General features: G+C 38.4%; 51 protein-coding genes (1 of these 51 cut by a window edge). 26 read left to right on the top strand and 25 right to left on the bottom strand.

The features are described from left to right. Positions 1-15: 15 nt before the first annotated feature. The 8 genes from D0T08_RS03090 to D0T08_RS03055 all read right to left on the bottom strand — a co-directional run bounded on the left by D0T08_RS03090 (position 16) and on the right by D0T08_RS03055 (position 9299). Positions 16-2229, bottom strand: coding sequence for a TonB-dependent receptor (locus tag D0T08_RS03090; RefSeq protein WP_116981092.1), 2214 nt, complete (start codon positions 2227-2229; stop codon positions 16-18). 215 nt (positions 2230-2444) lie between these two features. Next, positions 2445-3605, bottom strand: a complete 1161-nt coding sequence (locus D0T08_RS03085; RefSeq protein WP_116981091.1) for a hypothetical protein — start codon at positions 3603-3605, stop codon at positions 2445-2447. Between the two features lie 130 nt (positions 3606-3735). Further along, entirely contained in the window at positions 3736-4245 is a 510-nt protein-coding gene (locus tag D0T08_RS03080) for an NADH-quinone oxidoreductase subunit B (RefSeq protein WP_116981090.1), read from the bottom strand. Then, positions 4242-4712 (bottom strand): NADH-quinone oxidoreductase subunit A, encoded by a 471-nt coding sequence (locus D0T08_RS03075; protein WP_116981089.1) that lies wholly within the window; start codon positions 4710-4712, stop codon positions 4242-4244. The genes D0T08_RS03080 and D0T08_RS03075 overlap by 4 nt, the downstream gene beginning before the upstream one ends. 4 nt (positions 4713-4716) lie before the next feature. Beyond that, on the bottom strand, positions 4717-5028 hold the full coding sequence (locus tag D0T08_RS03070; protein WP_116981088.1) for a rhodanese-like domain-containing protein: 312 nt from the start codon (positions 5026-5028) through the stop codon (positions 4717-4719). Between the two features lie 41 nt (positions 5029-5069). Beyond that, positions 5070-6893, bottom strand: a complete 1824-nt coding sequence (locus D0T08_RS03065; RefSeq protein WP_158561183.1) for a T9SS type A sorting domain-containing protein — start codon at positions 6891-6893, stop codon at positions 5070-5072. A gap of 52 nt (positions 6894-6945) precedes the next feature. Then, complete coding sequence (locus D0T08_RS03060; RefSeq protein WP_116981086.1) at positions 6946-7722, bottom strand: PASTA domain-containing protein; 777 nt, start codon at positions 7720-7722, stop codon at positions 6946-6948. Between the two features lie 98 nt (positions 7723-7820). Continuing rightward, positions 7821-9299, bottom strand: a complete 1479-nt coding sequence (locus D0T08_RS03055) for a peptide MFS transporter (RefSeq protein WP_116981490.1) — start codon at positions 9297-9299, stop codon at positions 7821-7823. Between the two features lie 691 nt (positions 9300-9990). On the opposite strand from D0T08_RS03055, the gene D0T08_RS03050 reads away from it, so the two are divergent. The 8 genes from D0T08_RS03050 to D0T08_RS03020 all read left to right on the top strand — a co-directional run bounded on the left by D0T08_RS03050 (position 9991) and on the right by D0T08_RS03020 (position 17010). Further along, positions 9991-10443 carry an SMI1/KNR4 family protein gene (locus tag D0T08_RS03050; RefSeq protein WP_116981085.1) on the top strand — a complete coding sequence of 151 codons (453 nt, stop codon included), beginning with the start codon at positions 9991-9993 and terminating at the stop codon, positions 10441-10443. Between the two features lie 284 nt (positions 10444-10727). Next, positions 10728-10880: a hypothetical protein gene (locus D0T08_RS27515; RefSeq protein ID WP_158561182.1), complete on the top strand. Its 153-nt coding sequence runs from the start codon at positions 10728-10730 to the stop codon at positions 10878-10880. Positions 10881-11024: 144 nt separating this feature from the next. Then, entirely contained in the window at positions 11025-11906 is an 882-nt protein-coding gene (locus tag D0T08_RS03045; RefSeq protein ID WP_229238886.1) for a dienelactone hydrolase family protein, read from the top strand. Positions 11907-11986: 80 nt separating this feature from the next. Further along, positions 11987-12499, top strand: coding sequence for a photosynthetic reaction center cytochrome c subunit family protein (locus D0T08_RS03040; RefSeq protein WP_116981084.1), 513 nt, complete (start codon positions 11987-11989; stop codon positions 12497-12499). Between the two features lie 153 nt (positions 12500-12652). Further along, complete coding sequence (locus tag D0T08_RS03035; RefSeq protein ID WP_116981083.1) at positions 12653-13024, top strand: BlaI/MecI/CopY family transcriptional regulator; 372 nt, start codon at positions 12653-12655, stop codon at positions 13022-13024. 79 nt (positions 13025-13103) lie between these two features. Beyond that, a complete protein-coding gene (locus D0T08_RS03030) occupies positions 13104-14714 on the top strand; it encodes a M56 family metallopeptidase (RefSeq protein ID WP_116981082.1) in 1611 nt (536 codons plus the stop codon). Between the two features lie 38 nt (positions 14715-14752). Continuing rightward, positions 14753-15163 (top strand): energy transducer TonB, encoded by a 411-nt coding sequence (locus D0T08_RS03025; protein ID WP_116981081.1) that lies wholly within the window; start codon positions 14753-14755, stop codon positions 15161-15163. After that, entirely contained in the window at positions 15163-17010 is a 1848-nt protein-coding gene (locus tag D0T08_RS03020; RefSeq protein WP_158561181.1) for a M56 family metallopeptidase, read from the top strand. Before D0T08_RS03025 ends, D0T08_RS03020 begins: the two co-directional genes overlap by 1 nt. Here D0T08_RS03020 and D0T08_RS03015 read toward each other — a convergent pair. Continuing rightward, complete coding sequence (locus tag D0T08_RS03015) at positions 17007-18791, bottom strand: ABC transporter ATP-binding protein (RefSeq protein ID WP_116981079.1); 1785 nt, start codon at positions 18789-18791, stop codon at positions 17007-17009. The genes D0T08_RS03020 and D0T08_RS03015 overlap by 4 nt on opposite strands. 152 nt (positions 18792-18943) lie before the next feature. Between D0T08_RS03015 and D0T08_RS03010 the strand changes: the two genes are divergently transcribed. Then, positions 18944-19570 carry a peptidoglycan DD-metalloendopeptidase family protein gene (locus D0T08_RS03010; RefSeq protein ID WP_116981078.1) on the top strand — a complete coding sequence of 209 codons (627 nt, stop codon included), beginning with the start codon at positions 18944-18946 and terminating at the stop codon, positions 19568-19570. A 136-nt stretch (positions 19571-19706) separates the two neighbouring features. Here D0T08_RS03010 and D0T08_RS03005 read toward each other — a convergent pair whose 3' ends face one another. The 7 genes from D0T08_RS03005 to D0T08_RS02975 form a co-directional block, all read right to left on the bottom strand. Continuing rightward, on the bottom strand, positions 19707-21044 hold the full coding sequence (locus tag D0T08_RS03005; RefSeq protein ID WP_116981077.1) for an ABC transporter permease: 1338 nt from the start codon (positions 21042-21044) through the stop codon (positions 19707-19709). A 39-nt stretch (positions 21045-21083) separates the two neighbouring features. After that, entirely contained in the window at positions 21084-21998 is a 915-nt protein-coding gene (locus D0T08_RS03000; protein WP_116981076.1) for an ABC transporter ATP-binding protein, read from the bottom strand. Positions 21999-22324: 326 nt separating this feature from the next. Then, entirely contained in the window at positions 22325-24043 is a 1719-nt protein-coding gene (locus tag D0T08_RS02995; protein WP_116981075.1) for a RagB/SusD family nutrient uptake outer membrane protein, read from the bottom strand. 32 nt (positions 24044-24075) lie between these two features. Beyond that, positions 24076-27294 (bottom strand): TonB-dependent receptor, encoded by a 3219-nt coding sequence (locus tag D0T08_RS02990; protein ID WP_116981074.1) that lies wholly within the window; start codon positions 27292-27294, stop codon positions 24076-24078. 315 nt (positions 27295-27609) lie between these two features. After that, positions 27610-28254: a response regulator transcription factor gene (locus tag D0T08_RS02985; RefSeq protein ID WP_116981073.1), complete on the bottom strand. Its 645-nt coding sequence runs from the start codon at positions 28252-28254 to the stop codon at positions 27610-27612. Positions 28255-28630: 376 nt separating this feature from the next. Beyond that, positions 28631-30379, bottom strand: coding sequence for a sensor histidine kinase (locus D0T08_RS02980; RefSeq protein ID WP_116981072.1), 1749 nt, complete (start codon positions 30377-30379; stop codon positions 28631-28633). Positions 30380-30604: 225 nt separating this feature from the next. Then, positions 30605-31033 (bottom strand): hypothetical protein, encoded by a 429-nt coding sequence (locus D0T08_RS02975; protein ID WP_116981071.1) that lies wholly within the window; start codon positions 31031-31033, stop codon positions 30605-30607. Between the two features lie 197 nt (positions 31034-31230). On the opposite strand from D0T08_RS02975, the gene D0T08_RS02970 reads away from it, so the two are divergent. After that, the gene (locus D0T08_RS02970) at positions 31231-33810 is read left to right on the top strand and encodes a penicillin-binding protein 1A (protein WP_116981488.1); all 2580 of its coding nucleotides are present in this window, start codon (positions 31231-31233) and stop codon (positions 33808-33810) included. A gap of 98 nt (positions 33811-33908) precedes the next feature. Then, the gene (locus D0T08_RS02965) at positions 33909-34259 is read left to right on the top strand and encodes a LytTR family DNA-binding domain-containing protein (RefSeq protein WP_116981070.1); all 351 of its coding nucleotides are present in this window, start codon (positions 33909-33911) and stop codon (positions 34257-34259) included. On the opposite strand, the gene D0T08_RS02960 is transcribed toward D0T08_RS02965, so the two are convergent. Next, the gene (locus D0T08_RS02960) at positions 34260-34688 is read right to left on the bottom strand and encodes a DUF4440 domain-containing protein (RefSeq protein WP_116981069.1); all 429 of its coding nucleotides are present in this window, start codon (positions 34686-34688) and stop codon (positions 34260-34262) included. It lies immediately after the preceding gene. Between the two features lie 158 nt (positions 34689-34846). Here D0T08_RS02960 and D0T08_RS02955 point away from each other — a divergent pair, with 158 nt between their 5' ends. The 3 genes from D0T08_RS02955 to D0T08_RS02945 all read left to right on the top strand — a co-directional run bounded on the left by D0T08_RS02955 (position 34847) and on the right by D0T08_RS02945 (position 36620). Then, on the top strand, positions 34847-35302 hold the full coding sequence (locus tag D0T08_RS02955) for a hypothetical protein (protein ID WP_116981068.1): 456 nt from the start codon (positions 34847-34849) through the stop codon (positions 35300-35302). 113 nt (positions 35303-35415) lie between these two features. Next, the gene (locus D0T08_RS02950; RefSeq protein ID WP_158561180.1) at positions 35416-36285 is read left to right on the top strand and encodes a diacylglycerol kinase family protein; all 870 of its coding nucleotides are present in this window, start codon (positions 35416-35418) and stop codon (positions 36283-36285) included. Next, positions 36282-36620, top strand: a complete 339-nt coding sequence (locus tag D0T08_RS02945) for a translation initiation factor (protein ID WP_116981066.1) — start codon at positions 36282-36284, stop codon at positions 36618-36620. Before D0T08_RS02950 ends, D0T08_RS02945 begins: the two co-directional genes overlap by 4 nt. Here the strand turns inward: D0T08_RS02945 and D0T08_RS02940 are convergent. The 3 genes from D0T08_RS02940 to D0T08_RS02930 form a co-directional block, all read right to left on the bottom strand. Continuing rightward, entirely contained in the window at positions 36601-37104 is a 504-nt protein-coding gene (locus D0T08_RS02940) for an MOSC domain-containing protein (RefSeq protein WP_116981065.1), read from the bottom strand. The two genes, D0T08_RS02945 and D0T08_RS02940, sit on opposite strands and share 20 nt — an antisense overlap. A 28-nt stretch (positions 37105-37132) precedes the next feature. Then, a complete protein-coding gene (gene nth / locus D0T08_RS02935; protein WP_116981064.1) occupies positions 37133-37792 on the bottom strand; it encodes an endonuclease III in 660 nt (219 codons plus the stop codon). Positions 37793-37854: 62 nt separating this feature from the next. Continuing rightward, the gene (locus D0T08_RS02930) at positions 37855-38958 is read right to left on the bottom strand and encodes a VWA domain-containing protein (protein WP_116981063.1); all 1104 of its coding nucleotides are present in this window, start codon (positions 38956-38958) and stop codon (positions 37855-37857) included. Between the two features lie 173 nt (positions 38959-39131). Here D0T08_RS02930 and D0T08_RS02925 point away from each other — a divergent pair, with 173 nt between their 5' ends. The 8 genes from D0T08_RS02925 to D0T08_RS02890 all read left to right on the top strand — a co-directional run bounded on the left by D0T08_RS02925 (position 39132) and on the right by D0T08_RS02890 (position 47853). Beyond that, a complete protein-coding gene (locus D0T08_RS02925; protein ID WP_116981062.1) occupies positions 39132-41015 on the top strand; it encodes a putative porin in 1884 nt (627 codons plus the stop codon). A gap of 148 nt (positions 41016-41163) precedes the next feature. Next, entirely contained in the window at positions 41164-42378 is a 1215-nt protein-coding gene (locus tag D0T08_RS02920) for a glycosyltransferase (protein WP_116981061.1), read from the top strand. A 29-nt stretch (positions 42379-42407) separates the two neighbouring features. Further along, a complete protein-coding gene (gene rsmG, locus D0T08_RS02915) occupies positions 42408-43040 on the top strand; it encodes a 16S rRNA (guanine(527)-N(7))-methyltransferase RsmG (protein WP_116981060.1) in 633 nt (210 codons plus the stop codon). A 40-nt stretch (positions 43041-43080) separates the two neighbouring features. Further along, positions 43081-43368, top strand: coding sequence for a PH domain-containing protein (locus D0T08_RS02910; protein ID WP_116981059.1), 288 nt, complete (start codon positions 43081-43083; stop codon positions 43366-43368). Next, positions 43369-44064: a hypothetical protein gene (locus tag D0T08_RS02905; RefSeq protein ID WP_116981058.1), complete on the top strand. Its 696-nt coding sequence runs from the start codon at positions 43369-43371 to the stop codon at positions 44062-44064. 157 nt (positions 44065-44221) lie between these two features. Beyond that, complete coding sequence (locus D0T08_RS02900; protein WP_116981057.1) at positions 44222-45049, top strand: S1 RNA-binding domain-containing protein; 828 nt, start codon at positions 44222-44224, stop codon at positions 45047-45049. 17 nt (positions 45050-45066) lie between these two features. Then, positions 45067-45432: a RidA family protein gene (locus D0T08_RS02895; RefSeq protein WP_116981056.1), complete on the top strand. Its 366-nt coding sequence runs from the start codon at positions 45067-45069 to the stop codon at positions 45430-45432. Between the two features lie 207 nt (positions 45433-45639). Continuing rightward, positions 45640-47853 (top strand): T9SS type A sorting domain-containing protein, encoded by a 2214-nt coding sequence (locus D0T08_RS02890; protein WP_116981055.1) that lies wholly within the window; start codon positions 45640-45642, stop codon positions 47851-47853. A 259-nt stretch (positions 47854-48112) separates the two neighbouring features. Here D0T08_RS02890 and hemN read toward each other — a convergent pair whose 3' ends face one another. The 3 genes from hemN to D0T08_RS02875 all read right to left on the bottom strand — a co-directional run bounded on the left by hemN (position 48113) and on the right by D0T08_RS02875 (position 51826). Beyond that, positions 48113-49462: an oxygen-independent coproporphyrinogen III oxidase gene (hemN, locus tag D0T08_RS02885; RefSeq protein WP_116981054.1), complete on the bottom strand. Its 1350-nt coding sequence runs from the start codon at positions 49460-49462 to the stop codon at positions 48113-48115. A 66-nt stretch (positions 49463-49528) separates the two neighbouring features. After that, positions 49529-50569: a response regulator gene (locus D0T08_RS02880; protein WP_116981053.1), complete on the bottom strand. Its 1041-nt coding sequence runs from the start codon at positions 50567-50569 to the stop codon at positions 49529-49531. A gap of 21 nt (positions 50570-50590) precedes the next feature. Beyond that, a complete protein-coding gene (locus D0T08_RS02875; protein WP_116981052.1) occupies positions 50591-51826 on the bottom strand; it encodes a PAS domain-containing sensor histidine kinase in 1236 nt (411 codons plus the stop codon). 158 nt (positions 51827-51984) lie between these two features. Between D0T08_RS02875 and D0T08_RS02870 the strand changes: the two genes are divergently transcribed. Both D0T08_RS02870 and D0T08_RS02865 read left to right on the top strand, forming a co-directional pair. Continuing rightward, positions 51985-52803, top strand: a complete 819-nt coding sequence (locus D0T08_RS02870) for a universal stress protein (protein ID WP_158561179.1) — start codon at positions 51985-51987, stop codon at positions 52801-52803. A 19-nt stretch (positions 52804-52822) separates the two neighbouring features. Beyond that, a complete protein-coding gene (locus tag D0T08_RS02865; RefSeq protein WP_116981050.1) occupies positions 52823-53170 on the top strand; it encodes a hypothetical protein in 348 nt (115 codons plus the stop codon). Between the two features lie 49 nt (positions 53171-53219). Here the strand turns inward: D0T08_RS02865 and D0T08_RS02860 are convergent, their stop codons facing one another. Further along, positions 53220-54590: a redoxin family protein gene (locus D0T08_RS02860; protein ID WP_116981049.1), complete on the bottom strand. Its 1371-nt coding sequence runs from the start codon at positions 54588-54590 to the stop codon at positions 53220-53222. Between the two features lie 129 nt (positions 54591-54719). Next, positions 54720-56150, bottom strand: coding sequence for a TlpA disulfide reductase family protein (locus D0T08_RS02855; RefSeq protein ID WP_116981048.1), 1431 nt, complete (start codon positions 56148-56150; stop codon positions 54720-54722). A gap of 547 nt (positions 56151-56697) precedes the next feature. On the opposite strand from D0T08_RS02855, the gene D0T08_RS02845 reads away from it, so the two are divergent. Further along, positions 56698-57444, top strand: coding sequence for an acyl-CoA desaturase (locus tag D0T08_RS02845; protein WP_116981046.1), 747 nt, complete (start codon positions 56698-56700; stop codon positions 57442-57444). 18 nt (positions 57445-57462) lie between these two features. After that, on the top strand, positions 57463-57671 hold the start of the coding sequence (locus D0T08_RS02840; RefSeq protein ID WP_116981045.1) for a heavy metal translocating P-type ATPase metal-binding domain-containing protein. It continues 2197 nt past the right edge of the window; 209 of the gene's 2406 nt are visible here — the first part of the coding sequence; its start codon is at positions 57463-57465; its stop codon lies off the right edge, out of view.

Raw genomic sequence — 57671 nt, 5'->3', positions numbered from 1 at the left:
TACATAATTCTTCAATTAAAAAATATTCAATCTTGCCCCAATAAAACCTCTGATTCGCTGCATAGGTGCATAGTTATAACTAGGGTCAAATTGTTCACTGAAAGGCGCATCGGCTCTGAAAATAGGATATTTAGGCAGAAAGTTGGCGAAGTTCTTTACACCACCATAGATTTGTAATCCGTTTTTGAAACGTTTGGTAGCCTGAATATTGTGGATGCCGAACCAGGGTGAATATTCAGGGCGGGTATCACCATATTCTCTAACTACTGGCAAGCGCATTGGGCTATAAACATTACCCGTTAAATCAAAACTTAACTGGGCTTTCTCAAACGAATAGCTGATGGCATAATTACCTGTGAAATTAGGCGTCTGTATCTGATTAATTCTTAACTCTTTACTTTCTACTCTATATACTTCCATCAATGTACCTCCAATAAAAGCTTTTAAGCCGGAGGTAAAGGCAAATTCGCTATTAAAAGCAATACCTTTAGAAATCCCGTGGCCTTTCAGGTTATCATATACTACCAATTCAGGATCCTGGTCGTAATCAGCTATGATTTTATTGGAGAAATAGGTATAGAAAGCATTGAACTGAATATTACCATAGCCTTTTGCAAACGTAAAGAACTTCTGGTAATCAAGATTGGCATTGTAAGACTTTTCTGGCTTTAAAGCGTTTTTGATTACTACTTTGCGTGAACCTGTCAGCGCCGCATGGTCTTCAGAAAATAGATTCACAACCCGATACCCATTGCCTAAACTAAAGCGAAAGATATTGTCTTTGTCGGGTGAAAACTTCCAGTTTAAGCGTGGGGTAAAGATACCGCCGTGTTTAGAATTATAATCGTAACGTAAGCCTAGTAATATCTTGTTTTTAGTACCTGCGCTGATTTCATCCTGTACAAATACTCCCGGTAACCAGATACGGTCAGGCGTGTTTTTTAAATCAACTGTTTGGGTAATAGGGGTACTATCATCATAATAGGTATTACGGATGGTAGCACCAAAGAGCGCATCGTGATTTTTTGCCAGCTTTTTATCCCACAACAATTGTCCGAAAGCAATGCGTTGCACAGCGAGATAACGTGTGACCCCATAGACAGAGTTCTGATTGTGCTGATTGATTGAGAAATTGAAAGTAACTTTCTCATTCTCAAAAGGCAATTGATAATTGCCTAATAATTCCCAACGTTTGGTAAAGATAGATTCTCCATATAGTTCATCGCCACCTCTGTTACGTCTTTGCCATTGCATTTCTCCACCGAAACGGTCTTCATAAACATAGCGCGCAGCAAGATTAAAAACACGATTTTGCGGACGTTGAAAAGACCATTTATTGAAGAGTGAAACCCTGTTTTGAAGTGTAATATCAGTAAAATTGTCGTTATTAATATCAACTCTATTGCCAAATACAAAGTAATTACCTGAAAATAGCGCCTGAGCATTCCCGATTTTAGCCTTTACGCTTGCATCAAAATTATTCTCTAAGTAAGAAGTGGTATTCCAGTCAAAGTTGAATTTAGGGGCTTTATTTGGGTTTTTGGTAATGACATTGATTAATCCACCTACCGCTTCTGAGCCATAGAGGGTTGAGGCCGGGCCTTTCATTACCTCAATTCGTTCCACCATCGAATTGGGTATCCCACTTAAGCCATAAACGGTTGAGAGAGCAGAAACTATAGGCATACCATCTATCAACACCATTGTATAAGGCCCTTCCATACCATTTATATGAATATCGCCCGTACTACACACATTGCAATTCAATTGCGGACGCACACCATTCACCATTGAAAGCGATTCAAAGAGATTGGGGGTAGGATTCTTTCTGAAGAATGTGGGATTCAAAATCTGAATTGGCGCAGGAGACTCATTAATAGTGGTTTCTTTCATCGTACCTGTTACCACCACCTCATTCAACTGTGCATTTTCTTCTTCTATTTCAATCAGCAGATTAGTAGATTTCTCTGCTGATATATTAACAGTCACCAATTTGGTCTTATATCCCACACTTGTGACCTGTACCGTTTGCTGACCATTCGGTGCATTAACAATAATAAACTTTCCTTCCTCATTGGCTTGTGTACCGATAGTGGTATTGGCAATCACAACACTTGCAAAACTGACGGGCTTATCCTTGGAGACAATCGTCCCCTTTATTTCTCCTGCCAAAGCAGGTAGTAATCCGTAAATTGTTATATAAATAATAGTAATAAATAATCTTCTCATATTGCCCTAATTTTAAATTCTTCGTGCGGATGATTCAAAATTAGAACAATAAAATTATATTTCAAAATGTTGCTAAATAAATTTTTAGATTAATCTAAAATTAAAATACTAGATATCAAAATTTTATAAGTCTTGTACAAATTCAAGTAAAGCAAATAAAAAAGCCACCCCATATGGAGCGGCTAAAAATCTCTTTCTTGCTTTAAAACAATTACTTAATATCTATCATAAAACCGTTTGATTCGGTTCGTAACCTGGTCGTAAATAGGTTTGGTAAATTCTATAAATAGTTGCTGAGGCGACGGAGGAAGCTCTTCACGGCGTTGAGCCAGGGCTTTATCTGCTACGCTTAAAGCTCTTTCATCACCATTATAGGTCAGCCAGTCATTCACCCATACAAACTCTCCCGGAATCTCTTCTCTTAAAAGTACTCTGTTGGTCTGATAATCAAATATCTCTAACGATAAAATACCTCGTGAACGAACAGCTTTGTGAGAACGAACAATATTGGCTTTTACTTTGCCATAGACAGGTACTTTTTTACCACCAACAACCACTTCCCCCGTCTTCACGCTGTCTTTGCTTATTACAGACATCCGGTCGTTGGTTACATTGGTTTCACCTACTACAAAGTCTATAAATTCCAACCTCACAACCTGATCCGGGTTTAGTTTAGCAGATCTGGCTTCTTGTGGAGAATAGAATCTTACAAACTTATTCATGCGCCTGTTAGTGCGCAGAAATTCATCAATCTTGCCCTGAAAATACTCGTTGCTGTATTGAAATAAACGCGAATTAACTTTAGGTTGCTCAAGCACTACATGATAAGAGCCTGCGTTCAGGGCATCTTCCAATCGATTCTGTACATCTTTATAATTGGGTGCAAAAGAGGCAATTCGCTCAAAATGGCCATAAGCTGCTCTCGCCGATTCCCGATTGGGCAAAGTACCCGCGCGTGACCTCATCAAATCATTACCTAGAGCATATCGCTCTGCGGCTGCATTTTCACGGGCTTCATCCTCTTCTCTGAAATAACTCTGTGCGTTCACCAATCTGCGGCAGGCCATGCATTTATCGATAGCATTCTGCATATTATTCAGTTTAGAATAATAATCCAGCACTGCTTCCCATCTGAATTGCTGGTTGGCATTTCTGGTTCGTTCAATATCTCTTAAAAATTCATTCTGGGCATTGCGATAGGCTTCCGGTAATACAGCAGCAGCTTTGCTGTTATCGCTGTCTTTTCTTAATTTCTCTGTCGATTGTAGCACAGCATCATAGAATTTTCCTCTTTCAAGGGCCTTGGTGCCACTTTTAGAGCAGGAAGCAAGAAAACAGAGAAAGCTGATAGTTATGGCATAAATAATAGTTCTCATTAAAACCTTAAGATTGTATAGTGCTTGGAAATACTTCGCAATATACTATTTTTCTTAATGTTGTTGCGAGGATAGGAACTAAAACAAAAGGCGTGACATATGCCACGCCTTATAATTATCTGCTTTGTCTTTAGTTTTTCAAATCTGCCAGCTTCTGCGTTTTGATTTTCTCCTGTAATTTCAGGATACCACCAATCAACGCTTCTGGTCGGGGAGGACAGCCGGGTACATATACGTCCACAGGAATAATTCTGTCTACGCCTTTCACTACATGATAGCCATGTTCCCAATAGGGGCCGCCACAATTAGAGCAACTTCCCATTGAGATAACGTATTTCGGGTCAGGCATCTGCTCATACAAACGGCTGATTCTGTCCGCCATTTTGAAAGTAACCGTACCCGAGATAATCATTAAGTCAGACTGACGAGGTGAGTTTCTCGGAAAAACCCCGAAACGCTCCAGATCATAAGAAGAAGCAAATGTAGCCATCATTTCGATGGCACAGCAAGCCAGACCGAAGCCCATAGGCCAGATTGAATTGGCTCGTGCCCAATTAGCCATTTCGTCGAGAGTCGTAAGAATAACCTCACTTTCTCCCGTCTTTATATGCACATCCTTTTCAAGTGAGTCAAAATTCATAATTCTTCGTACTTTTTATTTACATTCTCATACATACTCATTGGCACCTTACCTTTGAATTTAGAAGCTTTTATTTCAGGTTTTACCCATTCTAAATGCCCTTTAGCCCATACATAGGCCAATCCTAAAGCTAAGACTACAATAAATATGACCATTTCAACCAGTGTAAACCAGCCCCATTGCCCATTGGTTTGTTCAATAAATTCCTTGTTACCAAAAACGGTAGCCCAGGGAAAAAGAAAAACCAGCTCCACATCGAACAAAATGAAAATCAGGGCAACTACATAAAACCGGATATTGAACCTGATATTGGCATTGCCAATAGGGTCTTCACCCGACTCGTAAGTAGTCAGTTTTTCAATGGTTGGTTTTTTGGGCCGCAATAACCACGAAATGCCAAAAACCAGCATCAGGGCAACAGCAGCAAAAATAAGTGCCAGTAAGACTATACCAAAGTCTGATAACATATCATTAATTATCTAATTCACGGTAGGCCAATATGCCTCCCAAAACATTATGCACATCTTCAAAGCCTTTCGAGATAAGAAACTCTTTGGCTCTGCCACTACGTGCGCCACTACGGCAATGGATATAAATTGGTTGTCCTTTCAGCTCTTCCAATTCGTCTAATCTGTCAGGAACTTCACCTAATGGTATCAGTTTTGCGCCAAGATTATCATCTTCGTATTCGTAATCTTCGCGTACATCAATTAAATTAATCGGTTGTTCGCTGTCAAGCATTTCTTTCAGTTGCTCCGCAGTAATGTCATAATTTTTGTCCATTAGTATATTAGTTTTTTGGATATATTATTTGTTGGTAGTCCTTAATGTATAACCACAATCTTATGAATTAAATTCTTTTTTCCGTCAGAAAAGTTCACAAGATAAGTGTTAGCCGGCAGGTTCGCAATATTCAGCTCTTGACTCTCTACTTTTTTAGATAATACCTCTCTGCCTGCCATATCAAAAATCTTAATATGTCTGATACCTGTTACATTCCATCTAAGCAAGCCGGATGTTGGATTTGGATAGACTATCAACGGCTCTCCGAAAGGTTCTTCTGTTGAGGTTACTCCACCAGAGCCTGGGCCTCCCGTGCCGCCACCGGCGGGCTTGGTTGCTACTACAGGTCTTACCATTAAGCTACCTTTGAGGGAAGTGTTCCGTATCCAGCTATTGCCATCATTATAGAATATCCTATTAGCAAATTGCGGGGTATTTTTATCTACTCCAACCCCAATCACTTCTTGTGTTATTTTTGTCCAGGCCACATAAAAAGTGTCTTTTACAACTACGTTTTCAAGTAGGGGGTATTCTACAAAATTATCAATAACTTTTCCATATTGCGCACGTATAGATTGCTGATACAGGGTTTTACCCGGTATACCTTTATTGCTTTCTAAAATCTGCAATAAGAAATATTGCCCACCCGAAACAGAGGTATCTTTCAGATAAGGGTTATTGAAATAAGGGCTAAAATTGAATCTTATAGCCCCAATACTATCAGGTTTGCTCAATACATATTGTATAGCCACTTTGCCCAATGTCTGGTCAAAATCTGCTCCTATTTCTGCTGTGCCATCATCGTAAGCATAGTAATCATCCAGAATTGTATAGGTTGAAACAGAATCATTTAAAGCAAGATTATAACCCGGTAAATTGGGTTGTACATTGTCTGATGTAGTGACGCTGAACTGGAATTTCAGAATGGCTTTACTGGCAGTAAAATCAGTAATAGGCTGAAAAATCAATTGCCTTGATCCTACAATTCCGGGAGGTAAATTCCCGAACACAGGCGCGGGGGCATCATAATAAACCTTTCCTGAAACTATATCCTGTATTTTCCAGGCATAAGGAACAAAATTACCCTCCGGCTGGAAATTAAACATCTGTGCCCTTAAAGTATCATTTACTTCAGCCACCGGGTTTACCTTAAACTGTCGCATAGGCATAGCCGAATAGCGCTTCAGATAAGACGTGGTAATCTTCGACGTGGCTATGTCTTTGGTATAAATATCTTTGGCGTTTCTGTTTTTGTTCAGATACACATAGTCTAAATGCCAGTTATCAAAAGCCCCGGTTTGTCGGCCTTTGGCTTCAAACCTGAACTGAAAATTGGCATGGAAATACGAAGTATCCTTAATCGCTACTAATTCCTGCTTAAAAACATCACTTCTGATACCATTTTGTTTCCAAGCAGGTATCCAGTCGCCTTTTCTGTTTCGGAATGAGACCAGCAATGTATCTTCATCATCGGGTAGTTCACCAAGCCCTTTGGCTTCCCAGAAAAAGCTTAAGTACAGCGAATCGGCAGGTTTATAAGTGGATAAATTGATAGGTCTGGAGGTTAATGAATCTGTTCGGCCATAAGACAGCTGATTGGCATAATCGTAAGGCAATCCGGAAACATTTCTTCCATCGAATGTCGCTACATTTTTACTGGGCTGATTAATCGGGAAAGAATTATTGATATGAACACCCCCATTTATCCACAACCTGGTATCCGGCTTTGGGCCAATAGTTGTGGAAAAATCATCAAAAAAAGGTAATTGGAGGGTCTGGCTATAAGCAGATTGTAGTGAAATCAGCAGCAATAAAATAACAGACCTGCAAATAATTACAGGTCTGTTGTCTGAATATAAATTCATATAGGAAAAAGTCTTTTGCACGTTGTTTGGATGGTAAACCTGTGGCATGGTATCAATTTGGTGCATTCGGGTCAGTCCCTGCTACGTCTACATCGATAACGTCTCCGACTCGGATTTTATTTCCCTGCGCAGCGGGTCTTTGTCTGACAATAGTGCCGTCAGCCGAGCCCTCTACAGCCCCTACATAATGAATTGTCAATGAGAGATTCTGGCCTGATGTCAGAATATCTGCTTCATCTGCTGCCATGCCCACCAGGTTAGGTACTTCAATCATCTGGTCTCCTAAGCCGTCGCCTACTACCAGTGTCACTTTTGATCCCTTAGGTACCTGCGCACCCGGACTCACTTCGCGTCCGTCAACTTTTATTTTCAGAATAGAATTTGATTCTAAAGCAGCAATATACTCCGGATCTCCGGTTACTAAACCATTGCTCAATAACTGATTTTTGGCACTTGAAACCGAGCGGCCAATAATATCAGGTATTTTCACCATCGGAGCAGTTTCAGACACGATTGTCAGATAAACCTTGCGGCCCTCTTTTACACTCGATCCTGCTTTCGGGAATTGTGTAACGATGGTCAGAGGTCTGGCTCCTGCCACAAATGTACAGTCACTTACTTCATAATCAAGGTCACGGTCATCCAATGCCTTTTCCATCTCTTCCATCGTCATACCTTTCAGTTCAGGAACAGTAATGGACTGCCCATGATTGGTGCTCCAGGGGAGATATAAAAAGAAAAAACTAAAGAAAAGTATCAAAAAGATAGCTATAATGATACCAATGTGCGTGAAAATATCCGATCGTGAACTTGTACTGAATTTTGCCATTTTAATAGGTTTGCATTGATAATATCACATAGAAAACTACTCGCTATGTTATAGAATCAATGCAAAAAAAAAGGATTTATTGGAAATTACAAAGAATTTTATTTTATGCCGCCTGTCCATTCTTTCAATGGCTTTTGCAATATCAGTATAACAGCGCCTACAATCAGACAGAACCATACGATACTCATAAACATATCAGGCATTTGTTGTACATTCTCTTCGTCGAAACCTCCGGCAAATAAGCCAGCAAACAGGTTACCAAGGGCAGTGGCTACAAACCAAACACCCATGAGTTGACTTAAGAATTGTTTCGGCGCCAGCTTGGTATAGGCACTTAAACCTACCGGACTCAGGCACAACTCACCAATCGTATGGAAAACGTAAGTAAAAGTAAGTACTAAAGCTGAGGCTTTTAATCCCTGAACGGCTACTTTAGCACCTAATACCATAATATAATAGCCCAAAGCCACTAAAAACAAAGCAATAGCAAATTTTACCAATAATGGTGGATTTATTTTACGTCTTTCAAGAAATACCCAGATTCCACCTACCATTGGAGCAAAAAGCAATATAAAAAAGGCATTGAAATTCTGAAACCAGGTTGATGGCATGCCAAATGGTAATTCAGAATAACGGTCGGCAAAGATTTGTAAAGAAGAACCTTGTTGCTCAAAACCTGCCCAGAATAATACGGCTCCCCAGAAAAGAATAAAGAGAATAACCACTCTTTTCATTTCAATTTTAGTCAGACCCGAGGCGAATAAGAGGTTGGCGAAATAGATTAATACTACAGCTACGCAAATAACACCCATAGACGTTGCCACACCTTTTTTGCTGTCCCAGGTAAAGGTACCGTTAAACTGCATTACTAATAGAAAAACAATTAAAGCACCTAGTAAAATCCAACTAAGGGGCTGAACTTTGACAGGCGCGCTATCGCCGGTTGCTGATTTATTTACTTTAGGATACAAACCTTTTTCCTGCAGATAAGGTGTTGCAAAAAAACGATAATTAAGTAAGCCCAAAAACATGGCCACAGCCGCCGCTCCAAAACCGTAATGCCAGCCAACTCTTTGACCCAGATATCCAACAATAGTAATACCTAAGAAAGAGCCCGCGTTGATACCCATATAGAAGATAGAAAACGCTGCATCGCGTCTTGCACCGCCTTCAGGATACAATTCACTGACGATAGAGCTGATATTTGGTTTTAACAAACCAGTACCGATGGCCACCAAAGCAAGACCTAAAAAGAATACTACCTGAGTAGATGGAAACGCCAGTACGATATGCCCAAGCATGATAGTGATACCGCCATACCATATGGCTTTTCGTTGTCCTAAAACGTTATCTGCCAACCAACCACCGGGTAATGATAATAAATAAACCGAAAAAGTGTATAAGCCATAGGTAGCACCGCCTTCGCCTTCTTTCATGCCCATACCACCGCTGGTTTTATCAAGTAAAAATAGTAGCAAGATGGCGCGCATTCCGTAATAGGAAAAACGCTCCCACATTTCGGTAAAAGATAATACAAACAACCCCCTTGGGTGTCCAAATAATGTTTTGTCGCTCATTAGGTTTAGAGTTAAGATGAATCGTAATAAGGGATTTTCGACTTTAATAATCAGAATTTCACCGTAAGTAACGCACAATTTATATAAAAACATGTATTTATCAGCAAAAAACTTCAATTGTGCCGACATTTTGGGTCAAAAAAGCGAAAAAATCTGTTGAAGAAATATCTTAAATATTATCTGAAATCTGAGTGAAAATTCAATTTTATATAGGTTGAAAATTTATAGCGAAATTTCGCTGAAATTATTTGTTTCGCATGTTTATTATTCGTATTTTTGTCACACTTCATCAGAACCCTAATCAATATTAGTTTATCGAAAAAGAGATTAGCAGAGACAGCGACTGTGTTTGGGGAGCATGGTTCTATGTTGAAGAAAATATTATGTTTTAAGGTTTAATTTTGCTTAGAATAAAAATAGAAAGGCTCCGCTTATAGCGGGGCTTGTTTTTTATATAGCGATTTTTGAAATTGTCTGCGTAGAATGGCAGAGTGTCTACTTATTATATTCCAATCAACAATAATTTTAGGCTTTGCGTATATTGAGGTGATTTATTGTATCAGGTACTTTTCCTGAAGGTTTTGACCAACATAATTGTCTGTAAAGATAATCTTACAATAAATCAGTTCAAGGAAATGTTTCCAAATATTGAACTTGAAATTTTTGCTCAGGCTAAAAACACATTTGCAAAATGAAATGCTTAAATGAAATACAAATACCCGGATGGTCTATTCAATATGAGGGTAATATTGGTTGTACAAAAGAAGAAATTGAAGAGATGGAAAGCTTTTATGGTTTCTCTTTCCCGGAAGCATACAAAGAATTACTATCTGAAATGGGCAAGCATGCACCGTATGCAGGTTATTTACAAGGTTTTTGTTATTGGAACTACAAATTTATAAAAGAGTATTCTAAGAAAGTCTTAGCCAGCTATAATGAGACTTATGGTTCGGTTTCTCAATATGAAGATAGTTTTATAATTATTGCTATGAGCGATGAGTGTTTTATTCTAATAAAAAATAATGAAGGGGAAAATCCTCCGGTGTATGTTTTTAATTCAGATGGTCCCGGTTCTGAAATTATAAAAACACATGATTTTTTCACTGAATATGTTAAGCTGCTTTTACCCGGCGGAGTTAGTTGATATGGAGTCTGTCCAATATTATTCTGAAATAACAGCAAATAGAAACGGTATGCATTAGGTGGGATGAGGTGACAGCAGCATGGAGAATAACACAGCAGTTTGATTTTATCAAAAACCTCCCTGAACACTTTGAAAACACAAGCTTAAGTCGGAAATTTATCTTTTGCAATTCAAATAATAACTATTGCCATGGAGGAAGAGAAAAAGCAGGTGGTTTCAGTATGTGTCAAGATTCCAGCCACTAAAACGGCCTCAGAAAAGGTTACCAATGGGGACGCCTAGTTATGGTAGGAACCTTTTTGATTGAGGAGAGTATCGGAAGCCTTTTTAAAAGAGCAATTGGCTATGGTTACCAGCAGGTAATTTCAGAGCATGCCAACGTTCAAGGCACTAAAGCGACATCAGAAAAGGTTACCAATATGGTGGGCACCTTTTGAATGAGGACAAAAATTGTTGGCTGATTAGCAAAGAAACAACTAGGGAAGTAGTACCTGATATTAATCCAATAGAAGTATATTTAACAAAAGCCTATCTGAACAGTTATTATAAAGTAACCTCTAAACTTAACCATAATTCAAGCAATGATTAAATCAATTATTACGTTTCAGGTATTCTTGATGAGTATCTGGGCGTTGTTTTCGGTAATTAAAACAGATGAAGCGAGTCCAGCTTCGAAAATCACCATTTGCCATACACCTCTTGAATCGTTACCAGAGAAAGATGGTATGAAACAATTCGCGCTTGACCCTGCCTTTCAGGCTTTGCATCCTGCACCACTACCATTAAACTATGCCGCCGTAGGCAAAGACATTACTTTTAAAACACCTGATGGCATAGACGCCAAAGGCTATTTTATCAAAGCCAAAGGAAATAGCAATAAATGGCTTTTCGTATATCAGGAATGGTGGGGGCTAAACGATTATATCAAACGCCAGTCAGATGCTTTTTATAAGGACTTAGGCGAAGATGTAAACGTATTAGCCTTGGATATGTATGATGGCAAAGTAGCAACCAGTCCGCAGGATGCAGGCAAACTGATGTCGGAAGTAAAAGAAACCCGTTTGGAGAACATTGTAAAAGGGGGTGTGGCACTGGCAGGCAAAAGCGCAAAAATCGCCAATGTAGGTTGGTGTTTTGGCGGTGGCTGGTCTTTACGCTCAGGCATAATTGGTGGCCCACAAACGGTAGGAACCATTATGTATTATGGTATGCCAGTGAGAGACGTAGAACAATTGAAAAAACTAAATGGCGATGTATTGGGCTTGTTTGCCACAGAAGAACGCATTTCGAAAGCAGTGATTGAAGAGTTTGATGCCAATATGAAAGCCGCCGGAAAAAAACTGACGTATAAGATTTTTCCGGGCGTGCATGGCTTTGCCAACCCAAGTAATCCGAAGTACGATGAAGCTGGGGCTAAAGAAGCCTATGCCATGTCATTAGACTATCTGAAAAAGAAATTTTGACAGAAAGCTCAGATAAATAATTGATTTTTAATTAAATTTCGGCCATTCTTAAACTACGACTCTAAATATTATTTGCATCTATGAAATTACTCGTTCCTGTTTTATTTATCATTATTGGCATTTCTTCGTTTGTTTCTATCAGTTCTACCTCCAAAAAAGACAACAACGCTATCGCTTGGAAAGATACGATGATGGCCGACCGTGAGAAATACATCAAGTTGTATAAGGATTCTATCAGAGGTAAAGAAAACGTGGCAGCTGATTCGGTTTTCAAAAATATCAAGGTTTTAAAAGGCAAATCGGCAGAGCAGGTATTGAGCATCATGAATAGCTGGGGACATGCTTTGGGCGTAACCTGTAAGTTTTGCCATGATATGAACAATTTTGCTTCTGAAAAGCCTCGTCATTACTTACAAACGCGTGAAATGTTTGATATGACCAATCAATTGAACAAGGAAATATTAGCTAACCTGAAAACTTTCCGTCAGCCGGTAGTAATGGGATGTATATCCTGCCATAACGAAATGAAAGAGCCACCTCATGATACCCCGAAAGTAGAAGGCAATGGTGCAAGACCTCGTCCAAGAAATTAATCCTAACAGACAGAGAACGTGGTATGGTTTTAACTATACCACGTTTTTTTATATTAACTCAAAAAAAACTATGCAAATAGTTTTGAAACTAAAAATTTAGTTATACATTTGTTTCATACAAGGCCTTTATAAATTCATTTAATCGAAAAAACAATGGAACTCAGAGAATTGACCCGTGCGGAAGAGGAAGTAATGCAAATATTATGGACTCGCGAACCCGCCTTTGTAAAAGATATACTGGAAGAGTTTCCTGAGCCTCGTCCTGCCTACAATACTGTTTCAACGATTGTGCGTATTTTAGAGCAGAAAGGTTTTATTGGTCATAAAGCCTACGGTAAAACTCACGAATACTTTTCACTGGTAAGTAAAGAAGAATACAAGTCTTTTGCTACAGGAAAATTAATGGAAGGTTATTTTGAAAATTCGGTTGAAGAGATGTTTTCATTTTTTGTCAGAGAAAAGAAAATAGATGTACAGGAAGCCGATGAGATATTGAAGCTCATCGAAAAAATGAAAAAGCAATAAGTTCGGTAAGAGCCACTAAGTGGTACAGGTAAGTTAAAAGTAAGTATTGTTCACGAAAAAATTAAACGACTGTGATAATATGAGTGTACTAATCTACCTTCTGAAAGTCAATCTGATATTGATTGCCTTCTATGCTTTTTACTGGGTGTTCTTGCGCAAAAACACCTTTTTTCAAACTAACCGTTTGTACCTGTTGTTGTCTGTGGTTGTATCATTTCTGATGCCTTTAATGAAAATCAGGCATAATTATACTTTCTCACAGAAACTTCCTGTAACATTGAATGAGCTACCAACCGAATCAATTAAAGAAGTAGTCTATCAACCAGTTTTCAGTGAAAACTATGAGTATGTCTTTAATTGGATGGATATTGTGGCGGCCATCTATCTGGCTGGAGTAGTGGTGTTTAGTTTACGATTTATTATTGCACTGGTAAAAATCTATTTCCTGCTACGCAATAGCGAGCCGATAGATATGTCGGAAACCCGTAGCGGGCGCGAATACTGGTTGCTACGTACCAATAAGGCATTTTCATCGTATTCTTTCTTCAATTTCCTGATTCTGAATAAAGATGATATTTTCTATAACCGTAATATTATCACCGACCACGAAGAAGTGCATATCAGCCAGGGGCATAGTTGGGATATATTCTTTATTGAGATTACGCATATTTTTTGTTGGTTCAATCCGCTGCTACTATCCTACAAAACCGCGCTGACACGCCTGCATGAGTTTATTGCTGATAGTATTGTAGAGGGTGACGAAAAAGTGCCCTATGCCGAGTTTTTGTTTGCTTATAATTTCAGAACGAACGCTAGCCCGTTAGGGAATGATTTCTTCAAAGACTCCTTGCTGAAAGAAAGGATTCAGATGATGATGAAGACCCGAACACCGCTTTGGGTTATAAGCAAATACATATTTGTTCTGCCGCTAGTGGTGTGCATGGGCTATTTTGTAGTAGCACAAGATGTGAGAAGGGTAAAAGACAATACTTTACTTCCGGCAGAATTTAAAGGGGGTATCAGGGCATTTGAATCTTATTTTGCCAAAAACTTCCGCTATCCGGAAGGTAAAAGAGTAGAAGGAGATATTTATGCCTCTTTTGTAGTCAATAAAGAAGGCGAACTATCTGAACTTTCAATTGACAAAGGTTTACGGCCTGATTATAATGGGAAAGTAGCGCAATTGTTATCATCAATGCCTTATTGGAGTCCTGCGGTAAGAAGTAAGAAATCGGTTGAGTCAAGAGTTTTTCTGAGAATAACCCTGGGCAAATCTTATGGGATTATTGCCAATCAAAGTAATATAGACCCGTCTTTCAGAGGTGTAATAGTCATTGATGACCAGATAATAAGCCGTGCGAAAAGGCTTTATTGGGAAGATTATACCAGCCTTTTGAAAAGCAATAAAAATCTGGATGAAAATGAAAGTACCTATCTGAAATTAATAGGAGAGAATCAGACTTTAGTCGATAAATATGGTGAGCAGGCAGAATTTGGTGTAGATCTATGGTTAAGCAAAAAGCAAATGCTGATTATACACAACCAGGAAGAGCTAAATTATATAAAGGGCAGTGCCTATTCTATCATGGTTGAAGACGCCAAGGTTGAAATATTATCTCCTGCTGAGGCTACAAAGAAATATGGCGAAAAAGCCAAAGATGGTGCAATTATTATAAACGATAATTATTAATGTTCAACTAATCAATAAATCTTAATCTAACGAAAATTATGAAAAAGCTATTTTGTATTCTGACAATGACTATGTTTTCTGTGACTATTGCTTTTGCTCAAAAAACTGATAAGAGTAAACCGGTTTTCGAACAGGTAGACCAAACCCCGGAGTATCCGGGTGGGATGCCTGCCATGTTCGAATTCATAGGTAAAAATCTGAAATACCCTAAAGCAGCCCGTGATAAAAATGTTCAGGGTAAGGTATTGATTAAATTAACTATTGAAGAAGACGGACGTATCAGCGAAACCGCTATCATGCAAAGCTTAGGCTTTGGTTGCGACGAAGAGGTGACTCGCGTTGTAAAAGCCATGCCTAAATGGGTGCCTGGCAAAAAAGGCAACGAACTGGTACGCGCGTCTATGGTACTGCCAATCATGTTCGCATTAGAAAGGAAATCATCAAAATAATGGACTTTTTATTTTATCTCGTTCAGGTAAATCTGTACTTAATACTCTTTTACTCTTTTTATCGGCTCGTACTTTTTGGTGAAACCTTTCATCAACTGAATCGGGCTTATTTAATCGCATCAGCATTGCTCTCGTTCGGTATTCCGCTCTGGTATTCCGAGTATGTGCAATCGTGGTTTATAACCAAAGAAATCAATGAGGTGTTTTATACCATTTACGATCCCTCAATGATTCTTGTCCGACCGACAAAAGGAGTCAGCTTTACCTGGGCAGATATTTTAGAAGGGTTATATATCATAGGCATAAGTATTTTCACTATTCGCCTCGCCATTACTTTGTTACAACTGATTATAGTACTGAAGAATAAGGATTTTGGGAAGTTTACCGCCTTTTCGTTTTTCGGGTACAGTTTTGTTGACGAAACACTCAAGAAACGGGATACCATTTTGGCGCATGAGCATGTGCATATGCAACAATTACACTCAGCAGATGTGATGATTTTCGAGATAATTGCCATACTCAACTGGTTTAATCCGGTGGTATATCAATACAAAAAAGATATCAAGCATATTCATGAATTTATTGCTGATGATATTGCCGCGCAAAACGAAAATTCAAAGGCCGAATACGCCATGTTGCTTTTTACACAAGAATTTGGATTACACCCCGACCAGCTAACCAATCGGTTCTTTACACATTCAACATTAAAGCGCAGGATTCAGATGCTAAGCAAGCCGCGTTCACGTAGAATTATGTTGTTGAAATACGGCTTATCCGTACCCTTATTTATGCTCATGCTGGTTCTTTCGTCGGCTACGATTGTCAGAAACGATGTGCTTGATCTAGTAGAGGTGAAACTCTCAGGACTAACAACCGACAGTGTAGAGATTGTACCGGATAATGAGGCATTCGTAAATAATGAAATGCAGAAGGCTGCCATAGAAAGAGATAATTATTCAACCGAAGAAGTAGCTACTGCTAAAAATGATAAACCATTAGAAGCCACTTTTGTGGCGGTTTCGAACGAGGATGCTCTGGCAACAACTAAGGCGAGCAAGGAATATGAAATAAGAGCAGTAGAAGGAGATAATATGGTTTTTCGTTTAAAAAGTCTTGAACCCGCTATTATCACAACCAGCAAGCAACTACCCACTACTCTCTCGTTAGCTAAGGTACAACCGATTAGGCTGCAGGAAAAGCCGACGATGGGTGATGAAGTAGTAATTGCCGAAACAAAACCAGCTGAAAAGACACCAGATATTGAAGAAGTATTTACGAGTGTGGAAGAAAGCCCAACTTTCCCGGGTGGTGTAAAGGAATTGTTCAAATTCATTGGCAGGAACCTGAAATACCCGGTTGCAGCACAACGGGCAAAGGTGTCAGGAAAGGTCTTTGTGAAATTTGTAGTAAGAAAAGACGGCTCTATAAGCGATTTTAACATACTAAAGGGGATTGGCTTTGGCTGTGATGAAGAGACGATCAGAGTGATTTCTCAACTGCCTAAATGGTCCCCTGGCAGACAAAACGGCCGTGCAGTGAATGTTCATTTTACAATGCCTGTCAATTTTGTGCTTGACGAAAAAGGAGCAAAAGAACTACAATCCGTACAAGTAACAAGCAAGGAAATGCCAGCAAAAATAGGTTTTCAGATGAAAGGCTTTAATGACCCTTTAGTACTACTGGATGGCAAACAAATCAAGAAAGAAACCTTTAATAATCTTGACTCTGATACCGTTGATTCTATTCATGTACTAAAAGATGAAGCAGCCACCAGAGCTTATGGCGATAGAGGCATAAACGGGGTGGTAATCATAGATACCAAAAAAGTTTTAGAAAACCAGGATTAAACTTTTTCTTCTTTCATCTGCAAATGTTCCTGATGTTTCCATAATTCCTGGAAAATCTCGCTGTGCTCTTTCAAGTGTTTGAATGTGCCCTCGTCTATGATACGGCCATCTTGCAGAATATACACATAGTCAAATTTCGTCAGGAGGTGTAAGCGGTGTAAGGACGATAGTACAGCCTTATCTTTAAATTCCTTGAATAGTTTGTTATAGATCTGCACTTCTGTTTTGGGGTCGACACTACTGGTTGGCTCGTCGAGCAAGACAATTTCGCTCAGGCGAGCTGCCAGAACACCCCTAGCTAATGCTAAACGTTGTTTTTGTCCACCTGATAGATTCACACCTTTCTCCTGAATATTCGATTCCAGTCCTTTGGGCAAATGTTTGATTACCTCTTTAAAGTGAGCCGTTTCGCTAACGTGCATGATTTCATCCTCTTCAAAAGGCAAACCTAAAGTGATATTATAAGCAATCGTATTCTCAAAAATCTCAGGCTCCTGCGGGAAAAGCGTAATCGTTTCGGAGATAATATCCAAAGAATCATATTCTTCCCCATCTATCGAAACTTTTACATTTGGTTCGGCATCATACAAGCCTCTCAATAGTTTGAGCAAGGTACTCTTGCCACTACCACTTTCACCGATAAAAGCTATCTTTTTACCTTTTTCAATCTGAATACTCAGGTTATGGAGACTGTGAGCCATTTTAGCTTCTTCATAGGTTTCATTATGTGAGAAATTAAGCCCTGAGATTGTAATTTTTTTCCAATCTTCCGGCAATTCCAAGACCGTATCAGGACGGTGGTGTTCTTCATAAGACGCTCCGATGCTTCTGGCCGTTTGCACATCTGTGTTGTATTGCACAATATTGGTATATTGCCATGCTACATCATGAAACACGCTGGTAAACTGAATAACATAACCCAGAAGTGTAACCAGACCGCCGATATAAAAAGGCTGTCCGGGTGTCCAGTGCTGATATACATAACCCAGTGCAATAACACAGTAAATAAGAGTTACCAAAGTATCTGCTACAAACCATTTCCACTCATTCAGGCGCACATTTCTCCGGAATGGAGGGAGTACTTCCTTCACCTTTTGCATCAGGCTTGATTCCATTCTTTTCTCCAGACGTAACGTAATAACGGTAATAATATTAGACAGGCTATCAAATAGGGTAGAAGAAACCACGTGTTCTTTTTCGTTGGTTTCATCTAAGGCTTTGATAAATGGCTTATCAAACTTGAAAATCACCCAGATCGTAAACATACCCATCAGAATACCAATACCACCGAATAAGGGTGAAAAATAGAGCATAGCTCCAAAAGAAAACACAAATTTGAAGATGGCGTGCAGAAACATAAATCCATCCTGAAAGAAATGTTTCAGGGCTTCATAGGCTTTACGGATACGGTTGATGGTAGACCCGCTATGATTATCCTGATGCCAGCGAATAGGCAGGTGGAGTGTCTGATGATAGAGTTCATCCAGAAAGTTACGACTCAGATTAAAAGCCAGGTCGCGCTCCATGATACGGGCCGGGCCATGAAAAGCCCATTCCATTAATTTCAGTAACAAGAATAAACCTCCATACAATAAAGTACTATTCCATATTTGAGAGCTATCCCGCTGAATGCTATCCACAAACCAACCATACAAAAGCGGATTGAGGGCAGCAACCACATTGGCCATAATAAAAAGCCCATAAATGAAGACATATCTACTCTTTTCTTGTCGGGCATACTTCCAGGCAGTGCGTAGGAGGTTAAAGTAAGGATTATTCATAGGTTATTACGTAAATTATTACAAAGGACGGTATTTTTGGCTTTATATTGCCAGAAAAGACATTATAATTGTAAAAAATGCGATAATTACCATTTTATTCTTTATTAATCCTATCATTATATCAGATTAAGAAAACTGTTTATTCTAACACCATGCACAAAGTCATTGATATTGATAATTATATTCCACTTGATTTTACAGCTGATAATTCTGAACTGGCTGATGTAGACTTAATAGATACAGCCAAATTTTCCAATTACGTATTTAATAAAATTTACTCTGCTGGGGCAAAGATGGGCATAGGAGGATACATGGAAAATCGGGTAATTTACAGAAGAAGCGTGCATTTCTCAAATGCTAATGAAATACAAAGAAGTATACATCTGGGGGTTGATTTATGGGCTGAAGCAGGCACGCCAGTTTATGCACCACTTAATGGCAAAGTACATAGTTTTAGAAATAACGCCAATTTTGGCGATTATGGCCCTACGATTATTTTAGAGCATATCTATGAAGAGAAACCCCTATATACTCTTTACGGACATTTATCTTCAGAGTCATTAGATGGGTTGTATGAAGGAAAACTCATACAAGCAGGCAATAAAATAGCAGAAATAGGAGATTACCCAATTAATGGCGACTGGCCACCCCACTTACATTTTCAGGTAATGACAGATTTATTAGGTATGTACGGAGATTTTCCGGGCGTATGTGCAGCAGCCGATAAAGAGAAATTTGAGAAAATATGTTTGAACCCTGATTTTTTATTGGGGTTGTAACAAAACACCCCATCCCTCACCCTTCCGCGCGGCGTCAGCTCCAACAATGAAGAAGGGAATAAAAAAGCCTCTTTTCTCATTATTGAAAAAGAGGCTTTAAGTTCCCTCTCCATAGTTGGGAGGTTTAGGGTGGGGTTTACCCCTTATAAAAAATCCACTTGCCTATTTCTTTAAAAGTAGGTTTTTTGCCGAACATCAGGATACCTACACGGTAGATACGGGCAGCTAACCAGGTGGTTCCAATAAAACCTCCCGTAAGTAATGCCATTGACAAAATTATCTGCCACGCAGGTACACCAAACGGAATACGAACCATCATAATGATAGGTGAGGTAAATGGAATCATCGAAGTCCAGAATGCCAGGTTACCATCAGGTTCGCGAATCACAAATTGGGCAATGGCAATCGCGAAAATAATGGGCAGCGTAATGGGGAGCATAAACTGTTGCACATCCGTTTCACTATCCACTGCCGAACCTACAGCCCCGAATAGAGCACTATAAAGCAGGTAACCGCCTAAGAAATAGAAAATAAAGCAAACCAGAATTGTTACCCAAGGTAGCGTTTGTACAGCTTTCATGGCCTTGCCATATAGCCCAACACCTTTGTTTTGTTCTTTCTTTACCTGTTTTTCTATCTCTTGTGCCTGCGGCATATTCTTTACTTGTTCCAGACGCTGTTGAGGCGAGCCTGCAAATTTTTCGCCGAATAGAGAAGTTGCGGCAGTTGTAACAGCCAGAGACAATACAATCCAGAGAGTAAATTGCGTTAAGCCAACCAGAGCCACACCAATAATTTTACCCATCATCAACTCAAAAGGCTTGATAGATGAGATAATAACCTCTACAATACGGCTGGTTTTTTCTTCCATCACACTTCTCATTACCTGCACACCAAAAATAAACACGGTGATATAAATCAAAAACGCACAGATGTATCCTATAATAGTAGCAGCTACAGAACTATTGCTTTTTTCACCCTCTTCGCTCAAACTAATGGTTTCACTGCTTACATTCATTTTGGCATCTTCCAATACCTTTGGTGTAATGCCCGCTTCTGTCAATTTAATGGTCTCAATCTCGTTTTCGATGGTTTTTTCTATGCCATTCTGCAATTCAATTGAAAGGCTTTTCTCCGAAAAAATCTTAACACCTTTCGGGTCGTCCATGATATCTTTCGGAATATACACTAAGGCATCATAACCACTCTTGGCGAAGTCTTTTTTTGCATTATCTAAAGAGGTAGAGGAGTAGCTATAAGCCAATTCTTCAGTATTCTTGAACTTGCCTTTGAAGATATTGCTTTCGTCTATTACCTCTACTTTTTTAAGACTGATAGAAGACATGGCTGTCCAGCCGATGAAGCCATAAAACGCACCAATCAGGAGTGGGCCTAAGATAGTCATTACAATAAATGACTTTTTGCGCACTCTGGTAAGGTATTCTCTTTTTAATACTAGGAATATGTTTTTCATGATAATTGTAAGCTTGTTTGAAGAATGAAAATCAATATTTTATTGAGGTATCTCATTGACTGCCGCAATGAAAATATCATTCATACTCGGAATATTCTCTCCAAAAGTACGTATCTCTACTTTATCAATTAATTGTCTGACTAAGCTATTGACAGGGATTTCAGGTTTCAGTTTAATCGTTGATTTTTTATAATTGTCCTCAACTATATGAGTGCTTAGGATATCAAAATCCTGAAATTCGCCGCTTAAATCACCCATATATTCTACGCTGTAAGTATGAGTCTTAAACTGTTCCTTGATTTGCTTTTTAGGGCCATCTAACACTTTATGAGATTTGTTGATCAAAGCCACATTGTCGCACAATTCTTCTACCGATTCCATGCGGTGGGTTGAGAAAATGATGGTTGTACCTTTTTTCTTCAATTCCAGAATCTCGTCTTTTATCAGATTGGCATTGATGGGGTCGAAGCCTGAAAAAGGTTCATCCAGGATAATCAATTGGGGTTCATGTAAAACAGTGGCTACAAACTGGATTTTCTGCTGCATCCCTTTCGACAGGTCTTCCACATTCTTTGTCCACCAGGTTTTAATATCAAACTTAATAAACCACTCTTTCAATTTTTCCATCGCCTGTTTCTCTGACAAGCCCTTTAGTTGTGCCAGATACAGCAATTGCTCGCCGACTTTCATTTTTTTGTAAAGGCCACGCTCTTCCGGTAAATAACCGATTTCTTTGATGTGTTCAGGCTTAAGTTTTTGCCCGTCAAATAATATATAACCTTCGTCGGGGCCGGTAATCTGATTAATGATACGAATGAGGGAAGTTTTTCCTGCGCCGTTTGGGCCTAGCAGACCAAAGATTACGCCTTTTGGAACATTAATACTTACATCGTTGAGAGCCGTATGATTAGAATAGCGTTTCACAACATTGTGTACTTCTAGAATGTTATTCACAGTGGTTCTTAGTTGGTTTAGTGGCTCAAAGTTAAAGGTCTTATCAAAAATAATAAAGAAATCTGTATAAAAGGATTTATTCTTTCATGAAAGGCATTAAAAATTAAAAATCTATAAACTGCAAAATATCTGGTAGATTTCAGGGGGAATAATTGCCCCATTTATAGCGTAGGGCAGAGGGCGTGGAGGATTGGGCAAAAAAGAGGCCATATTGTTGTTACAGTATATTTAAAAAGAAAGAGATGGTCAGAAACCATCTCTCTTTTATCTTACTTGTTGAAACAAAACGTTTGTAGAATGTCTTATTAGTTTAAGGTAATTTTATATTAATACCCCGGATTTTGTTTTAAGCCCTGCTTGCCATCGGCAGTCTTGCTTTGATTGATGGCAAACTCCGGAATCGGCAGGTATTCATCTTTACCTTTTTTGAATGTTGTTCCGGCTATACTGGTTCTTATCACAGATTCTCTTTTAATGAAATCGTTGATAACTACATCTGCTATGCCCCATCTTACCAGATCATAGAAACGGTGGCCTTCCATTGCTAATTCAATCAGACGCTCAAATCTCACGGCATCTCTTGCTGTGTTTTTATCTGTCCATGGAGCGGTATAAATAGCTACCTGATAATCAGCGGCAGGTTTATCGCCATCCATTACTTTAGTAGATTTCACTGCACGGTCGCGAATCATATTCACGTATTCCTGCGCTTTGGTAAGGCTCCCCACTTCAACTTCACATTCGGCAGCCATTAGTAGTAAATCAGCGTAACGAAGTAATAATACATTTTTACCTAATTGGCTTTGACCCCAGGAGCCTGGTACCTGATATTTGCCTACTTCATCTTTCCATTGAATATGTTTGTTTGGTAACCAAGGGCCACCATTAGCCAACTGACGAATCCATGTAGCTTTGGCAGGACCAAAGTCTTTATAAGGCACACCAATACGACCCACTGTATAATCCAAACGAGTATCCAGTTGTCCTCTGTCAGGATAATCGTTCGGATTTGACTCCTGGCTTTTTACATTTACAGCATTAGAAGTATAAAGAAATGGTAAGCCTCCCTGAGTGCGGTAAGCGTTTACCAATGTTTGTGATGGTTGGTGGAAACCGCAGCAACCGCCGGGGCCGTCGTTATGAGGGTTAGTCAATTCACCTTCTTTATCGCTGTTAGCACCACCTGTACCGTCACCCACAGTATATTGAATACCAAACATCGCTTCTTTTCCATTTTCATAATCACCTCTGAACACATCTTTGAAGTCGCCTTGAAGACCATATTTCTCACCTTTAGAAGTTACACCATTTGCAATGACGGCATCAAATATGACTTTAGCTTCTGCATATTTATTCTGATAAAGCAATGCTTTGGCATAATAAGCGCCGGCTGCCCATTTATTCACACGACCAATCTGTGCCTGAGTAGGGGGTAGGTTATCGTAAGCAAATTTCAAATCAGCTTCAATTTGTGGCCATATACTAGCCTCGTTAGTAAGGGCTTTGTATTGGTCAGTAGAAGTAACCTTTTCGTCTACATAAGGAACATTATTAAAGTTTCTTTTCGCTTCAAAATGGTTGAATCCTCTTAAAAAGCGAGCTTCTGCAATAATATTTTTCTTGTTGGTTTCTGAAAGCCCCTGTACTTTTTCAACAATGCGTAGTACAATATTTGCCATACCAATACCATCATAGATAGCTTTCCATTTATTGGTTACTGATGGATTACTTGGTAGTACCTCAAAACGTTCAGTAGGGTTAATTTCTGTAGCCTGGTCAAGAGATTCTGAACCTTTGTACGCATCATCAGAGCGGATACTTCCCCATAACCAGTTGCTGGCGCTTACATACCACGCTGCAATCTGGTTTCCAGTCAATGCACGGTAAGCCACAATCAGTGCCCCATTTACGCCATTTTCGTTGGTGATGGCTTCTTCAGAAATAGCTCCAAGCGGTGGGCGATCAAGAAACTCGTCTTTACACGAGACCACCACCATCAGCGAGAGTATAATTGAAGTTGATAAAATTGAAATATATTTTTTCATCTTTTTAAAAAATTTTAAATGATTGTCAAGAATTATAGTCCGATGTTCACACCCAAAAGCACAGTTCTTGGTGCAGGAGTTCTGAACTGGTCAACTCCCATCTGTAATTCGCTATTACCTAATATTCCGATATCAGGGTCTGAACCTGAGTATTTGGTAATAGTGAATAAGTTCTGTACCTGTACATAAATTCTTGCTCTGCTCATGCCTGCTTTGCTAATCCATTTGAGTGGCAAAGTATAGCCCAACTGTGCCTGACGGGCGCGTAAGAATGAACCACTTTCTACATAATAAGAGGTTGAAATTGAACCTGAATAAGTATCATTGGCATTCAATATCGGTAGTCGTCCACTGGTATTCTGTGGTGTCCATGAGTCAGTCAGTACTTCTGTATTATAACCACCTACGAAACCTCTCAGGTGAGTAGCCCATTTGGTGTAGTTATAAATATCGTTGCCGTAGTTCCAGAAAAGGAATGTCTGAAAATCGAAGTTTTTGTAAGTAAGGGAAATATCAGTACCAATCTGGAACTTAGGAATCGGATTACCTATATAAGTCTGGTCGTTACCGTCAATTACTTTATCTCCGTTAATATCCTTGATTTTCCATGAACCTACTCTCTTATAAGGCATGGCTGCGTGCGCATCCACCTCTGCCTGGCTCTGAAAATTGCCCTCTACTTGCCAACCCCAGAACGAAGCTAATGGGCGACCGCCTTCCACACGTTGGATATTACCTAAACGACCAGCGCCAAACAAGAGTGCAGAACTACCCTCGGCATCAATTTTAACCGCTTCATTTTTGTAGTGAGTAAAGGTAGCTCCGATACTATAACCTAAATCGGTTGTAAACTTACCTTTGGTACTAAGGGCAATATCGATACCTTTATTTACCATAGTACCCACGTTTATTTTTGGCTGACCAACGGTTGGCTCTAATCCATTTGGCTGTCTGTCAACCAAAAGGTCTTTGGTAGTATTATTGAAATACTCAATGCTGAAATCCAGTTTGCCGTTCCAGAGTGTACCATCCAAACCTACGTTTGTCATTTCGGCAGCTTCCCATTTGGTAGCAGGGTTACCTACTACGTTGGGACGATACCCAATTATTGGTAAGCCATTTCCTCCGGTAATATCATAAGCAGTATTGCCTAAGCCTGCCGAATAGAACGAGTAAGCATTGGCCGAGCCTACGTTACGCTGGCTACCCATTTGTCCCCAGCCTGCTCTTAGTTTCAGATCAGTAACAAACGGAATGGATTTCATGAATGATTCTTCTGAAAGTCTCCAGCCAATACCAAAGGCAGGGAAAATACCCACACGGCTTTCTGGTCCGAATACTGAAGAAGCATCACGACGAACAGTGGCGCTGAACAAGTATTTGTCCATAAGTTGGTATTCAACTTTTCCCATCAATGAGTAAAGAGTGCGAGGTGTACCTGGCGAGCCACTATTTTGTGGCAGGTTTTTACCTGTATTCAACGACCAGAAATCAGGGTCATTAAAGTCATAATCATTTCTGCTACCTGAAATACCTCTGAACTGGCTGAAAATAGATTCGGTAGCTGCAAAGATTTTCAACGAGTGGTCTTTGTTGAAGTCTTTTTTGTATTGAATACTATTTGTCCATGTCCATGAAAAACCTCTGCCAAAATATTCGTTGAACGCATTATTACGAATTGGTTCGGCTTTCTCAGGTGTAATGAATATGAAGTTGTAACCGTTAGTCATATTCTGGTCGATACCAAAAGAAGATGAAATTGTAAGGTCTTTATACACTTCTATCTGTGCATACAAATTACCAAATAAGTTAAAGCCATTAAACTTATTGTCTTTGTTGCGCGCAAGGGTTGATGACGGTACGGGCGTACTACCTGCCTCACCTAACGAAGTACCTGCATAATTACCTTTAACATCATAAACCGGTAAAAAAGGAACTGTACGCAATGCCAGATACCATGGACTGGCTTCATTATTAAAGTCAAGGCCATCTCCTGAGTTGAATGGGTTACCGCTAGCCCCATACTGATTTGTAAAAGCTACCTGCAGGTTTTCACCTATAGTAAGCCATTTAGTGGGTTTAAAACGGGTATTAGCACGAACTGTAACACGGTTTAAGCCTGTATTTTTAAAGATCCCCTCTGTACCGAAGTAGTTTACACCTAATGAGTAAGTACCTTTATCAGTACCTCCGGTAGCAGTAATCTGATGACTCTGCACAGGTGCATTTTGCGTTGCTTCTTTCAGCCAGTTAGTACCCATACTTGTTTCGGCGATCTGATAGGTCCGGTCGTAGCTATAAGGGTCATAGTTATACTTACTCATATCCGGATTCGTAGCATCGTTCGGATTCGCTGTCACATTCGTGTTGGTAACCAGGTACTTAGGAATTCCATTCTGAAATACGTTGCTTTTGAACGGAATACCCGCTCCGGCCGCCGCAGCCTGTAAATACTGATAATATTGTTGCGTATTCATCATACTTGGAAAAACCCTTTCCGGCAATGATTGAATACCATAATAACCATCATACGAAATGGTAGTTTTGCCTGATGTACCTTGTTTGGTGGTAACTACAATTACTCCATTGGCCGCACGAGAACCATAAATAGAAGCCGATACAGGGTCTTTCAATACTTGTACTGACTCAATATCCTGTGGGTTAAGGGCATTGGCGTTATCGGTTGGTACTCCATCAATCACATAAAGCGGATCATTATTACCAAATGAGGTGAACCCTCTGATACGGACCTTGGCAGGTGCACCTGGAGCTCCTGTACCACTGACGGTTACGCCCGGAGCACGACCTTGTAGCATATTGCCAAGGTTTGATGAAGGTTGTTGTAAGGTAGATTTCGTGTTCACTACAGCTACCGAACCGATAATGTCTTTCTTTCTTTCAGATGTATAACCCGTCACAACAATTTCGTCGAGTGAGTTTACATCTTCTTCAAGGGTTACATCAATGACTGTTTTAGTACCTATTTCAACGTTTTTTAAGGTATATCCAATCGAAGAAAAGGTTAAGGTTCTGGCACCGGCCTTAGCCGCAATCTGGTAGCTTCCGTTTGCGTCGGTAACAGCACCAGTAGTAGATCCCTGCACCACAACACTTACACCTGGAATACCCGAACCGCTTTTATCGGTTACTTTTCCGCTGATATTTGTTTGCGCGTAAGTAAGGATGGCTGAAAAACAGAACAACAGACAGAGTTTAATACTCCGCATGTAGGTAGAGTAAAAATGTTTCATTAATGCGTAGAGTGTTTTGTTTTAGTTATCGGATTTTCTAAGGGAAAGTTATTATATAACTATTCCGATAAAAAATGTCATTTACAAAAGTATATTTAATGAAATAACATTTTATTAGGGAAAACCCTATATTTAGAGGAGGGTAGGAGATTTTAATTTGAGGGGATTCGGTGAAATTTTGTGGTTTGTAGAGACCACATGCATGGCGTCTCCGAGGGTTTATAAATAACACAAAATAGGAATCTGATTTTATCCCAAACAGAATTTATTGAGTTGAATATACCAAGGGAGACTATGAGTTGAAATTTATATTTATCACAAATAATTCATCTCCAAAGCAGTCTTAATAAGTAAAGCTGTATTGGGCACATCAAATTTCACTAATAGACTGCTTCTATGAAACTCAATGGCTTTGAGTGTAACAAAAAGTTTAGTAGCCATTTGCTGGGTAGTGTAACCCTCTGAAATCAGAAAAAGTACTTCTTTCTCACGTGGAGACAAGCGAATCTCATTGGTAGAGAAGAAACTGGTTTTGCGCGACTTTTTATCATGAGTATCCATCAGTTCTTTAATAAATGAATTGATATATTTTTTACCTTCATAGACTGTCTGAATTGCCTGTACTAACTCAGTTTTCGAAGTATTTTTCAGCAAATATCCCTGACCTCCCTTTTTCATGACCCTTTTCACGATGCTAAGTTCATCGTGCATAGTAAGGAAAATAACTTTTATAGATTTATGATGTTGCAAGAGATAATCATACAACATCAGACCGTCTTCAACCCTCGGAAATGAAATATCTAACAAAATGATGTCAACAGTAAAAGCCTGTAAGATTTCCTTAACAGACTCTACATTATAGCATCTTCCGAGTACTTTTAATCCATCATTATCAGATAATAAGGATTCAATTCCTTCTACAAATACATTGTGATCGTCGGCAATGAGCAAGTTAATCATGGTTCTAAAGTGAATAGAAACAGCCTAAGTTAGTAAAATCTTTTTATTAAATAATTGGGTGAATCTCTAATGGATATACGTATAGTATGTATACAAAAGATGAGATGGCTAAAAACCATCTCTCTAACAATTTAATTTTTACTTTTTTTAAGTACTCTAAAATCTTTGTGAGTTTGTTAGTTCAGGATAATGGATGCACACAAGTATATGTCAATGATTGAAATGCAACTGGAATAGCAGCGCATTGTCTCATTACAAATCAATGTTATTAGTTTTTGGGAATTAGAGGATAGGGCTTAAACTACACAAAAATAGATAGAAAGGCTGTGCAATCTATTAGGGTAAACCCTATTTTTCTGAAGAGAAAATACCAGAATTAACTGGCTATTTTGGCCATAGGAACAGAAATCATTACTGATGTTCCGGTACTTGCCGGCGCATGATTCTGCCAGAGTACCTGCCCGCTCAGGTATTCAATACGTGAAGTGACGTTAGAAATACCACTTCCCTGAGGTTGCCTTTCCATGTCAAAACCAATACCATCATCTTCAACGCTAATCAGCAAGTCTTTCTGATTAGCTAATAACTGAACACTGATTTTGCGTGCACAGGCGTGTTTCATGGCATTATTAACCAACTCCTGAATAACTCTGTATAATAAAGCAATAGCTTCCTGACTTAATGGAGGAAGTGACCCATATTTTTCGAGGTTTATCTTGGTTTTTTTTGTGCTGGGCAATTTATTTATCAGGTCTTCCAGGGCAATCTCAAGGCCATATTTAGAAAGGGCAGTTGGGTGTAAATTATGCGATATAAGCCTTATTTCCTGACAGGCATCATCAATAATCTGATTCAGAGTAGCTCGTTCTTTGGCGGAAAGCGGTTTATGACGTGATTCAACAAAAAACTTGATTTGTGTTAACTGTATACCCAGACTATCGTGTAAATCACGGGCGATGCGCCCACGTTCGTTCTCCTGCCCTTGTATAAGCGCCTGTAACGATTTCAGCTCTAGATTTTTAATTCTCTGATTATGGATAATGTCTTTTTGGCGGGTTATGGTGTTTAGCTGTCTACGGCCCACAAAAAGAGCCACTACTGCCAGAATCAGAAAGATAATCAAGACCGTAAGCAGTATATTCTGTAAACGGGCTTCGCTATTGGCTTGCTCAGTAAGCTGATTTTGTAATTGCAGATTTTTATACTGACTATTCAGCTCTTCCAAACGTATGGTCATGGTTTGTTCCGACTCATAATATTGATTAGAGTACAGAATTGTTTGCTGATAAAACTCGTTGGCTTTTTGAAACTCACCGACTTTAGTATAGGCTATTGAGAGATGATAAGAAATGTCTTTGGCCAAAGCAACATCTTTGTTTTTGCCACTGATTTCATAAGCTTTCAGATAATAATCTATAGCTGTCTTATAATTACCCGAAAGCGCTTCTATACGCCCCAGATAGAAGTTATTGACAGAAACCATCCAGTCAATTTTTGCCTGTTGGGCATATTTCTGACTTAGGTCGAGATATTTTCTGGCTAGAATCAGATGTTTATGATTGATATAACAAATAGCAAGCAGATTGTAAGTATAACTCAGATCATAGGAAAACTGGTTGGCCTTACATCTTTTTTCAATGATAAGTAATTCTCTGATAAGCGAATAATCGAAAGGAGGCTGGTGCTTTTTAGCATCAATAATTGCTAATTCGGTGTGGATTTCTTTTTGTAACTGATGTGTTCTTTTATAATATCCCAGAGCTGATTCATAGTTTTCGATCGCATATTTTCTGGTATAATTATCAAAATAATACATCCATCCCACATCCATTTTTGTGCCATAATAATTAGCCGAATCTCCCGTTTGTTTAAAATAAATCAGGCTTGTCTGATATGATTCCAGACTATAAATATTAAAACCATAGTGATTCTGATAGGCATCGCCAAGCCGCTTGTACAAAATCCCTAATTGCGCCGGATTGTCTTTATTTTTTTCAATAGCTTCTTTCAGGCTGATAATTGAGGCGTGTTCCTTTTTGTATTTGGGTTGAGTATACCCCCGGAAATAAAAGAAAATGAAGAATAGACTGGTGAAGCCTACTCTTACAAAATGAAGTTTTTTCATATACTATGTAAAGGTCGAATAGGGTAATTCTCTATACAATAACTCATAGGTGTCGTATAGAGAATTTAATTACTAAGTTATCTGAAATTTGATAAAAAGTAAATGACTATTTGAGCTTTATATTATTTACTGAGATTTCCATAACGATGATTTGGAAAATCGTCAAACAAAAAAACAGGAAAGCAACTGCCTTCCTGCAAAACTTTATCTATATTTTGAAAAATTCTATTTATAATACTCTCTTATTTGAAATAGAAAATACCCCGAAATAAGAAAGGTGATGATGGCATCAAGAAACCTTAAATAGAGTATATCGCCTATCAGAAATAGCAGAAATGCATAGTAAGCCCATACCCACCCCTCACGCTTCCGGTCAAATAAACCTTTGATTGACAATAAACTACAGAATAGACCTAAAATACCAAAAAGCATCCCAAGAGACCAAAGCGGATGATTAAAAAAGGCTGTAAACAAAGTGGTAAATGCTGAAAGACCGATCACAAAAATGTAGAGCGGCACCAACAAAACCATAATCCAGGGAGTTACTTTTACTATAAATTCTTTCCATTCTATGGGTAATTGAAATGAGATAGTTTTAGTGAAAAGAGGTAGTATCTCTTTCTCTAAGGGTTTGTCGGCAGGTATTAAGCTCATGGAAATGATTGGTTTTGGGAACGTAAATGTGAATTTTGATTTGAATATACTATTTAAAAGCAATTTCAAGGGGTTTTGTTTAATAATTCGACTTAGTTTTTTAGCAAATGGTTAATCGACTAAAAAACCTTTCAAGTTTTTTGATTATTTGGCTTAGAATCAAGTTATTTGTTGGGTTTTCGGCGAAATCTTTAAATATGGAAGAAAATAATAGAGTAGATTCTATCAGAAAAGTTTTTAATAACGCTACTACAAAGATAGGCGGAGCATGGGGGTGGTTTTTCGACCAGATATATCTGCTTTTGACTAAGATATTCGGTAAAGAAAGGGTGGAAATTGTCTTTATATCTTTTTATAAAGTTATTGATAAGATAACTGGTACTTTTCGCGCCAGATTTGATACTGATGGTAAATATTTTCCCCTTATCAGAGGTTTCTATAGAGTGGCCGTCAGGATTTTTATTTTCATCTTCTTTTATTGGTTCTGTATCGAAACCAATTTCCTATGGTTGTGCGGCGGTATGCCAAGTATTGAGCAGTTAACCAATCCTAAAATTGCACAATCTTCTACTATTTACTCAAATGATGGAGTCGAATTGGGTAAGTTCTTTACCGAGAACAGACAGACCATTGATAGTGCCCAGATGTCACCCTGGCTGTTTAAAGCCCTTATTTCTACCGAAGATAAACGCTTTTTTGAACATTCAGGTATAGACCTGAAGTCGATGGCAGGTGTTGCTGTTGGAATTTTCTCAGGTGGTGAGCGGGGTGGCGGTAGTACTGTTACACAGCAGTTAGCTAAAAACCTCTATAATACACGGCGTAGCGAAATGAGAGGTTTATTATACTATATACCGGTATTAAGCACAATTGTTTATAAATCCAAAGAGTGGCTTACGGCTATTCGTCTGGAACAACGTTTCACCAAGGGGGAGATTCTGACAATGTACCTGAATACGGTAGATTATGGGAACAATGCTTATGGTATCAGAACGGCTTCTCAAACTTATTTCAGTAAAGAACCTGACAAACTGAACCCAGAAGAGGCGGCTGTACTGGTAGGTTTACAAAAAGGAACAACGCTTTACAACCCAATCAGAAATCCAAAGAATGCATTGAAACGCCGCAATACAGTTTTGCAACTGATGGCTAATAACGGTGACCTTACACAAAAACAAGCCGATGAATTAAGCAACACCGAAATAAAACTGGATATAAATACAGAGGTTGATGAAGATAATAAAGGTACTTATTTCAAAACTGCACTCGCACGCTTTATTGAAAAATGGGCAGAAACCAATGAAGTAGATTTAAATCTGTATAAAGATGGTTTAAAAATCTATACGACTATTGATTCTAAAATGCAGGATTATGCAGATAATGCTGTTTCGAGCCATATGAGGCGTCTGCAAAAGATTTTTGATACCGAATGGAAAGGCAAAAATCCATGGATTTATGAAAACGGACAGGAAATATTAGGGTATATTGATACGGTAGCAAAGCGTACACCTATGTACAAAAAACTGGCTCAGAAATTTAAGAATAACCCTGACTCGATACATTATTACATGTATGAGAAAAAGAAAATGACCAGGGTATTTGTTTGGGGTAAAGATGGGGCTTCGTCTCAGGAATTTCTTATGAGTCCTGTTGATTCTATTATCCATTATAAAAAACTTTTGCAAACAGGTATGATGGCGATGGATCCATACAATGGGTATATCAAAGCATGGGTAGGAGGGATAGACCACGAATATTTTAAATATGACCATGTTCGACAAGGCCGCCGTCAACCGGGTTCTACTTTCAAACCGATTTTGTATACCGCTGCCATTGACGGCCCTTTGAATCTTTCGCCATGCGATAGACGTACCGATGAACCATTCAAAAAAGAATGGCAGGAAAACGGTGAAACTAAAATATGGGAACCCAAAAATGCGGATGGTGTATTTACATACGCCAGCATGACCTTACGCAGGGCTATGGCCCGCTCTATCAATTCGGTAGCAGCACAACTCTCTGATGAAATAACGCCAAGAGTTACGGTAGAGTATGCACGTAAGTTAGGTATTACTACCCCACTTGACCCTGTATTATCGATAGGATTAGGTTCATCTGATGTATCACTTTATGAGCTTGTGGGGGCTTATGCGGTTTTTGCAAATGGTGGTGAGCATGTCGAGCCTGTTCTGGTTGCTAAAATTGAAGATGCCAAAGGAAAGGTTATCTATGAAGCTGAAGTGAAAAAACGTCAGGCTATTAGCCCTGAATCTGCATTCTTGATGCAATATATGTTACGTGGTGGGGTAGAAGAACCGGGTGGTACTTCACAAGGTTTGTGGGAATATGCCAGCGCTTTATTTGGCAACGGCGGACAAGCTGGAGGAAAGACAGGAACAACTTCCAATTATTCAGATGCGTGGTATATGGGCTTCACTAAAGATCTGGTATGTGGTGTATGGGTAGGTGGCGACGACCGCAGTATTCACTTCCGTTCGCGCATGGGTGAGGGGTCTCGCTCGGCTCTTCCAATCTTTGGTAAATTTATGCAGAGTGTGTATACTGATAAAACTTTAGGTTATAAGCCTGGGCCATTCCCTAAACCAAGTATAGCAATTAACAAAAGCTATCAGGGCTGTGGCGGAGATATTGGCGGAATTATTGCCGCAGATACAAGTGCCATAGGTCTGGATACATCAAATACTGTTCAGCAAGAGATAATCACTTTCCCTCCGCGAGAGCAACCGGCCAGAGATACTACAAAAAACAATCGATAGATGGTGCTAAAAAAAATCTTATAAAAAATATAAAATCATTACAACTATTATCCTCGATTGGGAGTCAATGCCTTTGAAGAACGTAAACTCTCTATCTAATGGACGCAAAACTATACACAGCTACACCAATTAAATTAGCAGGAAAAAAGAAAGTGAATCCTGCCGAAGTGCTTTTTCTGAAAGCAGACGTAAACTACACAGAGATTTTTTTACAGGATGGCGAAAGATTTATCGTTTCAAAAACCCTGAAAGAGTTGGAGAAAAGATTCGTCAATTATAATTTCTTCCGTACGCATAAATCCTATATGGTTAATCTGAAGTATGTGACTGGCTATCAGATTCATGAGGGCTTGTTGGTAAAAGTACAGGATGAACACCAGGTGAGCCTTTCACGCCGTAGAAAAGAAATCTTCCTGGATACCGTATCTAAATATAGAAAAGCAAGCTGATTAGCTTGTATGATCAGAGACAATAAGCCATTGGCCATCAATCTTTTTTAATACAAGCGTAAAGAATCCACCAGCATCACCTTTTTCAGGTCGAGTCAAGTGCCATTTTCCTAATACCCAGCAAGTGGTAGGTGAATGAAAATCTGTTTTCTGAATATCGAATTTGAGCTTACCCATGGTAGCAAGGTCTGGGTAAGTTTTCAGGTATCTTTCTAAAGTGGCTTTCCAACCATAAATTACCCCGTTTTTACCTATAAACATCAGCGAATCAGACTTCCAGTAATCTTCCATAAAAGACTTGATGTCTCCTTTGTTCCAGTTCTCATTTTGTCTGCTTAATACTTTTAATACTTCCTGTCTGTCTTTAGTGTTTTGGGCAAATAATTGACTTGAAAATAAAAAGCAGAATACAGTAATAATAATTCTCATATAGTTAGTTTAATTTAATGAAAGTTTTTTATTTTTAGGTGCAATAATATTGTTGCTTAAGTTTTTTCGAGGTCTTAATTTGAAGAAATAAATATATTGTAATTTTTTGGGTTTTTAGAGGTTTCTTTTGAAAGTGTAATTCAAATACAAATAAACTCATGAAAAAAGTTTTTTACTTCCTTTGCTGCCTGCTATTGCTTTCATGTGAGAAAACCTATTATGGCAGAAATGCACCTCTTGTTACTACTTCTTATGGTATATGGAAACTGGAAAAAATTGTGAGCCCTTCCAGATCTATTCTCGCTAATGAGTTAGGATATGAACAATTGATTCAGATCGAACCCAATGGGAGTACGCACAATTTCTTCATTTTTAAGGACAAAAAACTAACAGACACTTATTCATTTGGACGTACGAGTAACGAAATTGACAAAAAAGGTAAAATTTATTTTGAAGTGAATATGGGGATTAAGTTAGTGAAAATAGAAATAATTCCTAACAGTGAGGGCAGTCTTATGGGCCTCGTCATGAGTGATTTTTTGTATAAGTCCCCTGCACAAGCGGATACACTCAGGTTTCACTATTCCCGTTTTACTTCTCCAAGAAATTGGTAATCAAGCGTAGCTTAATAAATAAAATAGTCGAACTCTCTCAAATATTCAGAAAGTTTGTTTCAATCAACTATTTTTGAGTGATTATTCATTTGAACTTAGTTATCCCCCTATTTGTGAGCAAGCAAGAAATCTGGTTTGTCGTTAATCCCTTTTCAGGCCGAAAGAAAAATCACCAGGCAATTATCAGCCTGATTGAAAATCAATTAGACAAAAAAAAGTATCAGGCTAGAGTTATTCCCACCAAAGCAGCAGGACATGCCACCGAACTGGCTTATGAAGCCTCAGAGAAACAAGTACCTTATATAGTAGCGATGGGCGGCGATGGCACTGTAAACGAAACCGCTAAGGCATTAATTGGCAGCAAAACAGCTTTAGGTATTATGCCCCTGGGTTCGGGTAATGGATTGGCTAGGGAGTTAGGTATTTCTATGAAACCACATAAGGTCATTGAGGCACTTAATAATGCTACCGTAAAACAGATTGATGCCTGTTATGTAAATGATATTCCATTTTTTTGTACGGCTGGGGTAGGCTTTGATGCCCATTGTGCCGATGTGTTTTCAAGATTGAAAGGACGTGGATTATTTAACTATATAAAAGTAGGTTTTCAGGAATTCTGGTCTTATCAGCCTTTGCCATGCAATTTTGGTGGGAACGATTACAAGGTGTTCAGCATTACTTTTGGCAATGCCCGCCAGTTTGGGAATAATGCATATATTGCCCCAATTGCTCAGATAGACGATGGTTTCATTGATTGTACTCTGCTGAATCCGATGCCACTCTGGCAAGTGCCAGGTATTATTACCAAGCTATTTAACAAAACGATTAATGAATCTCCGTATGCCGAAGTGTACAGGGGAGCTAAATTTAAAATGAAAGGTCAGGAAAATCTGTTGATTCATTATGACGGAGAGCCTTTAAGGCTGGATACTGATGAATTAACGATAAGTATTCGTGGAAAAAGCTTGCATGTAATGATATGAAAAATAAAAAACACCGTGAGGGAGTGGTATATTCAACCAATCCCGATTTTGCATTTAACTTTGGTGAAGAGGAGGAAATAGAAACCTTAGCCCCACAGCAACAGAACCTGAAAGTCTGGTTGGATAGGAAAGGGGGTAATAAGGTTGTAAGTAGGGTAGAAGGCGTGATTGCCAAAGACGAAGACCTTCAGAATCTAAGAAAGAAACTCCAGAACCTATGCGGTAGCGGCGGCACAGCTAAAGATGGAGAAATACTTATACAAGGCGACCACCGTGATAAAATCTTAGGCTTTTTATTAAAAGAGGGTTATAAAGCTAAAAAAGCTGGGGGATGAAATCCTGAATTGGCGATACCTCATCACCAATTTTTATTATACCGCCTTTCATCACCATGCAGGTGATTCCCCCATGCCCGCGCATGGCATTGTATCCGCCAGGGCCCAGGTTTTCTTCCATTCGGCTGCACGGGTGACAGTAGCCTGTCCCTTTTAATACTACCTCGCCAATCTGGAAAGTAGTATCATGAAAAGCCAATAGGTTAATGCCTGAAACTACGATATTGCGTCGCAAAAGGGCAGGATCAATACTTTCTTTATGAAGCATTTTGGCAAAAGCTTCAATATGTTCTGCTTGTATGAGGGTTACTTGTCTATTGCGTGAAGTGCCGCGGTAGCGATCGCCTACTATACCTTTCTTTTCAGTTATTTCAATAGTATCAACTATGTGTATCGATCCTCTCGAAGTAGAGCCGGGGCGATAACTTAACCATTCTACCTTGCCATTGTAGGCAAAGTTTTTCATCAATTGTTTAATTTCCATCTATTCAGCTTTTTCACTAATAACCATTTCAGAGCGAAGGTGTTTTGAAATCTTTGGTTTCATAGGCCAGACAGAAGCTTTTCAGTTCACATTCCGGGCATTTTGGGGAACGCGCTATACAGATATATCTTCCATGCAAAATCAACCAATGGTGGGCTACCGAAATAGTCTCTTTGGGTAGATACTTTATCAATTCTTTTTCTACCAGTAATGGGTTTTTAGCAGTTTTAGGCACTAAACCCAAACGGTGAGAAACACGGAAAACATGGGTATCAACAGCCATAGCTGGTTGATTATAAATAACTGAAACTATTACATTAGCAGTTTTGCGGCCTACTCCCGGCATTTTTTGTAGGTCTTCGATGGTATTGGGTACTTCTGAATTAAAATCATTTACCAGAATACGAGCCATACCTATCAGGTTCTTACTCTTATTATTTGGGTAGCTTACAGTTCTTACATACTCAAGTACTTCTTCGGCAGTAGAAGCAGCCAGACTTTCGGGTGTTGGGTAGCGCTCGAATAATCGTGGCGTTACCATATTTATTCGTTTATCAGTACATTGGGCTGAAAGTATCACAGCCACTAGTAATTCGTAAGCATTGGTGAAGTTGAGTTCGGTTTCGGCTTGGGGATAATGTTCGGTAAAATAAGTCACTAAAGCTCTATAGCGTTCTTTTTTATTCATCGGTTATAAGGTAGTTTTTAACTTAGGGTCTCAGGTTAATGAATCAATATAAACCGGACGGGCTACTTTACATTCTTACGTCTATTACGTTGGAAGTCTTCTAAAACGAATCCACCTAATCCATTCAGATTGCTGTAATAAGCCCGGCCATTATTTACCTCGGTAAACTGTTGTACAAATTGTTTGAGATAAGGGTCTGAGGCAATCATGAAAGTTGTAACCGGAATATCCATTCTACGGGCTTGTGCTGCAATCGTCAGGGTTTTATTCACAATCTTCCGGTCGAGACCGAAGCTGTTTTTATAGTATTTAATACCTTCTTTCAAACAGGTCGGCTTACCGTCGGTAATCATAAAAACCTGTTTGTTTTTGGTTTTTCTGCGACGTAGTAAATCCATTGCCAGTTCTAATCCGGCTACAGTATTAGTGTGGTATGGCCCTACTTCCAGATAAGGAATGTCTTTCAGTTGTATCTGCCAGGCATCATTGCCAAATACCAGTATATCTAAGGTATCTTTAGGGTATTTAGTGCGGATTAATTCTGCTAATGCCAAGGCTACTTTTTTGGCAGGCGTAATACGGTCTTCGCCATAAAGAATCATGGAGTGAGAAATATCAATCATCAATACCGTAGAAGTCTGTATCTTTGATTCCCGGTCAACTACTTCCAGATCACTCTCCAACAGCATAAAGTCATCAATACCACTATTTATTTGAGCATTTTTCAATGATTCTGTCATAGAAATCTGTTCCAGGGAGTCGCCGAACTGAAAAGCGCGTACATCACTGCTTAATTCATCGCCAACTCCTGTATAAGGGGTATGGTGGCTACCACTCGATTTGGTGCGTTTCAGTTTGCCAAAGATTTCCTCAAGTGACTGCTTTCTGATACTTTGCTCACTTTTAGCTGTGATTTTATACTGCTGACCCTCTTGATTTTCTTCGGTGATATAGCCTTTTTTCTTTAAGTCTTCTATAAAATCGGCCATGCCGTAGTTATCATCCGTAAGTTGATACTGACGGTCAAGGTCACTCATATAACTCAATGCCTGACCTACGTCTCCGGCTGTAATTAATAATAATTGTTGAAAAATATTGAGCAATTGCTCGAATTTGGTGTTGCCCTTCATTTCGGGCTTAAACTCTGAAAAACGAAAACCAAGCATGACAATCAGTGATTTAGTATTCTGTTACCTCTCTCTAATAATTAACGCTTTTTATCTGCTTAAAGTTTGGCTATATTAACAATCTATACTTTTTAAGAACTATTAAGAGTTGGCTTGACCAAAATCCGAAGATTTGCCGTAAATTGCAACGTTTTTATAGTAATTGGCGGAACATGAGCATAAAAAAAATATTCTTTACACTTTTATTGAGCTACTTTTACGGTTTATGCCACGCCCAAATCCTTGACGATTCTACTAAGCAAGTTTACGGACTTAAGACTACCCGTTATATTCTCGAAAACGATATTCTGAATAATCGCAAAACCTATTATAATCCCGATTCTACTCTTGATGGTTTTCATCTGTTTGATAGAAATCTCAAAAGCGGTTGGCTGTATCAGGACTTGGGTCTGATAGGCACGGCTGTGAAACCTTTGTTTTTCCAGCCAAATGAAGAGGTAAGTAAGCAATTGGGTTTTACTACTTATGGTTTTTATGCCTTTGATGCCACAAAAAGCAAATATTATAATACTAAATCGCCTTATACAAATATGTATTACTCCCAGTCGGGTGGAGGCATGTTGTATCTGGATTTTACACACTCACAGAATATCAAACCCCGCTGGAATATAACATTTGATGTACGACGCCTCACTGCTGCCAAACAATATGGTGCACCACAAACCCGAGAGGAAAGACTAGTAGATAGCTGGGCTTTGCTTGGATCAACCAATTATGAATCAAAAGATGGGAAGTATACTGTTTTAGGTACTTATAACCATTTTAATCATGCTCCTGTAGACCAGGGTGGTATAAAGCCTTTGGATGACAGCCTTAAATTTGTTGAAACAAGCGACTTAAGCAATTATAAAAATTTCTTGTCGAGGCTAAGCAATGCCTCTTCGCGCGATTGGAGAAACGAATTTCATATTTATCAGCAATATCAATTGTCTAATGGGTTTCAGGTCTACCATATTTTAGATTATCAAAGACGTATCGATTACTATCAGGATAATAGTTTCAAAGCTGATACGGCCAACGGGCTGAATTTCTATGGACAGATAATGCCTACAGACACGGCCTCTCTTAACCAAATACCTGATACACTTTCAATAGCTTACAGGTACCGCCTGATCGAGAATAAATTTGGTATTAAAGGTATTTACAGAGGATTTGCTTACAGACTTCACCTGCGTCATCGGCTTTATAATCTCACCTCTAATTTTGGCAACGATTTCAGATTGAAATTCCAGAATGAAGTACTGGCAGGCGCATGGGCTAATTATTATTTTCCGGATAGTTTAAAACGGGCTTATGCCGAGTTTGAAATCGGTACTAATCTGAATTATAAACTGAAAGCCGAATATATTGGCCCTCGACTCAATGCAGGATTTAGCCAGCTTTCTACACCCGCTTATATTCTGGACGAGCGCTTTATGAGTGCTGCTTATAGTTGGAATCAAAGCCTTAAAAATCAGTTCTCCAATAACTTTTATGCCTCAACTGCTATTCAGTTTGGGCGATTCAGGTTTTTACCAAGTGCTTATTATACGCTGATAGATAATTATATTTATTATGATTTGAATGCCCGGGTAAATCAATCATCTGTTCCGATAAGCATTTTCAGAGCATCTTTAAATATTGAGTACCGTTGGAAGAAATTTCTGTTGGCCAACCAGATTCATCTGGCTCAAACCTCTCAAAGAAACATCATCCGCATGCCTGCTATTGCCAATAACACAACGGTTTCTTATGAGTTTGTCTATGCCAAAAGATTGCATATTAATGCCGGGGCTGAGATTTATTATCGTACGGCTTATTATGCAGATAATTATATGCCACTAACCCGACAGTTTTACTTGCAGAATGATAAAAAAGCGTGGGGGTATCCGGTGGTAGATTTATTTGCCAATATGAAAGTGAGCAAGGTAAGAGTTTTCTTGAAATTCGCTCATGTCAACCAGGGTTTCCCTGCTAGTGGTTATTTTGTAAGTTCAGTCTATCCGGGCTTACGTCGAACATTCTTCCTGGGTGCCAACTGGCCTTTGTTTGACTAAGCGGGATTAAAAAAATATAAAATTTTTATTAAAACTGCTGCAAAATGACTTATAACGTAATTTTCTTGATTTAATTATTTAGGTTTGTAGAAATTGTTCAATTAAAGAATTTTATCTTTGCACACTTTTAAACCTAAACTCTTGATACATGGTGTTTTGGCACTATTTACTACCGATTCTTTTTTTCACTGCTGTCTTTGTTCAACTCATTTTTATTTTGGGTATTTTTCCGGGCTTATTGTCGCATCAGGATGCAGAGCGTGATACAATTTCGAATCAGAAACCAGGAGTTTCGGTGGTTATTGCTGCTTGGAACGAGCTTGAAAATCTGAAAGAATTGCTGCCGATATTAGAATCACAGAATTATCCTGATTTTGAAATAATTGTAGCAGATGACCGCTCACACGACGGCACTTACGATTACCTCTTATTCAACGAGGGGGGCTATTCAAAAGTTAATTTTGTCAGAATTGAGTCATTACCTGCCCATTTTACAGCCAAAAAATTTGCCGTAACCATGGGAATCAAAAAAGCCACTAAGGACATTATCTTGTTGACCGATGCCGATTGCCGCCCTACCAGTGATTACTGGATTGATACGATGGTAGCACAACTCGACAAAGGAAAGGATATTGTACTGGGCTTTTCGCCATACAGTTTTGAGGATTCACGTTTAAATTCGCTGATTCGTTATGAAACTTTTCAGACTGCCCTGCAATACATGTCTTTTACAAAGGCTGGTATGCCATACATGGGCGTAGGTCGAAACCTGATGTATCGCCGGGATTTATTCTGGGTAGGAAATGGTTTTCTGCACCATCAGGAGTTATTAGGCGGAGACGATGATTTATTTGTCAATGAGGTTTCTAATAAAACAAACGTAGCTATTTGTATTGACGAAAATGCTCAAATGATATCTGAACCCAAAAGAACCTGGGGAGATTGGGTTACACAAAAACGTCGCCATTTATCGGTAGGCAAGCGTTATAAATTCAGGGATAAGTTTTTATTAGGAAGCCTGGCAACAAGTCAACTAGTATGCTGGTTTATATTATTGCCAACTTTCTTTATAAAACCAGATTGGTTTGAAGCCCCTGAGTGGTCGAGAATTCCAACAGAGTGGTTGGATGATAATAATTTACAGGATTTCTATCTGTACAATGACTGGATGCGATTGATAACAGGCGTGTTTCTTTCATGGTTATTTATCAGATGGATAGTTCTTGCTAAAGCCAATAAAAAACTGAGTAGTACCATACAATCGTTCAAGATTCCGTATTACGATTTTCTTTATGCCTGTTATTATCTGGTTTTTGGCCTGATTACTATTTTCTCGAACCCTAAAAAGATTAAGTGGAGATAAGATAAATTTTACTTTTTTGCGCATTGTATATGCCTGCTAATATAGATATACTGACTAAATATTTTCCGAAACTCACGGCTCAACAGCGTGAGCAATTTGAACAATTGCAGGAACTCTACAGTTTTTGGAATAACCAGATTAATGTGATTTCAAGACAGGATATTGAGAACCTGTACGAAAAACACGTTTTGCATTCGCTGGGTATAGCCAAAGTGCTTAATTTTAAACATGGCACAGAAATTTTAGATGTAGGTACAGGCGGCGGTTTTCCGGGTATTCCTTTAGCTATTCTGTTTCCTGAATGCCATTTTCATCTGGTAGATTCAATAGGTAAGAAAATCAAGGTAGTTACCGAAGTAGCTCAGGCTATCGGTTTAAAAAACCTGACTGGGCAGCACGAAAGAGCCGAGAATGTGGCAAACGATTTTGACTTTATCGTAAGCAGGGCTGTAACCAGGCTTAAACCATTTTATGGTTGGGTACAGGATAAGGTTACCAGAAACCAATTTAATGACCTGAGAAATGGTATTTTATATCTGAAAGGCGGAGATCTGGAAGAAGAATTGCAGGAGTTTGGTAAAAAATATAAGTTGTATGACCTTTCAGATTATTTTGAAGAAGAGTTTTTTGAGACCAAAAAAGTAGTTTATGTGCCATTCTGATGCACATATAATTTTTGACAACCCATAAATAATCAATACAATGAACGAAAGATTTGCAGCTAGTACACTGAAAAATCCGTTAATGCCCGATGAAGTTATTTTCAACGAAAAAGGCGTTACTTTCAAGGCAAGAAAAGTTTTTAGTAGCTCTGAACAATTTGTTTTTTATAACGATATAGCGGGTGTAGAAATAGATTCTGGTATGTTTTTCTCAACCATTCGCATCAAGGCGCGTGCAAGAGAGCATGAAATAATAATTGAGAATTTTACAAAAAGCGATGCGCGTAAAGTGAAAGAACTGATTCTTGAACGTGCTTTTCAGCAATAAATGTCTGCCATAGCTTATATCAGACCAGAAGCAAAAGAAATTGTGATTTCTGCTAAACTCTGGTTTTATGGTACATTTGCTGCACCTGAGTTGGTAGATAAAATAGTACTCGAAATCAGTAGCCAATACAACGAAGCGCAAGGCAAAATACAGATAAGGCAGACTGATGGAAGTATAGCCACTTATCTCATCAGATTTGAAATAGATTCAGCCGTTGTATCGGTAGATGAGGTTTTTGATCTGGTGCAAAATAATACCGATTACCGGAATAATTATATCCGGATTGAGCAGGATAATATCCTGAAACGCTCATTTATGGGTCACGAATTAGGAGGCAATATAGGGCACTGGCTGATAAGTGATAATCTAGGGGAATCCACCACTGCTGCACATGAATTTGGTCATTCTTTAGGGCTTGATCACCCCGCTGATGTTGATTTACGAGCAAGAGAATCGCCACCTCCCATGATGGCTCCCAGAGGAACTTTGGTAAAACCTAAATTCCAATGGAACCCAACAGTAAATGCCGGGGAATTTGGTGGAACCATGAAACCGATTTACAGGAAAGTATGTCCCGAAGAAGTAGTTCAGATTTTTGCAGGTCATACTTTTTCAGCAGAAGGCACTCTCAATTTAGGCATCCTCAACAATCTGGTATATGATGAGATGGGTAATCCTTATTACTTTATTGAATGATTTAGTGAATGAGTGATTATTTTATTGAATCATGAATTTCCCAATTTATCAGACTAGTAATTAAAAACATAGAAAAACAACTGAGGCGCATTTAGTATAGAATAATTGAGGAAGGAAAATCTAATCACTAAATCACTAAATCACTCATTCACTCAATATGAACTTAGGCGTTAAAAATACTTTAAGAGTGCTACGGGGTACTAGTGTGGGTATGTACCTAGGCGATGAAGAGGGTAATGATGTATTGTTGCCCAAAAAGTATATCCCCGATGATTTGATAGTAGGAGATGATATAGAAGTATTTATCTATAAAGATTCCGAAGACCGTATCATTGCTACTACGCTTGAACCCAAAGTTCAACTCAATCAATTTGCTTATCTGCAAGTAATGGCTGTGACGGGTATCGGTGCTTTTCTGGACTGGGGACTTGAAAAAGACCTCTTTGTGCCGTTTAAAGAACAGAACAAAAAACTAAACACAGATGACTGGTGCGCCGTATACGTTTATCTCGATGAAGAGACTGATCGCTTAGTAGGTTCATGCAAGGTGAATAAGTTTTTTGAGAAGGATAACATTGAATTAGAGGAGGGTGAAGAGGTCGATTTACTCGTTTTTGAAGAAACAAATATGGGCCTGAACGTAGTTATCAACAACAAATATAAGGGGTTGATTTACGAAAATGAGATTTTTCAAAGGGTAAAGTTAGGAAGCCAGCTCAAAGGATATATCAAATTCATAAGAGAAGATAGCCGGATAGATGTAAGTCTCCAAAAGCAGGGATATGCCAACGTAGAGCCGAATGCAGAAAAAATACTGGAGAAGCTAAAAGCCAATAATGGCTTTTTGGATGTGACTGATAAAAGCGATGCCAATTACATTATGTACCAGTTGGAAATGAGTAAGAAAACCTTTAAAAAAGCTGTTGGAGGCTTATATAAACAGCGCCTGATCAGGATAGAAGACGACGGAATTTATTTAGTTTGACAACAAAAACAACAAATATGAAACAAATAATCTTTACTGAAAAAGCACCCGCTGCCATCGGCCCTTATAGCCAGGCCGTACTGGCAGGTAATACACTTTATATGTCGGGGCAAATAGCGCTGGACCTCGCCACTTCGGGCGATATAAAGGCCGAAGCTAATAAAATTATGGAGAACATCGGTCATATATTAGCCGAGGCCGGAATGGACTATTCGAACATTGTAAAATCGAGTATTTTCCTGAAAAATATGGATGATTTTGCCACAGTTAATGAAGTATATGGCAGCTATTTTACCTCGAATCCGCCAGCCAGAGAAACTGTTCAGGTAGCCCGATTACCAAAAGATGTAAACGTTGAAATTTCGGTAATTGCGGTTAATTAAATTTTAATCTGGCAGCCAAAAAATTAATATGAAATGCTTAAACTTGATTATCAGGTATTTGCAAAATAGATTATTCTGCCAAATAAAATAAATCCTTACCGTAAAATAATTTTCATTGTTAATAATGTATCTTTAATAAAGAAAATCTTATATATTTACGAAAAAAGCAATTCCTCCCATTTGTAACTAAAACTAAATAGTTTAGCTATGAGAAAAAATTATTTTCTATCTCTATTATTGTTGATGAGCGCTTTCTGGAATGTTGAGGCTAAAGAGAGAGAAATCTCAAAAGAAACCGCCCCTACTTCCATTACAATGATGGCTCCTGTACTACCAAGACCAACTGAACTTTCTGGAACATCTGTATCAGGTGTTGGAACCCAGATTAATTTGGTTTGGCGGGATAATACTTCTGGAGGTAACCAAGAAACCAGTTTCCAGATTGCTATTTCTTCTAATGGTGGCACAAGCTATAGCTTCAATTCTGCCGGTCCTTCATTAGGCGCTTTTGCTGTGGGAACCCTTCCTGGCTTAACCCCTGGTGCAACCTATAAGATTGCAGTAAGAGCTGTAAAGGCTGGATCAGGTCCAACTACATTTTCAGGATGTACAGTAACTATTCCTAACGAAGTTAATAATCCTCTTAATCAATATTCTTGCTGGAGTGATATTATTACTGTGAGTACTAATCCTACAGTTCCAACAACTCCTTCAAATGTTCTGGTACTTGATCATGAGACAACACAGACTCAAGCAAAGTTGTATTTTAATGATAATTCAACTAACGAACAAGGATTTTATATATCGCGTTCTACCAACGGAGGTCCTTGGGTACCAGTAGTAACTCTTCCAGCTTACGCAGGTACAGGTCAACGTGTATATGTTGATAACGGTCTTCAGGATGCGTCATATCATCGCTATCAGATTGCTGCTTATAACGTAAGTGGTCTTTCAACAGTAGTTGAATCAAGACAATTTGAAACATTGCCTTACGCTCCACAGGCACCATCAATATTAATATCTCCTTGGACAACCTTGAATACAATTCGTATAGAATGGACATTTAACTCAACCAATCAAACAGCAACTGTGATTCAACGCTCAAATGATGGGGTGAATTTCTATGACTTGAATGATAGTTATTTTCCATTTATCAACTGGTATGAAGATGCTGGATTGGGAGAGGGTCAAACATTCTGGTATAGAGTAATGGTGGTAAACAAAGGCGGTCGTAGTGGTCCTTCAAATGTAATCCAGGCTACTACTCAAAGACATACGGCTCCTCCTTCGCCTTATGATCTAATGGCAAAAACCATGTCGCCTTACAGAATTGATTTGAACTGGTCGAACGCTATTCCTGGTCCGTACGATATTCCTGTAGCTACAAATATCTACCGTTCAACTAATGGTACTAACTTCGTTAAAATAGGGGAAGTTACACCAGAGCAATTTACTTATAGCGATACCACTGGTAAGCCAAAAACAAAATACTGGTATAGACTTGGTTCCGCAAATACTTATGGCGAAAACTTCTCAAATGTAGCAACTGCTACTACTTTGGGGCCTCCTTCTATGCCAACTAACTTGCAGGTAATTGCCACAAAAGATAGCCTAGGTAATGATATTCTGGTTGCCAGATGGAATGATGCTTCTGATGACGAAGATTACTTCGTATTAGAAAGAGCTACTGATGTAAACTTTACTCAGAATTTGTTGACTGCAAATCTTTTGAAAAACTATACCTCAGCTACAAGTATTCCGTTTGATGAAGGTGTTAATTACTTCTTCCGTATCAGAGCTGTAAACGAGCATGGTTCATCTGAATTTACAGATTGGACAAGTGTAACTTCGTTCTATACTGCTATTCCTAACAAACCTTATGCTTTGAAAGCTACTGCAGCTGGCAAATCAGTAACGTTGACATGGGGTGATGATTCAAACAAAGAAGAAGGTTTTGAAGTAGAACGTTCGACTGATGGTGCCAACTTTGGTAAAATAACTACAACTGCTGCCAATGCCATTTCTTATGTGGATAACACTGTAGCAAATAGCACTAAATACTGGTACCGTGTAAGAGCTGTGAATCCAAAAGGAACTTCTGCTTATACTGATACTGTATCTGTAACAATTGCAGCTGCAACTCAAGGATTAGTAGCAAGAAATGATATCTCTAATGAAGCATGGCAGGTATATCCAAACCCAACTGTTGATGCTGTACAGGTTACCTTACCTGAAAGCATGCAGAACCAGGTAGGTGTAGTAACGATTGTTGATAAAACAAACAGAGAAGTGATTAAAGCTAAATTGAACTCGAATCAGAAAGAATATCGTTTCGATTTAAGCAATTTCTCTGAGGGTACTTATATCATCAATATCAGTACAGGTTCACAACAAATCTCGAAGAGAGTATACAAGTTTTAATTGAAACAATGAGTATATAAATAAAATAAGCGTCTCAATGGGACGCTTATTTTATTTTATAACTTTTGCTAAAGTTTAATAGCTGGCCGATATTAAAAAGCATTTTGTGAGAGGCTCTTTAAAGAGGAATGATTCAAGGTGTGTATCAACTAACTTAGAAGAAAATCGTATTTAAATATTGAATAGGCATATAAATAAAGAAGCGCCTCAAAGAGACGCTTCTTATATTTTCACAACTTTTGCTAAAATTAAATACTTATCAAATAGCCTTTGAAAAAGTATTAGTTATCACACTGCCTGTCGGGCGAATGTACTTGTCGAAAACTGTACATACATTTCTGATAAACGCACGTCCCTCTTCGGTTACTCTTACCTTATTATCAGCCAATACCAAAATACCATCTTCCTGCAATTCTAATAACTGTTGAATCTGCTCCTGATTGAGATCATTTGATGAAAAATCTGTTTCAAATCGGCACATCAGGTTCTGGATATAGTTTCTCCATAACATATCAGTCTCCGACTGGATATGCCCACGCAGCAACGGGAAAATATGATTTTTAGTAAGGTGTATATATTCGTCTAAACTCTTGGTATTCTGCGATAAAGCCGTCCATGAATCGCTAATAGCCGAAACCCCTAAGCCAAGCATACATTTTGATTGTGAGGTGGTATAACCCATGAAATTACGGTTGAGCGAGCCATCCTTAGCAGCCTTAAATAATGAATCAGTTGGGCGTGCAAAATGATCCATACCCACTTCGGTATAGCCATTTGCTTCAAAAATCATCCGGCCTAATTCGTATAGTTGTCTTTTAACAGCTGCGCTTGGCAGATTGTTTTCATCAAAACCTCTTTGTCCGTTTCCTTTCAACCAAGGCACATGTGCATAAGAGTACAATGAAAGTCTATCTGGTGAAAGCTCTATAGTCTTTTTGATGGTTTTCTCAAACTGTTCGATATTCTGGAATGGTAGGCCATAAACTAAATCATGGCTGATAGAAGTATAGCCAATCTTTCGGGCTAACTCGGTTACTTTCTTTACATTCTCAAATGGCTGCAAGCGATTGATAGCTACTTGTACGACATGATCATAGTCCTGCACACCAAAACTTACCCGGCGAAAGCCTAAATCATATAATGTCTGGAGATGTGTTTCGGTTGTATTATTGGGATGGCCTTCAAAACTAAACTCGTGTGTCGGGCTTACTTTTGAGCCCGAAAGAATGCCTTCAATTAGTTCTTTAAGATTTTCGGAAGAGAAAAAGCTTGGCGTACCACCGCCTAAATGAATTTCCTCAATTTCGGGTGCTTCTTTTAGCAAGCTACGGTACATATGCCATTCTCTCAATACAGCTTCAATATATGGTACTTCAAACTGATGATTGATAGTAATGCGTTTGTGACAAGCACAGAAAGTACAAAGACTCTCACAAAACGGGAGATGTATATAAAGACTAAGTTTTTTCTGGTTTTTATAAGTACGAATAAAGCTCTCTTTCCATTGAGCTTCTGTAAAGCTATTATTATCCCAGTAAGGTACAGTCGGGTAACTCGTATATCTTGGTGCTGAAGTATTGTACTTCTCAATAAGTGCTGATTGGGTCATTCTCCTCTTTTTTTATTCAAAAGTAGTAGTTGGATAAAAAAAGAAATATGAGCAAAATCATATTTGCTAATTTCTTAGCTTTTTTAGTTTTTCCATGTTCAGAATAGTGATTTTGCCCGACTCAATTTCAACCAGTTTTTCATCTCTGAAATCTGATAAAGTACGGATAGCTGTTTCGAGAGAGGTACCTGCGGCACTGGCCAGGTCCTCACGACTTATCTTCATAGGAGTCTGGTTCTTTTGGTAGAAACGTATCAAGGCTTCTGACACCCTTTTTCTGACTGAATTATAGGCCAGTTTCAGCAGATTGTCTTCATTATCTTTAATATTTTTAGATAGCAACTGAATAAATTTCTGTGCTACCTGAGGGTTTTGGTGTAGTAGATTATTAAAGTCTTTTTTAGGAATCAGGCAGATTTCTGCGTCTTCCAGGGTTTCGGTAGTATCAGTAAAATTCGTTTCCTGAATCAAATCCACATAACCAATAAAATCTCCCGGGTTATAGAGATTCACTATAAATTCCTTGCCGTCATCATTGGTTTTAAAGGCTTTTAATTTCCCTTTTATTACATAGTATAAATAGAGTGGGAAATCTCCCTCTCTATAGATTTCAGTCTTTTTCTTAAAATACCTTATTTCCCTATTTTCGGTAAGTTTCTTAAGTTCCTGTTCACCATTGGCATCGGCAATCAATTGGTCAAGCCCTGATATATCCTGAGAATATTGCTTTTTTGAAACTTCTCTTTTGCGCAGGCGGCTTTCAATGGCACTCAGCAACTCAACATCATCGAAAGGTTTGGTTATATAGTCGTCAGCACCCATATCCATTCCTTTTCTTAAATCGGTGCGTTCGGCTTTGGCAGTTAAAAAAATGAAAGGGATAGTGGAGGTTTTTTCATGTTTTGAGAGCAGATGCAATACCCCATAGCCGTCAAGCACAGGCATCATAATGTCACATATAATCAAATCCGGTAATTCTCTGATAGCGATATCTACGCCTATTTTTCCGTTTTCTACTGTGAGGACTTCGTAACCGTCTAACTCTAAAATTTCAGAGGTGTTTTCTCTGATTTCTGCGTTGTCTTCGATTAAGAGGATTTTTTTCATAATGTATTGCTGTACTATATACTATAAATATCTGGGTAGTGTCACAATAAACTTCGTACCCTTGTTTTCTTCGCTTATAAAATCAATTTTACCTTTCAGTAACAATACGTATTGATTCACAATACTTAAACCCAGGCCTGTGCCCTGTATGGCTTCGGCATTACTCATGCGGTAAAATCTTTCAAAAACGTGTTTTTTTTCTGCTTCAGGTATACCAATGCCTTCATCTTTTATACTGATAGCAACCTGCCTGTTTGTAAGGCTGCCTTTTATCTGAATACGGGAGTCGTCAGGCGAAAATTTAATGGCATTTGATATAAGGTTGATAATAATATTCTTAATCAGTTTTGAATCAAGACGTACTTCGTAAGACGATTCTGTTGTTTCACATATACAATCAATCTTTTGCCCCTTTTTAGCAATGCCTTGCATTTGCTGGCATATTTCTTCCAGAAAATCGTTGATAATAAAGCTTTCTGGGGCTACTACTACTTTTCCTTCCTCAAGTTTGTTGAGTGATAGGAAATCGTTGAGTATGTCTGTCAGGTTTCTAACTGATGATTTAATGCGATGTATATGCTTATCTCGCTTTTCATTTTCATCTAAATCACCGTATTTTTCAACCAATGAAAGAGAAGAAAGTACAGTAGCCAAAGGTGTACGGAACTCGTGGGAGGCTATGGTTATAAATCTCGACTTCATCAGGTTCAGTTCCTGTTCACGTTTCAAGGCCCTGTCTAATTCGTCTTTGGTTTTCTCCAGTTTCTGAATTGCCTCTTTCAATACCAGGGTGCGTTCTTCCACCTCTACTTCCAACTCATTTTTGTAACTTACCAGTTTGTTTTCAGCAACTTTACGAATAGAAATATCTATGACGAAAGCAATTACATAAGCCCCCTTACTATTCTGATAGGGACTCAGGCTGATTTCTACCGGAAATTCAGAGTCATCTTTGCGCTTAGCGTATAAATCCATACCACTCCCCATCGATCTTGCATGTGGATGCTCATTAAAATTTGTCCGGTGGGTTTGGTGCATCTGACGAAAACGATTCGGAATCAGATCTTCTATCATCAAATCGGTCAGTTCTTCCGGTTCATACCCAAACATCGCTGCACCGCTTGGATTCACTCTGACAATTTTCCCTTGTTTATCTGCTATTAAAATGCCTTCAGTGGCAAAGAGAAAAATCGCCTCCGATTGGTGTAGTATATCCATTTCCGCTACTTTCGACAGAATGTCTGTATTCTTTTTCATCAGCAAAGGAGAGAAGTTTTCAGAGCTAAAAATATGACAAAAATCAGTTTTCTAAAATACTATCAACAAAATTAATTGCATTATCATATCCTATTATGATAATGCTCATATTCATTGACTGTCAGAATGCTGAATTTTGTTGCAGTAAAACTATTCATATGAAAACCATTCTATTTGCAACAGATTTTTCAAGAGCAGCCAATAAGGCAATCCACATAGCCACACAAATTGCAATCAAACAGGAGGCACGTTTGGTATTGTATCATTCATATCGGTTTATGAATACCTATGATGATAACTACGGGTATCCGATTGATGTGGTAAAAAGAATAACCGACAGAAAGCTGAATGATTTAAAGAAACGGATTCTTGCCAAAGCTGAAAAGCCTGCTGAGATCATATTATGTAATAAACATGGCTTTGTGATGGATACGATAAAAGAGCCAATTGATGAGTTTGGGGTTGATTTGATTGTAATAAGTAGTGTAGGAGATACACCATTAGAAGCAGGATATTTTGGGAGTATTGCCACCGAGATGTTAGATAAACTAAATGTGCCGATGCTTCTATTACCACCAAAATACAGAAGAACAACCATTGAAAATGCAGTAATGGCAGTTGACCTGAAAAAGCCAATTGATGCCAGAGCTTTAGACAAAGCTGTTTATTTTCTCAGAGATTTGGATACGATTGTTGATGTAGTCTATGTAGCAAAGACAGACGAAGAACTAAAGAGCGAAGAGGTAAAAGAAGCTGGGTTAAAATTAAGAGAATTATTAAAAAATGTACCTCATACTTTTCAGACGATTGTAGGTAATAAGCAAGTTAACGAAATTAATGGATTCGTGAAGAAGAGAAAGGCGCAGTTACTGATTACTTTCCCGAAGCTTCATACTTTTTTTGAAAAATTTTTTCTGCAAGGTAATACCCGCCGATTAGTGTTCGAAATAGATGTGCCATTATTGGCAATAAAATAAATAAAAAATACTATTAACTATGAAAATTGTCGTTGACAAGGATATGACCGTCAATCAGCTAGCGAGGGCTTTCAACGAAGTTTATCCTTTTTTAAGGATTGAGGTATATCATAAGGGGAGCGAAGTAAGTGCTGATTATTTTCATACTTTGGGTGAAATCTCAAGCATGAAAACCCCATCGGTATTTATTATTTCGCCTACTATGACCATTGAGCAGATTGAAACTTTTTTCTGGGAAGAACTCGGCTTACAGGTAGCTGTTTTCAGAAAAGTAGGTAATTCCTGGATACACACGTCTTTTACCAATAACTGGACACTTGAGCGCCAGAACCGTATGGGTAGGAATATATTTGGAGAAATAGCATGAGTATTTTAATTAATAAATACTCATGCTATAACCATAAATATTAGGAATCTCAGAGAGTAGATAATAGCCCTTCTAATTCAATCACTCTAGCTCTCGCTGCCACAATTTTCCCATCTGAATTGATAACCATGTATCTTGGTACACCAAGCGCTACATAGTTTTTCCACATTAATTGAGCCTCTTCGGGTGCCTGAATAATATTGAGAGCATTGGGTGCCATTTTATTCCTGACAACTTGCAACCAGTTATTTTTATCTTCGTCTACGGAAATATAAAGAAAAGTAATATTGGTAAACTTCTTCTGCAGTTTTTCTATAGCAGGTTTTTGTGCCATACAAGGCCCACACCACGTTGCCCATATATCAATCAGAACAGGCTTCCCTTTCAAATCAGATAATTTTACTCTCTTTCCATCAGCCAGTGAGCCCGATAAGTCTGGCGCTTCCCGGTTCTTACTAAACATTTTTTCGGCATAACTGGTTGTTTTCTGATCTATAATGGGCGTATAGGATGAATTTGGATAAGTATCTGTACACAGGTCGTATATCTCATTAAAAGCAGAAAACTTATTGACTGCATCAAGGGCTGTGAGAACCATTTTTGCTAATAAATACTCTTTTAGTATAGCATTTACCTTTAATTCATTGAAGTAATTATAAGTTGGTATCAGAAAATCAGGGTTACTTTCTTTTGCCAGCCGATTGTATGTGTTTCTCATTTCTATGGTAACATAGTCGTTCAGAATACTCAGATATTCGGAATTGAATACTTCTAATGTATTCTTATCATCAAATAGAAAATGTATTTCATGTATTACTTTTTTTAACTCCTGATGTGTTACACTATCTTTTGAATCAAGCCAGGGCAGGTATCTATTGGCTTTCAACGATAAGGCATGGAGTTTTCCCAATTTCTCAAGTAGTTCAACTCTCTCGTTAGTAATTTTATTAGTTCGGATTTCCCGCTTATGAAACTCCTCAAACCGTTTTTCAAAATCAATCATTGCTTCAAAGAAATAATTGAATTCTAATTGATGCAGAGGAATATTCTTGTATTGATAAGTTTTTACAAAAGAATTATAGCTATTCAGATAATTGTTAATATCCGAACCCCATCCATCAAAAACTTTGTATTCACTCGGGTATATCCTCAGATTATAACTACCATCTAAATAGAGGCTTTGCATTTTATTTCCGACCCTCATCGTGACGAATCGTGGTTCAGGGAAATCTACTACTTTTTTTAAGAGAGTATCAGATTGTGTAGCAAGCAAAGTATCATTTTTATAATATAGTTTATCGTAGGCATAAATGGCTACTTTTAACTTCTTTGGATTATAAAGTGTCAGAGAAACCTTGTTTTTATCAGTTTGAGCCAATGAAGAATAGGTTATGAGCAGAAGCAAAAAGATTTTTTTCATGCGCTTGTTAGTTTAAGGTCTCAGCAATGATTTTTGTCAGATAATCCGGTTAATTTAAAGATTTTATTGCATGATACCAAACAATAAAATCTTTAATCTTACAGGCTTCTCGTTGAGTAAATTAACAACTTAGTTTTTCAGAAGTTTATCAAACATCTGCTTGATTTTAGAATCTGATGGTATAGGTGCCTGGTCAGAAATTACGTTTCCATTTGCATCGATTATTAAATATCGGGGTATTGAAGTGATAGTAAACCTCTTTGCAATAGCTGAGGCATTACCGCTCGGCAGCATGTAGGAGTATTGGAGCGAAAGATTTAATTGTTTAGTGGCTTTTTTCCAGGCGTTTGCGTCCTCATCGGTTGAAACATAGATAAAGCCGATGCCTTTTTTGCCATAGTCTTCTTTAAGTTTCTTCGAAGCAGGCATTTGTGCACGACAAGGTGCACACCAGCTTGCCCAGAAGTCGACATAGAAATATTTATATTCTGAAGCCGATTTCGTAAAAACAGTGTTGAATTCCTGTGTTTCGAAATTACTGTTGAGTACAGGCATATTATCGCCAACAGGGTGGGCTGTAGCTCTGTAAAAAGGTAACATATTATTGGCAATAGCCTTTATGTCAGAGTTCCGGGCTATTTCAGCCAATTTTTCTACTACTTTAAGGTTAATACTCTTGTCGATATTCCGTTTGTTATTATTTATAATGTCTAACAATGCAACTTCTAAGGTGATGCCTGAAAGTTTATTCATTGCTGCTTCAAATACAGGTAGATAGTTTATTTCGGGCGTATCGAGTGGCTGACCAGATTGTATAATCAAATACCTGAGAATAGTACCTCTATAATTAAACTCATGAAAAAACTTATCATTAATCTTTAAATCTTTGGCAAATATCTCAGCTGTTTCTTTATCAGCGGGTGCACGTTTCTCAATATATTGCGAGTAATAAGGCCATGTAAGTTCTAATAGATAATTATTCAAAAAGAGCGCTTTCAGATATTCGTAATACGTTTCACTGATATTTTTTCTGTTTTTGTATCCATCCAGAAAAACTACTCTTTTCTGATGTATGGCCTGAAGTTTTTGTATTCTTTCTTTCCCTAAAATAGTTGAAGGTACGCCTTCTACAGCAAATCCTTCAAATTCGCCACATTGTTTTTCGAATTCATCAAAAAAAGCTAATTCGTTGGTTCTGATACTTTCTGTAAGGCTTTTGATTTGTGTTACACCTTTACTGTCTTTCGATAAATACAATTTCTCGCCGGGATAGAGTAAAAAGGAAAGCTGGCGTCCGTTTTTATACTGCTTGTTAGCGTCGTTTGATATGATTCTGAAAGGGTAGTTTTCTCTAAATACTACTGTATCAGTTTTATTTTTGTCTAATACATAGTTCTTATATTCACCGAAAGGGCTTGTATATTGCAAAAATACATTTGATTGTCCTTTGGTTTTTTGTACAATGATAATCGTAGAGTCGGCTTGTTCGGTGTTAGCTGTTGCTTGTAAGCTTGTGCCGAGTAAGCAAAGTAAGAATAAGAGATTGAAGAGTTTTTTCATGATTTTAAAATTTAAGTTGATTGGTTTTTGTAATAGGTAATTAGGTTTCACAATTTCAAATACTTATCAAGCATCTCCCTGGTTTTAAGCCCTGAAAGCCTTGGCTTGATGAAGATGGATTTGTTATAGACCTCCACGGCAAAACAAATAATGCTTTGAAATCAGAAATAAGAATGTGAAAAAAGGAGGAAATTCTACATGAATAACATCAGAATTAGTAAGGGATGAGGTAATGAACAGGTAGCTTCGATTGTATAAACCGGGAAATAAAAAGCCATTGAAATAGCCTCAAAAAAGGCTTGATAAAAGAGTGAATTTTCATAGAAGTTGAACAGTATAGTCAATGTGGTATAAATATAATGCTTCCTTGTAATATAATGACGCATGCCTTCAAAAATAAATTTCCTGAAACTTGTCATAACACAAACAAACCTACACTGATTTTGCAATTATGATAAATATCAGTTTTCTGACAGAGTTTGGTCATAAATGCACTGTTGTCTGAGCCTTAATTTTGAGCCTCAAACAATACATACACTATTCTTAAATGGCAATTCTCATTTTTTTCCTGGCCCACTGGTATTTATCACTATTCTCACAAACTTTCTTTTTGCACCGCTATGCAGCCCACCAGATGTTCACAATGTCAAAAGGATGGGAGAAGTTTTTTTATGTGCTTACTTTCATTATGCAGGGGTCTTCGTTTCTGAGCCCCAAAGCTTATGGTATCATGCACCGCTTGCACCATGCTTATGCCGATACTGAAAAAGATCCGCACTCGCCGAGTTATTCCGATAACCTCTTTCATATGATGTGGAAGACCAAGAATTATTATAATGATATACTGAACGATAAGGCGAATATAGAACCGAAATTTAAGAAAGGTGTACCTAACTGGATGTTCATAGAGCGCCTGGGTGATAAATGGACCGTGAGAGTAGCCTGGGGTGTACTTTATACTTTGTTTTATATTTATTTCGCTACTAATCCCTGGGTTTATCTGCTATTACCAATACACTTTTTGATGGGGCCAGTGCATGGGGTTATCATCAATTGGTTTGCGCATAAATATGGCTATACCAACTTTAAAGTAAACGATACTGCTAAAAACCTACTTCCGTTTGATTTCCTGATGATGGGAGAATCTTACCACAACAATCACCATAAATTGGGCGGTAGGGCGAATTTCGGCATTAAGTGGCATGAGTTTGACCCTACGTACCCAATTATTTTATTGCTCAATAAACTGCATGTAATCAGGCTCAAATTGAATAACGATTTGAACTATATGTAAGCCATAAACAACATAGCCATGACACTCAATGAAACCAAAATAGCCTGCTATCACTGCGGTGATGATTGTGCCGACAGCCCGATTATGTTGGAAGACAAACATTTTTGTTGCCATGGCTGTAAGACTGTTTATGAAATTCTGCAAGACAATAACTTATGTTCGTATTATGACCTGAATCAGCACGCAGGTATTAGCTTGAAGTCTTCCAATTTTAACGGCAAGTTTGA

This window comes from Emticicia sp. C21 (assembly GCF_003418935.1).
Lineage (GTDB): Bacteria > Bacteroidota > Bacteroidia > Cytophagales > Spirosomataceae > Emticicia.
Note: the sequence above shows the minus strand (reverse complement) of the source record. Positions and strands in the feature narration are given on the sequence as shown.

Excerpts from the sequence above, each read along its gene's own strand:
- D0T08_RS02855 (WP_116981048.1), bottom strand. The coding sequence starts at position 56,150 with ATGAAAAAACTCTTCAATCTCTTATTCTTACTTTGCTTACTCGGCACA.
- D0T08_RS02980 (WP_116981072.1), bottom strand. The coding sequence starts at position 30,379 with ATGAAAAAACTTCATTTTGTAAGAGTAGGCTTCACCAGTCTATTCTTC.
- D0T08_RS02920 (WP_116981061.1), top strand. The coding sequence starts at position 41,164 with ATGGTGTTTTGGCACTATTTACTACCGATTCTTTTTTTCACTGCTGTC.
- D0T08_RS03065 (WP_158561183.1), bottom strand. The coding sequence starts at position 6,893 with ATGAATTTATATTCAGACAACAGACCTGTAATTATTTGCAGGTCTGTT.
- D0T08_RS02975 (WP_116981071.1), bottom strand. The coding sequence starts at position 31,033 with ATGAGCTTAATACCTGCCGACAAACCCTTAGAGAAAGAGATACTACCT.
- D0T08_RS02880 (WP_116981053.1), bottom strand. The coding sequence starts at position 50,569 with ATGAAAAAAATCCTCTTAATCGAAGACAACGCAGAAATCAGAGAAAAC.
- D0T08_RS02940 (WP_116981065.1), bottom strand. The coding sequence starts at position 37,104 with ATGGAAATTAAACAATTGATGAAAAACTTTGCCTACAATGGCAAGGTA.
- D0T08_RS02960 (WP_116981069.1), bottom strand. The coding sequence starts at position 34,688 with ATGAGAATTATTATTACTGTATTCTGCTTTTTATTTTCAAGTCAATTA.
- D0T08_RS02970 (WP_116981488.1), top strand. The coding sequence starts at position 31,231 with ATGGAAGAAAATAATAGAGTAGATTCTATCAGAAAAGTTTTTAATAAC.
- D0T08_RS02845 (WP_116981046.1), top strand. The coding sequence starts at position 56,698 with ATGGCAATTCTCATTTTTTTCCTGGCCCACTGGTATTTATCACTATTC.
- D0T08_RS03020 (WP_158561181.1), top strand. The coding sequence starts at position 15,163 with ATGGACTTTTTATTTTATCTCGTTCAGGTAAATCTGTACTTAATACTC.
- D0T08_RS02910 (WP_116981059.1), top strand. The coding sequence starts at position 43,081 with ATGAACGAAAGATTTGCAGCTAGTACACTGAAAAATCCGTTAATGCCC.
- D0T08_RS03035 (WP_116981083.1), top strand. The coding sequence starts at position 12,653 with ATGGAACTCAGAGAATTGACCCGTGCGGAAGAGGAAGTAATGCAAATA.
- D0T08_RS02905 (WP_116981058.1), top strand. The coding sequence starts at position 43,369 with ATGTCTGCCATAGCTTATATCAGACCAGAAGCAAAAGAAATTGTGATT.
- D0T08_RS03060 (WP_116981086.1), bottom strand. The coding sequence starts at position 7,722 with ATGGCAAAATTCAGTACAAGTTCACGATCGGATATTTTCACGCACATT.
- D0T08_RS03040 (WP_116981084.1), top strand. The coding sequence starts at position 11,987 with ATGAAATTACTCGTTCCTGTTTTATTTATCATTATTGGCATTTCTTCG.
- D0T08_RS03050 (WP_116981085.1), top strand. The coding sequence starts at position 9,991 with ATGAAATGCTTAAATGAAATACAAATACCCGGATGGTCTATTCAATAT.
- D0T08_RS02990 (WP_116981074.1), bottom strand. The coding sequence starts at position 27,294 with ATGAAACATTTTTACTCTACCTACATGCGGAGTATTAAACTCTGTCTG.
- D0T08_RS03070 (WP_116981088.1), bottom strand. The coding sequence starts at position 5,028 with ATGGACAAAAATTATGACATTACTGCGGAGCAACTGAAAGAAATGCTT.
- D0T08_RS03005 (WP_116981077.1), bottom strand. The coding sequence starts at position 21,044 with ATGAAAAACATATTCCTAGTATTAAAAAGAGAATACCTTACCAGAGTG.
- D0T08_RS02965 (WP_116981070.1), top strand. The coding sequence starts at position 33,909 with ATGGACGCAAAACTATACACAGCTACACCAATTAAATTAGCAGGAAAA.
- D0T08_RS03010 (WP_116981078.1), top strand. The coding sequence starts at position 18,944 with ATGCACAAAGTCATTGATATTGATAATTATATTCCACTTGATTTTACA.
- D0T08_RS02925 (WP_116981062.1), top strand. The coding sequence starts at position 39,132 with ATGAGCATAAAAAAAATATTCTTTACACTTTTATTGAGCTACTTTTAC.
- D0T08_RS02860 (WP_116981049.1), bottom strand. The coding sequence starts at position 54,590 with ATGAAAAAAATCTTTTTGCTTCTGCTCATAACCTATTCTTCATTGGCT.
- D0T08_RS27515 (WP_158561182.1), top strand. The coding sequence starts at position 10,728 with ATGGTAGGAACCTTTTTGATTGAGGAGAGTATCGGAAGCCTTTTTAAA.
- D0T08_RS02900 (WP_116981057.1), top strand. The coding sequence starts at position 44,222 with ATGAACTTAGGCGTTAAAAATACTTTAAGAGTGCTACGGGGTACTAGT.
- D0T08_RS02890 (WP_116981055.1), top strand. The coding sequence starts at position 45,640 with ATGAGAAAAAATTATTTTCTATCTCTATTATTGTTGATGAGCGCTTTC.
- D0T08_RS03080 (WP_116981090.1), bottom strand. The coding sequence starts at position 4,245 with ATGAATTTTGACTCACTTGAAAAGGATGTGCATATAAAGACGGGAGAA.
- D0T08_RS02945 (WP_116981066.1), top strand. The coding sequence starts at position 36,282 with ATGAAAAATAAAAAACACCGTGAGGGAGTGGTATATTCAACCAATCCC.
- D0T08_RS03045 (WP_229238886.1), top strand. The coding sequence starts at position 11,025 with ATGATTAAATCAATTATTACGTTTCAGGTATTCTTGATGAGTATCTGG.
- D0T08_RS02865 (WP_116981050.1), top strand. The coding sequence starts at position 52,823 with ATGAAAATTGTCGTTGACAAGGATATGACCGTCAATCAGCTAGCGAGG.
- D0T08_RS03075 (WP_116981089.1), bottom strand. The coding sequence starts at position 4,712 with ATGTTATCAGACTTTGGTATAGTCTTACTGGCACTTATTTTTGCTGCT.
- D0T08_RS03030 (WP_116981082.1), top strand. The coding sequence starts at position 13,104 with ATGAGTGTACTAATCTACCTTCTGAAAGTCAATCTGATATTGATTGCC.
- D0T08_RS03015 (WP_116981079.1), bottom strand. The coding sequence starts at position 18,791 with ATGAATAATCCTTACTTTAACCTCCTACGCACTGCCTGGAAGTATGCC.
- D0T08_RS03025 (WP_116981081.1), top strand. The coding sequence starts at position 14,753 with ATGAAAAAGCTATTTTGTATTCTGACAATGACTATGTTTTCTGTGACT.
- D0T08_RS02930 (WP_116981063.1), bottom strand. The coding sequence starts at position 38,958 with ATGCTTGGTTTTCGTTTTTCAGAGTTTAAGCCCGAAATGAAGGGCAAC.
- hemN (WP_116981054.1), bottom strand. The coding sequence starts at position 49,462 with ATGACCCAATCAGCACTTATTGAGAAGTACAATACTTCAGCACCAAGA.
- D0T08_RS03090 (WP_116981092.1), bottom strand. The coding sequence starts at position 2,229 with ATGAGAAGATTATTTATTACTATTATTTATATAACAATTTACGGATTA.
- D0T08_RS03055 (WP_116981490.1), bottom strand. The coding sequence starts at position 9,299 with ATGAGCGACAAAACATTATTTGGACACCCAAGGGGGTTGTTTGTATTA.
- D0T08_RS02870 (WP_158561179.1), top strand. The coding sequence starts at position 51,985 with ATGAAAACCATTCTATTTGCAACAGATTTTTCAAGAGCAGCCAATAAG.
- D0T08_RS02895 (WP_116981056.1), top strand. The coding sequence starts at position 45,067 with ATGAAACAAATAATCTTTACTGAAAAAGCACCCGCTGCCATCGGCCCT.
- D0T08_RS02995 (WP_116981075.1), bottom strand. The coding sequence starts at position 24,043 with ATGAAAAAATATATTTCAATTTTATCAACTTCAATTATACTCTCGCTG.
- rsmG (WP_116981060.1), top strand. The coding sequence starts at position 42,408 with ATGCCTGCTAATATAGATATACTGACTAAATATTTTCCGAAACTCACG.
- nth (WP_116981064.1), bottom strand. The coding sequence starts at position 37,792 with ATGAATAAAAAAGAACGCTATAGAGCTTTAGTGACTTATTTTACCGAA.
- D0T08_RS03085 (WP_116981091.1), bottom strand. The coding sequence starts at position 3,605 with ATGAGAACTATTATTTATGCCATAACTATCAGCTTTCTCTGTTTTCTT.
- D0T08_RS02985 (WP_116981073.1), bottom strand. The coding sequence starts at position 28,254 with ATGATTAACTTGCTCATTGCCGACGATCACAATGTATTTGTAGAAGGA.
- D0T08_RS02875 (WP_116981052.1), bottom strand. The coding sequence starts at position 51,826 with ATGAAAAAGAATACAGACATTCTGTCGAAAGTAGCGGAAATGGATATA.
- D0T08_RS02955 (WP_116981068.1), top strand. The coding sequence starts at position 34,847 with ATGAAAAAAGTTTTTTACTTCCTTTGCTGCCTGCTATTGCTTTCATGT.